The sequence below is a fragment of the Eubacterium sp. LMAG:50 genome, assembly GCF_008680265.1.
GTDB classification, from domain to species: Bacteria; Bacillota; Clostridia; order Lachnospirales; family Lachnospiraceae; genus Eubacterium_U; species Eubacterium_U album.
This window is the reverse complement of record NZ_NALP01000004.1, coordinates 115,344-173,014: the sequence shown is the minus strand read 5'-3', so window position 1 is coordinate 173,014 and position 57,671 is coordinate 115,344. Positions and strand designations below refer to the sequence as shown.

Genomic DNA, 57,671 nt, shown 5'->3' with positions numbered 1-57,671 from the left:
TCAATTAATGATCCGGAACAGTTAACAGGAAGTTCACGTATATATTCAAATGCGAAACCGGGAATTATTATGGATGCATTTTCAATGGCAGGTGAGTCAAATCTTGTATTTATTATTAATGAGTTAGATAAGGCATCATCAGGAAAAGGAAATGGAAATCCGGCAGATGTATTGCTTACGCTTCTTGACAATTTAGGCTTCACAGACAATTACATGGAATGCATGATTCCTACAGTAGGTGTTTATCCTATTGCTACAGCAAATGAAAAGGATCAGATTAGCGCACCATTAATGTCAAGATTTGCAGTTATAGATATTCCTGACTATACATCAGAAGAAAAGAAGATTATTTTTTCTAAATTTGCACTTCCAAAAGTATTGAAACGTATGAGTCTTAAGGAAAATGAATGTATTATGACAGATGAAGCATTAGATGAAGTTATTGAAATTTATAAGAATACAAGTGGTATAAGAGATTTAGAGCAGGCAGCAGAACATATAGCTGCAAACGCTTTATATCAGATAGAAGTAAATGATGTAAATTCAGTTGAATTTAATGCAAAGATGATTAGAGAATTGCTTGTATAAATTTAAGTGGGCATTCTATGAATGCCGCGAGCTTAAGGATTGCAGAGCAATCATTAAGAAATGTATGCATGAATGAATGGCATTCCCGGAGTTGTTTGGGGATGCCTTTTTTCTGACAATTAGGAAGAAGGTCTATGAAGAGGCAAGGAAAAGTCATCCGAAGCGATGGCAAAAAAAAAGACTGGAGTTTTTTAGAAGAAGAATGGTTAAATCAAAAACAAAAAAAGAAACAAAAAAAGAAACAAAAAATGAGGTAAAAGCCTCATAAATTAAAAAGAAAGGAAAACGGGGTGAGTGACAACTAGCCAAAAAATTCCGTGACGAAAAACAATAGAATTGGTAAGTAATTGCTCATAGGAAAATGAAGATAAAATAAGAAATGAAAGCAGTCAAAGGTGAAATTTTGGCTGTTTCTTTTTATGTAGTGCATTTCAGATTTCTGTATAGAAACCATCCGGAAATCCAATAGCGGAAAATCCATTGTTGTATGGTTTGACCGTATGGTTGTTAAAGTTTATTAGTAGTGGAAATTGGAAAATCATATGGAATCCGTGCGGAAAATTTATAGTGGAAAATTTATTCCTATATGGATATCACTATATTTCCGTATGGAGCAGGGGTATTATGGGCTGTTCCCCTAGCAAGAGGCACTTTTCTTTACAAAGTGCGTATCTTGCCAAGGACAGTAAGGGGAAAAATGGGTAATTTTTGAAAAATTTTATTAAAGCGAAAAACTGGGAAATGAAGATGCAAGATTGGTAAATTTAGGGTGTGAATGTATTGATGCGTATGGTAGAATTGAAGCAGTGGATATGGAATGGTTTGAATTACCTATCATTTCTTGAGAATGGAAAGAATTAGTTTGTTACATAAATATCCAAGCAAGGAGGTATTTTTGATGAATTTCAAAGTGTGCAAACTCACAAAAGATATGTCAGATGATTACATTGACTATTTTGAGCATAGAGCATTTTCTGATGGAAACATTCAAAAAGGCTGTTATTGCGTCTGGCATCATTGGACGGATAAGCATGAGCAGGAGCGGAGTCTAATGCCGGAGAATGAAAGACTGTATCGTAAAAGAGATTATGCAAAAGAATTGATAGAAAGTGGTATCTTGAATGGCTTTGTAGCCGTCTATGATAATCAAATTGTTGGATTTTGTAATGCAGACACAAAAGATAATTATTTTCGATTAAGCAGGGAAACGGCTCCATATAGTTGGAATGGTGTTGATGAAAGGGATAAAATACTTTCTATTGTATGCTTTACCGTTGAGCCGGATATGCGTAGGATAGGAATTGCAAAAGCACTGCTGGATTGTGCCTGTCAGTATGCAAAGAAAAATGGATACGATTATATTGAAGGGTATCCGTCACGGGGAGAATTTTCTATAAATGATTGTGGTGGTCCAGTATCAATGTATGTAAATAAGGGATTTGATATTATTGAAATTCCGAATGGTTTGATTGCAAGAAAGAAAATACAAAAATAAAAGATTTTATTATCGGGAGGATATTTATATGGAATGGGGTAAAAAAGTTATTGAGAAAGCATTAGAATATGCTAACTACGAATGGATTGCAACAGAAAAGAATTTAAAGCATGGGACAGATTCTAATGGTGTAGAAGTAGATACACCGGATACCACTTGGAAAGGTAAAATTTTGAACTGTGGTTGGTGGAAACCGAATCAAAAAAATATAGGTGTGGCATACGGATGGGGATTAGCTTCTACTATAGAGGAGTTTAAAAAAGGAATTTCCGAAGGAAAATATGTTGGAAATGTACCGGAAGATAAATCAAGAGACGTAAGCTACGATTGTGTAGGAGTAGATTGCTCTGGCTTGTTGACTGTGTGTTGGGAGTTGCCTAAAAAAATATCTACGAGAATTATTCCTGATTACGCAAATGTAATTGAAAGCATTGATGAAATTCAGCAGGGAGATGTATTAGCTAAAATAGGAAGTCATGTTATGTTTTTCAAAGAGTTTGTGGATGATGAGAAAAAAGAAATAATTATTATAGATGCTACAAGAAGTACAGGGAAGGTATCTGTGAGAAAAGAAAATGTAGTCGAATTATTTTGCAAGGGGTATAAGATATATCGGAAGAAATAGATTAAACAATAAATGATGTTGAAAAACAAAAAATATCACTTTGAAAAATGCAGGAGACGAATGATGGAAAATAATTTTTTGGAGCAATATTATAATTTATATGATGAAGATGGAAGATTGGCATCAAAGCATGGTAAGGTTGAATTCATTACTACGATGAAATACATACATGATTATGTAAAGCCGGGAGCAAAAGTTCTTGAGGTTGGAGCGGGAACCGGAAGATATTCTATTGCATTGTCACGTGAAGGCTATCAGGTGCAGGCAATGGAATTAATAGAACATAATATTGAAGTTTTCAAATCTAAGTTGACGGATAATGAACATATAGATATCAAACAGGGAAATGCCTTGGACTTATCAGTCTATGACAATAATTACTTTGATGCGATACTTATTTTGGACCCAATGTATCATTTATACAACGAAGAAGATAAAGTACAAGTATTGAACGAAGCAAAAAGGATTTTGAAGAAGGATGGATATATTTTCGTGGCTTACTGCATGAATGAACCAACGATAATCCAATGGGCATTTGCTGACGATGGCAATAATATGCTGGAGAGTTTGTCAAATAATATGTTGACGGACGATTTTGCTTGTATTTCCAAACCAGCTGATTTATTTGAATTAGTTAGAGTAGAAGATATTGAAAGACTAAGTGAAAAATGTGAATTAACTAGAATTAAGTTTATTGGAACAGATATGTTTTCGAACTATATCAAAGAGCGGATTGAGGAATGGTCCGATGAAGTATATGAGATCTATTTAAAATACCATTTTTCTATATGCGAAAGAAGTGATGTGATAGGGTTAAGTAATCATACGTTAGATATTTTAGTGAAGTAAATACGAAATTGAAAGGAAAATCATGAAGAAATTAATAGTGCTAAGTTCTGCATGTGGTGTTGGAAAATCCACAATAAAAGAGGAACTCAATAAGAAAAAATTATTAGAAAATTATGCCTGTATTGACACCGATGAAGTTGGCATTAATTGGTGGGATTATGCAGGAACGGAAAATGAAGCAAAGTTCAGTGATGATTGTATTGCCGAGGCAGTAAGAATGTCAGGCGAGAAAAATCTGCTGTTTGTAACTTGTATGAATCCCTATGATTTCTATGGAAAGGTTCATATTCCATCGGAAATAGCATCTACGTTCTTTATTGGGATGACCTGTTCTGATGATGAAATTAAGAGACGGTTAAAAGCCAGACCGGCAGAGAGAATGTGCGGAAGTGATGAGTTTATCACAGGGCAGATTCAGTATAATAATTGGTTTAAAGAAAATGCGGGAAAATTTCAGTTTTACATAGATAATACAGATTTGACGATTGATGAAACTGTGGAAGAGATTGCAATATTTGCCAGAAGGATTTGAATTCTTCCCGTTTACATGTGGATATTTGAAAAGGAAAATTTAACATATAATGGGAGAAATAATAAATCAATGAAATAAAGATTGAAGATTATATCTGTGAAAAATTGTCTTTAGATGAACAAAAAATCGCCCTAGACTTTGTTGATTATTTGGAAAAAGAAAAATTTATATTTGTTAAGGACAATGGCTATTGGAAAGATAAAATTTAGTATCTGATAAAATATAAGAATGAAGGTATCTGTTTTATTTTAATAAAAGATCCAGAAGAACCGGAAAATCATTGGACTGTATGGTCAGATGATATGGATTCAAAATGGTTGAAAGAAATTTCTGAGGATGAAGAAATTAAGGAACTTGCCTGGAAACATGTAGATTTATGTGAAAATTGCGGTTCGTGTAGTGGTGGTACACGGAAAGTGATTTTTGGAAAAGAGTTTGAAAAAGTTTGTGGATGTACTTTTAGAATTGACAATCCTAATTCAGAGGATTTGAAGTTTATGAAAATTATGGTACAAATAAGGAAAAAGGAAATTGCGAAATGAAATATATCATTCGGGAGGCGACGAACAAAGATACGGAATTTATTTGCAGAATCAATAAATATACAATGGGATATGACTATCCAGAAGAAAAGACACAATATTAATTGAAGAAAGTTTTGTGTGATGGTAACCCAAAAATTTTTGTGGCTGAAATAGAACATTTAGTGGTTGGTTATGTTCATGCAACAAAGTATGATTTATTGTACGCAAATTCAATGGTAAACATTATGGGATTGGCAGTGTTAGAGGAATATAGACACAATGGAATTGCAACAAAACTGATGGATTCGGTTGAAGAATGGGCGAAGAATATTGGTGCAGATGCTATCAGACTTACATCTGGAAAAGAACAAGAAGAATCACACAAGTTTTATAGTAGTATTGGCTTTGAAAAGAAGAAGGAGCAGATAAATTTTGCAAAAAAAATTGAGATAGGAGTAGGTTATTTGAAAATATTATATGTAGGATTTAAAGGTATTCATAATTCTTCTAACAAATTAGTTCAGAATCTTCAAGGAGAAAAATTTTTTCTGACAAACTCCTTTAAGGGATTAAAAAGGGATATTGAAAATCTGGTGGGAGAATATGAACAGGTTTATATGTTTGGATTGGATAAAGCATTAAAGGATTCGGTTCGTATAGAAAAATGTGCTGAGAAAGATGGAGAACGAATTTATACGCAAATGCAGTTATATGGAATAGAAGAATGTTTGAAAAATAATGCAATCCCATACAGTGTATCGCACAATTCGACGCATTATTTATGTAATGAAGCCTACTTTTATATGTTGAAAAAGATGAATGGACATGTAGTCTTTGTCCATATTCCATCAACAAAAAATCTGACAGAAGAGATGTTACAAAAGTTAGTTTTAGTTTTTGAACAAAAAGGATGATTTTACTATGAGAGATTTTATATTTATTATAGGAGCCAGTGGTATTGGAAAAACGACACTAGCAACGAAATTATATGAACATTACAAGGGTGCGTATGTTGAAATGAGTATGATTCCAGAGTTCGGAGTGCCTGAAGGTGTCGATGAGGGTTTGTTTGAAGAGCAGGTTTGCTGGGAGTCTTGTGTGACTCAAGTGAAAAAGTTCTGGGAACTTGGCATAAGAAATATTGTTGCTCTAGACTTTGACGATTTAAGAACAAGAGATATTCCAGAGGTGTTCAAAGGATTTAATTATATTACGATAAAACTTGTTTGCAGTGATTATAGACAAAATTATGAACAGATGAAAAATAGAGGAAATGGACTTATAGATTTTGAATTGTTAGAGAAAATGAGTCAAAAAATTAATGCAAGAAAATGCTTGGTGAATGAGTTTGAACTGGATATTGCAGGAAAAACAGTTGAGCAGGTTTTCATAGAAGCGTTAGAGATAATTGAACATAAGGAAATAAAAATGGAGTATGACTATTTAAAACCTAAAAAGCAATTGTTTTATTCTTGGGTTTTCAGTAATGGTTTACGGTAAAAGGATTTGAGGATGAAAATAATTTTTTATTGTAGATGGGCATAATCTACCGTTTCAGATGTTCTTGGAATGTCTACAAGAATTGTCAATAAAGATGGTATTACGATATAAGGTGTCATTGGGGTTGTAGATGCATTAAATAAAATTATTGATATAACAAAGCTAAAGCATGTTATCGTGTTGTTGGATAGCGAGCAGCACAATGAGCGATAAGAGAATGTAATTTATATTAATTGGAAAATTTGAAAGAATCAAAATAATAGTTGCTATTTATTTTTGAATTGCATACAATAAAGACAGGTAGATAAACATTTTCAGCCATACAAGAAAGGATGGTTATATGGCAGTAGCAGTAAAAAATAATTATGATATTGCATTGAAGGAACAACAGAAAGAAGTTAGAAATATGGTTCTTGCAGGTTTGGAAAATATTAAAGAAGGTAAGACAAAAGATTTTAACGAGGTATGCGACAGATTGGAGAAAAAATATAGAAATGCAGCAGTATAAAATCAGAATTAGCGAGTTAGCTGAACAAGATTTAGAAAACGCAGGTGATTATATTGCATTTAAACTGCTTAATCCTATTGCTGCTGAAAATATGGTAAAAGGTATTAGGGAACAAATAAATAAGTTGGAAGTTTTTCCAGCCAGTTATGAACTAGACGATGATTCTATATTAGCAGAATTAGGAATACATAAAACATACTATAAAGAATATAAGATATTTTACACTATTGATGATAATGTGAAGAAAATTTTTATAGTCAGAATATTGCATATCCGAATTACATAGCAGGTGCATATTATGTAAGTAAGGTAATTAAAACAAAGGATTGTAATGCTAATAATGTATCATATTTGAATAATGGTATGAGTCAGGGACAACAGAATTATATGAAAAATGATATTATGAATATGAATTGGGCAAATATTCAATCAAAGTATAATTTTACATATAAAGAGATAGATACTAATAAACGTTTCTTATTATGGGGAGCATTAATGCATATAACTTCTGATACTTATGCACATAGGTCATGGACAAAAAATAGTTCAGTAAATTGGGTACATATTGGAAGCCCAGATACATATGATACAGGAAAAATTCCATTAAGATATGATGCAGCAAAGAAAGTTATAGAAAATATAATGAAAAAATGTATTAAAAAAATGTATTAAAACATCAGCACCATATTCTTCAAATTACTTTATGAGTGAACAAATGGCACTTGATTCAAACTATTATAACGGAACATTTAAGTTGAAAAGATTGATGTTTTATGCAAGTGATAATAGTAAAAATGAACCTAACTATAATTCATATTATTTAAATTTAGGGTTAGGAACACAACCAGAAACAAGTGAAGAAATGGGAACGTTGATGGCATTAGGTGTCTATTTACATTGATGGTGGAGGAAGGACTATGAAAAGAACAATTGCAATTGCAGCACTTTGTGCAGGTATAATGTTAACTACATTTCCATGCCAGGCAAAGGAAAGCGGAAATGTAAAAATTAACGCAAAGAATTTTCCAGATACAATAGTAAGAGAATATGTGTCAGAAAAAATCGATAAAAATAATGACGGTTACCTTAGCAAAAAAGAAATATCAGCAGTGAAAACAATCACTATTGATAAGAATAATTTGTATTGGGAGAATAAAGAGAAGCCAAAAGAAGATTATGAAATAATAGACGGCAAAGGCTTAGAAATTTTTACAAATGTTGAAAAAGTAAAACTTACAACATATTGTGATACTTATGTAAGTGAGTATGGCAACATAAAAAATATCAAAGTTTTAACAAAATTGACGAAGATAAAGAACTTGGAAATTAGTGGTGTTAATAACAGTAATTATGATTTCACAAAATTAAATAATTTAGAGAGGTTATGTATAAAAAGTACAAAACTTAAAAAACTGAATTTATCTAAGAACGTCAAATTGAAAAATCTGAAGCTTGCATATAATCCTTTGTTGAAAAAAATTAATCTTACGAAAAACAAAAATTTAGAAAAGATTAATTTATACGGAAGCGGAGTTAAAAAAATTACACTGGGAAAAAATAACAAAATAAAAAATGCTAACCTAAATTGTACATTTATTAGCAATTATGAAAAATGTAATTTTAATCCAAAAACATTAAAAACTCTAAAAATATGCAATACACAGATTAAAAAAGTTAATTTGAAAAAGTACAAGAATCTAAAGAAATTGTCAGTTACAAAAGAGGTAAAAGTAATTGGCTATAAAGGTAAAAAAACAATTTACGATGAGACACTATAATTAAAAAAGGGAGCATACTACATTAGCGATTTACAAGCAGCTGTAGTATGCTCCCTTAAATTTATTTATCTTCAATGTGCATTAGCCCATGTACAATCAATCCGATTCCCACAATTAACAGTAATATAAATAAATAGTGCAATAATATGGAGTTACCGGAAGAACTAACAACACTGTCGGCTAATAAAACGGCTTCACTTAAGTTATCAAGGGCAAGTCCTATGCAACCTGAAAGTAAACAGGTGCAACCTATAATTATTATTGATAAGTATTTCATTAAAAATCTCCTTCTAAAACAATAATTAAATACTATAGTTTCTTTAGTAAAAAGTCAACGCAAATATAAAATGCAAAAACCAAAATAATTTAAAAATTATATTTAAAATATGTTATTGTAAAAGTAAGAATAAAATTGTTGCGGAGTGAATGTATATGCAAGATATAAAAATAAAAAATTACAAAAGGCTTATTTTATCTGTTTTTATTGGAGCTAGTTTAATTTCGATTATGCAAGTGACAATATTACAGGTTTTATTAACGTGCTTTATTTGCTTTGTTGTATTCGATTTTTTGAAAAAAAGAAAGCAGAATGAATTAGGAAAATGTAATCATTTTGTTATTGAATGTGTTATTGTTACTTCTTTTGCATTAAGTGAAATATTGGGAAATTTTATTGGTATATATAATGTACATACGTGTAATTTCTTTGGGTTAGGTATTGCATTATTATGTGTAATATTGGAAGGAGTTTTCTTATTTAAGGAATAAAGAGTGTAATTCGTTTAACGCCTTTGATGAAGCCAGCCTTTTTTCATATGCTTGTTGATAGTAGAGCATAGTTATATCGTACATTTGGTATCCCAAGTTGACAATTGGAAATAAGTAGTAAGAAAGTGTCGTCAAACTGTCGTCATTTTCTCACGCAAGTAGAAATAATGACAACATAAACAGCAACAATACACAATGGAAACAACGAAAATAAAACAAGATATACCAGACAATGATGAAATAATTCCGTGAAGGTGGTAGAACAGTAGGTTCAGGTAAGGTTGCTACTATTGTTATGGAATAGTTGTCTATGAAGGTTATGAGGGGGTAAATAGCTTTTTGATGCTTAACATGCAGGAGAGTCTGAATCTTTCGCCAAAATATGTTTTGATAGGTTTTATTTTTCGATTTGGAGCACCAAAAGAAATAAGGGTGTCAAATATAATTGTGGAAGCAGGAATTGAGCAGATATGCGATGTATGTGGAATTAAACTTCGCAGAATAAAAAGATTAAAAGGATTGGAAGAGTACAAAGATAGTTATACAATAGAAAAATATTATTTTGAAAACAGAGAGCAAAAATTAGGCGAAATATGGGGATATTTTCTGATTGACACATATACTAAATTATGATAAATTTTTTATAACAGAGAGGGAGTAGTTGCATGCAATGCATGTTCTGATTTTCGTCAGTACGTTCTATAAGAACCGGAGGTCAGAGAACTATTTTTGATTTATAAGATTATCATTTGATAATTAATTAAATTTAAGTAAGTTAAACGAGACTTTTTGTGCAATGTTTATGCACAAAAGGTCTCTTTTTTATTATCAGGAGGTTGCTATGAAAGAAGTGTATCAAAAAACAAAAGAAGAATTATTTAATGAGTATGGAAATTCGAAGGGACTAAATGATGAAAAAGCAAGTGAATATCTTGAAAAGTATGGTGAAAACATATTAATTTCGAAAAAGAAAAAAAGTGTTGCAAGAGTGTTTTTAGAACAATTTGCGGATTTGCTTGTAATTATTCTTATTATAGCCGCCGTAGTGTCTATGATGACAGGAAATTCAGAAAGTACAGTTGTAATAATAGTAGTTATAGTTATGAATGCAATATTAGGGACTGTTCAGTATGTAAAAGCTGAGAAATCATTAGATTCTTTGAAAGAATTATCAGCACCTAAAACAAAAGTCCTTAGAAATGGAATAAAACAGGAATTAGAATCTAAGTATGTTGTTCCCGGGGATATTTTAATTTTAGAAACTGGAGATATGATTGTAGCCGATGGAAGAATAATTGAAAATTATTCATTGCAGGTAAATGAAAGCTCGCTTACGGGAGAGTCAACGAATGTTGATAAATTTGATAAAAATATTCAAAGTGAAGTATCATTAGCTGACAGATGCAATATGGTTTATTCAGGAAGTCTTGTTACTTATGGAAGGGCAAATGTTTTAGTAACTGCTACAGGAATGAATACTGAAATGGGAAAAATTGCTGATTTAATGAATATGACTCAGGATAAAAAGACTCCTTTGCAGATAAGCCTTGATAATTTTAGTAAAAAACTTGCATTAATAATTATGGGAATAAGTGTTGTTGTGTTTGGCCTTTCATTGTGGCAGGGAAATAAAATACTCGATTCACTTATGTTTGCAGTTGCATTAGCTGTAGCAGCAATTCCTGAGGCGTTAAGTTCAATAGTAACAATTGTTCAGGCTATGGGAACGAGAAAAATGGCAAAGGATAATGCAATTATAAAGGAATTAAAGGCAGTGGAAAGTTTAGGTTGCGTTTCTGTAATATGCTCGGATAAAACAGGAACACTAACACAGAATAAAATGACTGTACAGCAGATCTATATAGATGGCCAATGCATTATTCCCGAAGAATTGGATGTTAATAATCAGTTACACAGGTATTTGCTATATGATGCAATTTTAAATAATGATTCATCAATCCAGGGCGGAAATAATATTGGAGATCCTACAGAGACTTGTTTGCTTGAAATGGTTAAGAAAACAGATTTGCATAAAATGGGAATTTCAGATGAAGATATACGAATTTTGATGCCAAGATTAGAAGAAATTCCATTTGACTCCGAAAGAAAACTTATGAGTAGCAAATATGAAATTCATAAAGTACCAACTATCCTTACAAAAGGGGCAGTAGATGTTTTAATTGATAGAATCGAAAATATTTCGACAAGCAATGGAGTCAGAAAAATAACAAAAGAAGACAAAGAAAAGATTATAAAACAAAATCGAATTTTTTCGGAGAATGGACTTAGGGTTCTTGCATTTGTATATAAGGAATGTGAAGAGTGCCATTGCTTATCAACAAAAAGCGAGCATGATTATACTTTTATAGGTTTAGTTTCAATGATAGACCCGCCGAGAGAAGAATCAATGGAGGCAGTAAAGAAAGCAAAAGAGGCAGGAATTAAGCCTATAATGATTACAGGTGACCATAAAGTAACAGCCACAGCCATAGCAAAATCTATAGGAATATATAAAGAAGGAGATGTGGCACTTACAGGTAAAGAAGTTGATGAAATGACGGATGATGAGCTTGAAAATGTATTAGATAATGTATCTGTATATGCGAGGGTATCACCTGAAAACAAAATAAGAATAGTCGATGCATGGCAACACAAAGGAAATATAGTTGCAATGACAGGAGATGGTGTAAATGATGCGCCTGCTTTAAAGAAAGCGGATATAGGAATAGCTATGGGAATAACAGGAACAGAAGTTTCAAAAAACGCTGCTGATATGATCTTAGCAGATGATAATTTCGCAACTATTATTAAAGCAGTTTTAAATGGAAGGAATGTATATAGAAATATTTTGAACGCAATATTGTTTTTATTATCCGGAAATTTGGCAGCTATTTTAGTAGTACTTTATTGTTCATTAATGGCATTAGACGTTCCATTTAAACCGGTTCATTTGCTATTTATTAATTTGCTTACTGATTCATTGCCGGCACTTGCAATTGGGATGGAGCCATCTGATAACTTATTATTAAAGAAGAAACCAAGAAATCCTAAGACAGGCATTTTTACACGAAATATATCTATAAAGTTAATTGTTTACGGTATATTAATAGGAACTGTAACATTAAGTGCTTTTTATATAGGGGATAAGATTAATCCGCTTACTGCAAGTACAATGGCATTTGCAACATTAACACTTGCCAGATTATTTCATGGATTTAATTGTAGAAGTGAAAGCTCTATTTTTAAAATTGGAATTAAAAGTAATTTATGGAGTGTAGCAGCATTTGCTATAGGAACTTTAATGCTTGGATTTGTAATTTTTGTAAAATTTATGCATTCAATGTTTATGATTGCTCCGTTAACGGGTATTCAGATTATTGAAATAATTGCATTAGCATTTGTGCCAACCGTTATAATTCAGGGAGTCAAAGTAGTAGTTGAAAAAATAAATTAAAACAGTTATTTAATTTATTTATATTTTTAATTTTGAAAGGGGATAGTTTATTTAGGAATGTGATAAGTAAATTTAGTAAAAAAAGTATGAAAAATTAGTGACAATTAAAAAATATGATGTTATAGTACCGCCTAACGAAATAAATAACAAACAAGGACGTTTGGATTTGCACATTGTGTAATGAAAAACGTCTTATTTTTTTCGTTATTAAATCATGAAAGAAACAAATATAAATGAAGTTTATTTTCAAATGTTTCCCATGATTAGCCGCTGACCAAAGTTATGCGACAATACATATTATACAAGGAGAAAAAAGCCTATGAGAAAAGAAATGTTAAAGAAAAGTATTGGAACAATTGTGATGACAATTGCTTTAGTAGGAACATCAATACCCGGCGTTACTGTTAGTCCTGTTAAAGTAAATGCAGATGTTGCAACTACAGTAAGTGCATCATCAAATGAAGTAGGAAAACTTGAAAGTATTTTCACTACAATTGATTTAATGGATGCTTCCATTAGTGAATTGGAAACGGCAATGGAAAAAGGAGAACTTACTGCAGAGCAGTTAGTACAGATGTATATAGACAGAATAAATGCATACGATAAATCGCTTAATTTAAATTCTATTATTACAATTAATTCAAAAGCTTTGGATGAGGCAAAAGAATTAGATAAGGAAAGAGCGGCAGGAAAAATAAAAGGAAAACTTCATGGTATCCCAATTATTGTAAAAGATAATTACGATGTTGAAGGTATGCCGACAAGTGCAGGATGTAAGGCATTGAAAGATTCAATTGCACCTGATGACTCTTATGCGGTTAAAAAATTAAAAGAAGAAGGCGCAATTATATTAGCAAAGGCAAATATGTCTGAGTTTGCATCAAGTGGTTCAAATTCCCGTTCAACATTAGGAGGAGCTGTTCATAATGCATACGACACAGAAAGAACAGCAGCAGGTTCTTCAGGAGGTACAGCAGTTGCCATAACATCAAATTTTGCAACAGCAGGTTTAGGAACAGATACAGGTTCATCAATTAGACGTCCGTCATCATTCTCTAATTTGTATGGCTTAAGACCTTCAAAAGGATTAACATCAATTGATGGCGTTGTTCCGCTTAATGGAGATAGAGATGTAACAGGACCTATTTGTAGGAGTGCAGAAGATTTGGCAACAATTATGACAGCAATTGCGGGAACAGATGCTAATGACAGTTATACAGTTGATGCAAATGCAGATTCATTAAAACCTGCAAACGGATATGAATCAGGACTTAAAGCAGATGGCTTAAAAGGAAAGAAAATAGGTTATTTGTCAAATTCATTTGGATATTATGTGGCAAATGATGATTATGATGCGGGTGAAAGAACTACAGAATTAGACAGTAAAATTAGTGACATGGTTGAGAAAGCAAAGGAAAATTTGGAAGCAGGAGGCGCTGAATTAGTAGATATTTCACAGTATATTCCTGAATCACTTATTACTTCTCTTAGACAGGCAGCACCTTATGCAAATGTATTTGAATGGGATTTAGATACATACTTTGCATCGCTTGGACCTGCAGCACCTATTAAAACTGCATATGAATTAATCAATAATTATAAATATGGAGAAGATTATACTAATATAAGTATTAGAAATCCAATTGAAGATTTTTCGACAATGACAAATCCAAGAACTACAGAAAACTGGCAGTCATGCTGGAATGGAATGGTTAATTTCAGAACAACAATTTCTAACATTTTGAAAGAGCAAGATATTGATGCAGTTGCATATGTATCACAGACAGATGTGGCAGATATTGAAACAACTTCTAACAACAAAAATAATGCAGCTTCATATATAAATTACTTTGGACCTGTAGCAGGATTACCTGATATGATGATTCCAATGGGATTTGCTAAAGCTGACCCGGATAATGGATATGAAACAGAAATGCCACTTGGTATGTCATTATTTACAAGTTATGGAAATGAAGAAAAGCTTATTGAAATTGCATATTCTTATGAACAGACAGCAGGAGAGAGCATAAGAAAACAGCCATCTACAGTTCCTGCATTAGAGGATAAGAACGTTGATAAATTCTTAGATGAATTAATTGATAAAACTGATAGCATTGATTTTAGCGAGTACACAGTTTATCCAAATGGTAAGGTAAATGTATTGTTAAATAAATATGCAGAGGCTACAGAAGTTGACAGAAGCGATGTATATGAAACATATGAAGCTACATATGATTTGGCAAAGGCTTACGATTCATTAATGAATAAATTACTTGCAAATAAAAAAGTAACTACACCTGTAACAGACAAAACACCTACAGCAAATACATCTACTGTAACAACACCTACAACAGAAACTGTAAGTGCACCGGCAAAAGCAAAGATTTCAAAGATTAAAAAAGCAAAGAAGTCTATGAAGATTGCCATTAGAAAACAGGCCGGTGTCAAAGGATATCAGATTAAATATTCAACATCAAAGAAATTTGTGGCTAAGAAAACAAAGACAGTAATTACATCAAAAGCTACAGTGACAGTTAAGAAAATAAATGTTAAAAAGACATACTATGTTAAAGTAAGAGCTTATAAACTTATTGATGGCAAAGTAACATACGGTGCTTATTCAAAAGTAAAGAAAGTAAGTTAATAAATGACTACAAATAAATAGTTTTGATAAAATGTAATTAGTTATTAAAAATAAAATATTATGTAAAAGATATAATTACAAATTAATAAAAATACGGATATTCAGGTTTTAACTGATATGTGTAAAAATTTAGAACACATATCACAAACTTAGAATACCCGTATTTTTTATATACGTGAATATTGAAAATACATAGGATTTACAATTATAAATTTAGAATATTTTTTGCCAACATAGAACATTGTATAAGTGCTTTGCCAAAAGAAAACTTCGATGTGTAAAAAATATTTAAATATAATGGTAAACTTTTCTTTTTCTAATTAAACATGTAACAGTTACGCATAATGTTAATAATTCTGCAATTGCTACTGAAATCCATATACCATTTATTCCCAAAATCATAGGAAGAATAAGTACTACAGATAATTGGAATACAAGCGTTCTTAAAAACGAAATTGCAGCAGATATTAAACCGTTATTTAAAGCAGTAAAGAATGATGAACCAAATATATTAAAGCCATTAATTAAAAAAGCAAAGCAAAATATTTGGAAACCATGTTTAGTCATGAGAAATAGGTCAGCGTTATAACCGACAAACAATTTGGCAAGAGGTCCTGCAATTAATTGTGCGATTACAAATAACATAATACCCCATGAGCCAATAAGACTAATGCTTTTCTTAAATAAATTCTTTAGTTCATTATCATTTTTAGCTCCATAGTGAAAACTTATTATAGGAGCACTTCCAATAGAATAGCCTAGGAATATTGCAATAAATATAAAATTAACATACATAATGGTTCCATATGCTGCAACACCGTTTTCTCCGGCAAATTTCATCAACTGATAATTGTAGATAGAATTAACGATTGAGCTTGATAAATTTGTCATTAACTCAGAAGAACCATTTGTGCAGGTCTTAATCAATATTTTTAAATTAAAATGTGTTTTTCCTAATTTTAATTTACTGCTGTTGTTTCTTGAAAAATAAAAAATAGGGATAAGTCCACCGATGCATTCACCACAAACAGTAGCAAGAGCTGCACCTGCGAGACCAAAATTAAGAACAGCAATAAATAAAAAGTCAAGAATCATATTTGTTACACCCGCAGCTATAATAACAAATAAACCTAACTTTGGTTTCTCAGCAGTAACGAAAAAACTTTGAAAAACATTTTGCAACATAAAAAACGTTAATGATGCAAAACTGATTCTTGCATATAAAACACAATTATTAAGTAATTCACCTTCGGCACCAAGGGCGGTTACAAGAGGTTTAACGAAAAAGAAACCTGAAAGTGAGAATAGTAAACCACCAATTAATGTAGCGTAAACGAGAAATGAAAAGTATTCATTTGCCTTTTCGGGTTCATTTTCACCAAGAGTTTTTGCAACAATGGCGCTACCTCCGGTACCTATCATAAAACCAATGGCACTAAGTCCCATTAAAAGAGGCATAACAAGATTAATTGCTGCAAAAGCAGTTCGCCCAACAAAATTTGAAACAAATAAACCATCTACAACACCATAAATGGATGTAAAAATCATCATTATTATTGATGGTAGAACAAATTTTAATAATTTATTTAATGTAAAATGATCTGATAATTGTATTTGCATTATAATCTCCTTATAGTTTTGACAATTCTTCTCTTAAAGCAGAATTGTATTTTCGGTATAATTTAAGCATTAATTCACATTCCTCATTTTTAAGAGAAGAAAAAGCGTTATTTTCCATTTCTATGACGGGATATATTTTTTCAGAAACAAATTGCTTCCCGCTTTCAGTTAAATAAATATACATTCCACGACCTTTTCCGGGTGTTAATGTAAGATAGCCCTGTTGTTCAAGTTTTCTGATTGATGAATTAACAGTTTGCTTAGGAAGACATGAAGAACGGCAAATATCACGCTGCATACAACCGTCGCCGGCTTCGCAAAGATAATAAAATATATCAAAAATGCTGTCTGACATATTAAGCTTAATTGCTAAATCATGATAAATATCATTAAAATCTTTATAGATATGATTAAATTCGATGAGTGCAGGACTCATATTTGGATAATTATCTGTTTTCATTATTTACCATCCTCTTCTTTAAATTTAAGTCTGATTTCGTACTCGTAGAAGTATAGTCCGATTACGGACTCGTGTCAAGAGGAAAATTTAAGAAGGAGTTTAGCAATTGAAATTAATGAAAGTGTGTTATAATGAGCATAAAAATGTATAAGTATTGGATAATTGTTAGAACTTTGTTGATTGAAGAGATGACGAATAAAAACAAGGAGTTTATTACAAATAAAAGTAATGTTTGTAATTATGAATATATGGTGGAGGATAAAATGGTAATAGAATATTTACCTATCTTAGAACAAAAAGACAATAAAATATTAACAATAGGAAAAATAGATAGAACAAAGGCACACACAAATCCGCCTGTTTTACATGCTACTTCAATTATTGTAGCTGTACTTCCTGATGGGAAAATTATTTTAACTGATAAAACAGAAAAACAAATAAAAAAAGGAAGGAATGTCAAAAAGAATAGTCATATATATGATACTTTCGGAGGACATATGACATATGAAAGTGTTCCAAAAGATGAATTTGACACGGGATTAAGTATAGATACTTATAGAAAATGTGCCTATAAAGAATTATCAGAAGAACTTTTAAGATTAGATAAAGATGGTAAAAGAAAAAAGTTTATACCTAAAATAGAGAGGTTTAAATTTGTAGGATTATATGGAATTGAAAATGACCATAACAAAGAAATTTCAGGAGTATTTGCATATTTTTTAGAGGACTATGGTCCGTATGCATCTGAAGATACATTAATAACAAATGGAGAAGAAGAAAATATCATACAACCGATATGTGTAGTTGATTGGGAGAAACTAAACGCAATGTATACCAAAGGAAAAGAAGGAAATATATTCATTTCTGATGGAATAGGAAGAGTATTAGAAAAAGATAATGGAGAGATTTTGAAAAAATGTATTTATGATAATTTGAAAATTTAATTATAAGTGAAATCGTGACATAATTAAAGAAAGAACGCTCTCGCTGCTTGCCACTCGCAACAGTCCTGAATTTTCAAAGATATTTTACTATTATAAGTTTCACTTCTAAAGTAAAATATCTTTGGAAATTTGGACCGGCGGTGACAAATGCACTTTTTTTAATTATGTCACGATTTTACAATAATAAAAATAAATATAGTTAGTAATTTTAGGAGAAAACAAAATGAACGAAGTTCATTTTATATAAATGTTTCCGACGAATAGCCGCCGACCGAAGGGCGGGGGCTATACATATTTTACAGGAGAATAAAATGATTAGAACAGTAAGATTAGATGATGTGGAAGAACTATTAAGAATATATTCATATTATGTAGAAAATACAGCAATTACATTTGAATATGATGTACCAACGGTAGATGAATTTAGAAAAAGAATAGAAACAATAACAGAAAAATACCCATATTTTGTATATGAAGAAAATGGAAAAATAATCGGATATGCATATGCAAATACATTTAAAGATAGAGCAGCTTATGACTGGGCGGTTGAGATGACAATATATATGGATAAAGATTCAAGACATAAGGGGAGTGGCAAAAAATTATATGAAACGCTTGAAAAGGCACTTAAAAAGCAAAATATTACTAATTTATATGCATGTATCGGATATCCTGAAGTTGAAGATGAATATCTTACTAAAAACAGTGTAAGCTATCATGAACATTTAGGATATAGATTTGTTGGAGAGTTTAAAAAATGTGGTTATAAGTTTAACAGATGGTATAATATGGTTTGGATGGAAAAAATAATCGGAGAGCATAAAGAAAATGCAAAGCCGGTATTAATATTTAAAGAAATTGAAAAATAAATTTAGGTTAAAAGTAATTAAGTCTTTATGTATTGATTAATGCTAATTATTTTAGAACTAAATAGTATTACACATTAAAATTTGAAGAAAACAGGAATTTTATTTTATGAAACGAATAGATTTTGAAAACGGAAAAATAACAAGTAATATTTTAAATGCTGCCATTCCAATGCTGATTGCACAAATCTTAAGTCTTTTGTATAACATTGTTGATAGAATTTATATTGCAAGAATTCCTAAAATAGGAACAACTGCTTTAGGAGCAGTTGGATTGTGTTTTCCGATAATTATAATAATAACAGCTTTCAGTAATCTGTTTGGAAGTGGTGGAGCACCAATTTTCTCAATTAAAAGAGGAATGAAAGAAAATGAAAAAGCTGCAATTATAATGAATACTTCTTTTTCAATGCTTTGTTTTGGCGGAATAATTTTAATGGCTGTTGGAATTTTATTTGCAAAGCCAATTTTATATTTATTTGGTGCATCAGACAGTGCGATTACATATGCATATCCATATATGATAATTTATCTGATAGGAACAATTCCATCTATGATTTCAACCGGGATGAATCCTTTTATTAATGCACAGGGATATGCAACTACGGGAATGATATCGGTTGCCATAGGAGCGATTGCAAATATAGTGCTTGATCCTATATTTATATTTGCTTTAAATATGGGAATTGAAGGGGCAGCAATTGCAACAGTTGTTTCACAGTTTATGTCTGCAGTTTTTGTGCTTTATATATTAAGAAAGAAAACTGAATATAAAGTCAGATTTATTCGAAAAACAGAAATTAAAAAGTGCATTTATTTTGCAAAAAATATTGTAAGCCTTGGAACGGCAGGATTTATTATGCAGTTAACAAATAGTCTTGTTTCAATTTGCTGTAATAATGTTTTATCTGTTACAGGTGGAGATGTATATGTGTCAGTAATGACAATTATATCAAGTGCAAGACAAATGATTGAAACGCCTATTTATGCAATAAATGAGGGCGCGTCGCCAATATTAAGTTTTAATTATGGTGCCGGGAAGGCAGACAATGTAAAGAAATCAATTAAAGTAATGATGTGCTTAGTACTTATCTATACAGCTGTTATGTGGGGAATTATTATAACAAAACCAGAATTTATAATAGGTATATTTAGTTCTGATAAAACATTATTTAAAGATGCAGTGCCTGCACTTAAAATATATTTTGCTGCATTCATATTTATGGATTTACAGTACATAGGACAGACAGTGTTTAAATCATTAAACAAAAAGAAACAGGCAATATTTTTCTCTTTGCTAAGAAAGGTAATTATTGTAGCTCCGCTTACATATACACTCCCTTATGTATTTAATATGGGAACAGATGGTGTGTTTATGGCAGAACCAATATCAAATGTAATAGGTGGAAGTATGTGTTTTATTACAATGCTTGCAACAGTAATGCCTGAATTGAAAAGAATGAAGAAAAATTGAAAGTAACTGGAAGTTAAAATACTTTCCAAATTAAGGAGCAAAGAAAAATGAAATCCGAAAATAAAGTTGGCATAATGAAAGATAAAAATGAAGTTGATATAAAAACAATATTGGTATTTAAGTACATAATAATGGCGATAATTGTAGGGATAATTGTAGGAATAATTGATACAATTTTCGGAAGAGGATTGATAGAAATATCTGATTTTAGAAATAAAAATTATAAGTTTTTACTTCCTTTTTTACCAATTGCCGGATTATTTATTACATGGATGTATCATAAGTTTAATGAACTTAGTTTAAAAGGAATGACCCTTGTGTTTGAAACAAGGCAGCAAAAGAGAAATTCTATTCCGTTAGCACTTGTACCACTTGTAATGGTTGGAACATGGATAACACATTTGTTTGGCGGAAGTGCCGGAAGAGAAGGTGTGGCAGTACAGATAGGAGCAACATTATCACATGCTTTTGGAAAAAAATTAAAAATGCCTGATAATAGTAAAGTAATGCTTATAACAGGTATGGCAGCAGGATTTGGTGGACTTTTTCAGACACCGCTTACAGCTGTGTTCTTTGCAATTGAAGTAATAGTTGCAGGCTATATGGATTACGAAGCTATACTTCCTGCAATGATAGGGGCATTTGTCGCTTCTTTCACATCGCATACTTTAGGACTTGAAAAGTTTGAAGTCAATTTAAATCAGACAATTAATATGACGGATGCAAAAAATGGAATTGCTATAATTGTTTTAGGAATTGCATTTGGTATTGTAGGAAGACTTTTTTCTGTATTTTTACAGAAATCAAAGAAATTTATGAGTGAAAAAATTGCAAATCCATACATGCGAATCGGTATAATTTCTATTCCACTTGCAATATGCCTTCTATTTATTTTTTCAGGAAGATATACAGGACTTGGTACAAATCTTATATCAGAGGCATTAGGTGGAAATGAAGTATATTATTATGATTGGATTTTAAAATTGCTATTTACAATTGTAACCTTAGCAATAGGATTTCAGGGTGGTGAAGTAACACCGCTGTTTTCAATAGGAGCAACATTAGGAGTGGTTTTAGGCAGCTTATTTGGAATATCTCCTATAGTGTGTGGTGCGCTTGGTTATGCAGCGGTATTTGGAAGTGCGACAAATACTTTAATTGCACCAATAATGATAGGAATAGAAGTATTTGGAGGAACAAATATGTTACCGTTTGTTATCGTGTGTGCAGTTGCGTACATAGTTAATGGAAATGCTTCGATTTATTCTGCCCAGCAGAAATCAGTAATGTAAAATGTAAATTATTATCATAAAAAGAATGTGTTAAATTTATGTAAATATTTATTTGAAAGTTGAATTTATCAGAATCCGGTGTTAGAATATCGGAGAAAAAGAAAGTAAATGGAGGTGAGTTTCATGGATAGTTGCGATAGTACAGGGCGAAGTTATATATACAGTGAAAAGCGATGGCATATAAATATGTGGCTATCTATGAGACTTATTTAGCTACATAATATAGATATACGCCTTTAATAACACTGCATCAGATTTATGCCTTTACGTCACAGCAATGTAACTAAACGGTCTACTTAAGAGAAATCTGGAGTAGTGTTTTTTGTATGCTTAAATTAAGCAGGTAAAGAGGAGGCTGACATGGAAAAGACAGTTGTAAGAAATAATTATGTAGAAGAACTTGTAAATTTAATAAGAAGTGATTTAGATAAAGAAGAATTACTTGAACAAATATCTAATTATCATGAAAATGATATTGCAGATGCGTTGGAAAAATTATCGGAAGATGAAAGAAAAAAATTATATCCGATTTTAGGTGCAAAAAGAATTTCTGAAATATTTAGCTATTTAGAAGAAAATACCAGACAATATTTTGATGAGTTATCAGTGGAGAGTGCGGCTAAGGTAATTTCCCTTATGGATTCTGATGATGCTGTAGATGTACTTGAGCATTTAGAGGATTCAAAGAGAAAAGAGATTGTAAAAAAGTTAGATGGAGATGCAGTTGCTGATGTAAGAATGATTTTATCATTTGATGATAGCGAAATCGGTAGTTGTATGACAACTAACTTTGTATGTATAAGCAATAATCTCACAATCCGTCAGGCAATGAGCGAATTGGTAAAACAGGCAGGAGAGAATGATAACATTACAACAATATATGTGATGGATGAAAATAAAAAATTTTTTGGAGCAATAGATTTAAAGGATTTAATTATTGCCAGAGAATATGATAAGTTAGATGATTTGATTAGTCATTCGTATCCGTTTGTATATGGACATGAGAAAATTGAAGATTGCATAGATAGAATAGTTGAATACGCTGAGGATTCCATTCCGGTTTTATCAGCAGACAGATTTATAATTGGTGTAATTACGTCAGAAGATATTGTAGAAATGGTAGATGATGAGATGGGAGATGATTATGCTAAGTTAGCCGGTTTAACAGAAGAGGATGACTTGCAGGAAAGTGTAATTAAAAGTACAAAAAAGAGACTTCCATGGCTTATAGCTTTGCTTTTCCTCGGAATGGCAGTATCTTCAGTTGTTGGAATGTTTGAATCTGTTGTAGCAATACTTCCAATAGTAATATGTTTTCAGTCTTTGGTATTAGATATGGCGGGAAATGTAGGAACACAGTCTCTTGCAGTTACAATTCGTGTTTTAATGGACGAAAACCTAACGGGAAAACAGAAGATAGGATTACTAAGCAAAGAAATAAAAATAGGGCTATTAAATGGAGTACTGTTGGCAATAATGGCACTTACATTTCTTGGAGTATACATACATTTATTTAAGAACTATGGATGGTTAAATTCATTTATGATTTCAGGTTGTGTAGGAGCAGCTTTAATCGTTGCAATGGTTATTTCAAGTATGGTTGGAACGGTTATACCAATGTTTTTCCACAAAATAAAAATTGACCCGGCAGTAGCTTCAGGACCTTTAATTACTACGGTAAATGATTTAGTAGCTGTAGTAACATATTATGGTCTTTCAATGATGTTTTTAATTGATATTTTCAAAATAGCATAAGCATATGGCTTGACGTATGCTTATAAGATATCTATAATCGTGTTTGGTAAAAATTTTTTATTTAAATACCATATAAGAAAATAAAATAAACAAATTAGATTTTAACGGATTTATTCAAAAAACATCAAATAAATGTGATGAAAATACAATTATAGGAGTGATTGAAATGAATAAGACTAGGCAAATGTCAGAAACAATAAGACTTGGAATGCTTCTTGCTGTGTCAGGTGGATTTATGGATGCATACTCATACATAGAAAGAGATCAGGTATTTGCTAATGCACAGACAGGAAATATGTTGTTATTTGGTGTAAATTTATCTGAGGGAAATTTTTCAGTGGCAATGAGATATTTCCTCCCGGTATTAGCTTTCGCATTAGGGATTGCGTTAGCTGAGATTGTGCATAAAAAAGATTTGAATTTACTTCATTGGAGACAGGCAGCAGTTTTGGTAGAAGCACTTATATTACTTGGAGTAGCATTCTTTCCACAAAATATGAATCTGCTTGCAAATTCATTAACATCATTTGCATGTGGAATACAGGTTGAGAGCTTTAGAAAAATAAGAGGAAACGGAATTGCCACGACAATGTGTATTGGAAATATGAGAAGTGGAACTCAGAATTTATGTAATTATTTACAGGATAGAGATATTGAGAATTTAAAGAAAGCTTTATTATATTATGGAATTATTATCTGCTTTATTTGTGGAGCTATAATAGGAAATTCCTTTATAAAAATATTTGCAGAGAAAGCAATATTATGTTGCTCAGCACTTTTATTTTTTGCATTTATACTAATGTTTATAGATTACGAAAGAGAAAAAGAACAATAAAAAATATTATAATAAATAAGCTGTCTATTTACAGGTTTGGTTGGTAAGTAGGCAGCTTTTAGTTTATAATAAAACACAAAGAATATAACAAGATTAAAATTTAAATGATAAAAATAGAATTAAAAATAAAAGGACAAGGTGGATAATTTTATGAATGAAAAGATTAGAAAACATATATTTTTTTATGGAAGAGTTCAAGGTGTAGGATTTAGATATTATTCAGTTTATAAAGCAAGGCAATTAGGACTTACAGGCTGGGTGAGAAATTTGTATGATGGCTCAGTAGAAATGGAAGTCCAGGGAGAGGAAAGAAGTATAGACGAACTGATAATGTTTTTAGAAAATCAGAGATTTATTCTAATAGAAAGAATGGATGCTAAGTCAATTAAATTAGAAGAAGATTATGATTTTTATGAGAGATAAAAAGACAGGCGTTTATGCTAATAGTAAAAAAATGATATAAAAATGAAAATTTGTAATAGAACAATACTTGCAAGGGTGTACAAAGGGAACATAATAAAAAACTTAATAATGGACTGCCAATTTTACACAAAGTACCACCCAAACGAGACTATGGGTGGTATTTTTGTATCGTGGTGGAGAAAGGAGCCGCTGTTGTAAAAATGTGGTCAAACCAAGAAAAACCTGTGCGAAAGCAAGTGAAAAATCTCTGTGAAGTAGTGGCATACGCCATGCACAGCTCGGGAAAGACTTCCCTCGCTGTATGGCTGTCGCCCTATAAAATAGCAAAAATAGACGCCCTTGCAAGTAAACTTGCAGGGCGTTATTTTCACTATTTTGCATGGCTCGTAGCGTTCACAAAATCTTCACAAATAATTAGCACTCAATGCTTGTTATTGTGACGTTGGTTTTGTCTAGTTTCATATAGTCCCGTAACGCCCTAGTTACAAGGGTTTCACGGATTTTGAAAATTTGTAGCTGTTCATCAAAAATCGTCATTTTTCAGAAATTTGGGGTCAAAATTGGCGTCAGATAGCACACCAGAGAGAAAAATTAAATATTTTATAGACTATGGAACGTACACTTTTGGCGTTCCTTTTCTATTTCCAGTCGTTCAGAAATGAGCGTCTTTTTTCATACCCAAAATCGAAAGGAGAAAGAGAAAATATGAATAAGCTAGTAAAGCGATTGCTGACAGGAACGCTTGCTTTTGCAACCATTCTCACGGCATTACCAGTGACGGCGGTTCATGCTTCCGGCAATCAATACTGGACAGAATCAGCAGAACGTGTCGGCTACATTGAACACGTTATGAATGATGGTTCTATCAAATCTACATTCAATGAGGGACACATGAAAGTTGAGGGCGAAACTGCCTACTGCGTGGACATCAACACCAATTTCAAGAATGGATATAAAACACGTTCTGACGCAAGCACCCGTATGAGTAGCGATCAGATTGCAGACGTTGCTCTTTCCTTAGAGTACGTCAAGCAATATACCGCTTCTCATACGAACTTGAATTACAAACAAGGTTATCTGTTGGAACAGTGTGTTGTCTGGCAGAGATTGAGTGAACAACTCGGCTGGCAGTGCGATAACGTCAGAGCTTCCTATAATGAAATCTCACAGGCAGTACAGAATGAAGTGTATGCTGGTGCGAAAGCATTTGTGAAAGCAAACAAAGGACGCTATGAATGTGGCGGTTACATTTATACTGGCGAAGGACAGGACATCGGACAGTTCTGGGCGAAGTTAAATGTGGGAAATGCAAAGGTTAAAAAGACTTCTTCCAATCCCACGGTCACAGATGGCAACGCCAACTATTCCTTTGAGGGTGCGACATTTGGTGTCTATTCTGATAAGAGCTGTAACAGCCAGCTTGCCACACTTACTGCCGATGGAAACGGCGATACAAAAGAAGTTGAGGTTAAAGCCGGAACAGTTTACATCAAAGAACTTTCTGCTCCAAAAGGATATAAGCTGGATTCTACTGTCCATGCTTTAAATGTGGAAGTTGGAAAAACAGCGACTTTGACTGTTGCTGACACTCCAAAGGTCACAGAAACTTTGATTGATTTATTTAAGATTGACATGGAAACAGGAAAATCTACTCCACAGGGAAATGCTTCTTTAGAGGATGCAGAGTTCACATGGAGCTATTATGACGGATACTACAATGCAGATAATCTTCCTGCAAAGGCTACCCGTACATGGACAAGCAAAACCGTTGCCGAAAAAGATAGTGACGGAACTATCCATTATGTATCCAGACTTGCTGACAGCTACAAGGTATCCGGCGACAGCTTCTATACACAAGACGGAAAAAATGTACTGCCACTTGGTACACTCACTGTCACAGAAACAAAAGCACCAAACGGTTATTTATTAGAGGGTGCATATATGCAGGCTGACGGAAGTTCTGAACAGATTAAGGGAACATACCTTACACAGATTTCCGAAGCTGGCGAACTTGCCGTACTCTCTGGAAGCAATCAGTATTCCGTATCCGATAAGGTTATCCGTGGCGGTGTGAAAATCCAGAAACGTGACCTTGAAACAAAGGATACCAAAGCACAGGGAAGTGCGACCTTACAGTACACAGAGTTCAACATCATTTCCTTAAATGATAGCCCTGTACTGGTTGAGGGAAAATTATATAACAAAAATGAAACCGTAAAGAAAATTCAGACAGGCATTGACGGAATTGCTTCTACTTCTGCTGATTTACTCCCTTACGGAAATTACAGATTAGAAGAAAGCAAAGCACCAGAGGGTTACTTAACAGACGGTGCAAAAGCAATCGACTTTTCTATCACGGAAGATGGAAAAATCGTGGACTTGACTGACAAATCCCACTCTGTCTACAACCAGATTAAGCGTGGCGATATTGAGGGTGTAAAAATCGGTGCAGGTACACACAAACGTCTTGCAGGTGTTCCATTCAGAATTACAAGCAAGACAACGGGAGAATCCCATATTGTAGTCACGGACAAAAACGGGCAGTTTTCCACTGCTTCAAGCTGGGCTTCCCATAAGGTCAATACTAATGCCGGAAAATCCAGTGAGGACGGTGTATGGTTTGGAACTTCTGAACCAGACGACAGCAAAGGTGCATTACTCTATGATACCTATGTGATTGAGGAATTAAAGTGTGATTCCAACGCCGGATTTAAGCTGATTCCAGCTTTTGAGATAGTCGTATCCAGAAATAAAGTGACCATTGATTTAGGTACGCTTACCGATGAATACGAAAAAGAAATCACAATCCATACCACAGCTACCGACAAGAAAACAGGCGAAAAGATGATTGTTGCCGGAAAAGACATCAAGATCGTGGACGAAGTCACACTTGATGGATTGGAAACAGGCAGAAAATATAAACTTTCCGGCTGGCAAATGGTAAAGGAAGAAAACGCCGAACTTCTGATTGACGGGAAACGTGTAGACAGTGATTATACCTTTACTGCTGACAACGAAAAAATGACGGTTAAGATTACTTACAACTTTGATGGCTCATCTCTTGGCGGTCAGAACCTTGTTACTTTTGAAGAATTATACGATATGAGCAACCCGAAAGAACCTGTCAAGGTTGCAGAACACAAAGACATCAACGATGAGGGGCAGACTGTTCTTATCACAGAACGTATCATCAAAATCCATACGACTGCTACGGACAAGAACGGCAAGAAAGAAATCGAAGCCGGAAAAGATGTAACGATTGTGGATAAGGTCACATTAGATGGGCTGGAAGTTGGAACAAAATACAAACTTTCCGGCTGGCAGATGTTAAAAGAGAAAAATGCAGAACTTCTGATTGATGGAAAGAAAGTATCCAATGATTATGAGTTTACAGCCGACAATGAAAAAATGACGGTTGAGATTGCCTTTACCTTTGATGGTTCTTCTCTTGGTGGCAAGAGCCTTGTCACATTTGAGGAATTATACGATATGAGCAATCCAGACGAACCAAAGAAAGTGACAGAACATAAGGACATCACAGACGATGGACAGACTGTGACAATCAAGGAAGTGCCGGAAGTCCCAGACACACCAAAGGATACCGACACGCCGGATACACCATCTACGGTTACTAAGACAAGTGACAGTCCAAAAACAGGCGACAATACCAATATCTATGCTTATCTTGCCATGCTCGGTCTTTCCTGCGTAGGGCTTGGCGGTATGCTTTATTTCAAACGCCGTAGAAAAAAATCGTAAGGCGGTAACATAGCGGTTGGTAGAGCGTTCAAGGTCGCCACCCTTTTTGCAACTTCACGCTCCCGTGAAGCTCTGATTTACGGGAGCGTGAAGTCCACTAGGGGCGTGGGGAGTGTAGCTCCCCACAAAGTACAGCAGGAAAGAAACTAAAACAGAAAGAAAAGAGGTCAATCATTTATGGAATTAAGATTTGTCGTACCAAACATGGAAAAGACATTCGGAAACTTGGAGTTTGCCGGAGAAAATACTACGGAACAGCAGAGAATCAACGGGCGTATGGCTATCATTACCAGAAGCTACAACCTGTATTCCGATGTGCAGAGAGCTGATGATGTAGTTGTGACGCTTCCTGCCAAAGCTGGCGAAAAACATTTCTCGCCGGAGCAGAAAGTCAAACTTATCAATCCACGAATCACTACCGATGGTTATAAAATCGGGGAACGTGGATTTGTCAATTACATCTTACTTGCAGACGATATGTTACCAGCAGAAAGTAAATAAGGGGGTATTCAGATTATGAGATTAGCAAATGGAATCGTCATTGATAAAGAAAAGACTTTTGGAGTGTTGAAGTTCTCCGCATTACGCCGTGAGGTTCATGTACAGAATGAAGATGGAACGGTCAGTGAAGAAATCAAGGAGCGTACTTACGATTTAAAGTGCAACACACAGGGACGCATGATACAGGTATCCGTTCCGGCGACTGTTCCGTTAAAGGACTATGACTACAACGCCGAAGTGGAACTTATCAATCCTGTTGCAGATACGGTAGCCAATGCAAATTACCGTGGTGCAGATGTGGACTGGTATGTAAAAGCAGACGATATTGTTTTGAAGAACAAAGGCACTCATGCCGGAAATCCACAGAACAATGCTCCACAGCAACCGCCGAAGAAATAAGAGGTGTTAGCGTATGACGTGGAAAAAGAAAGGTAACAGGATTCGTGCCAGTGACAAATCGCTGGTCTATCACTTCTGTATCGGTTGGCTGTTGCTCCTGTTCGTTGCGGTGTTCCTGCTACTGAATCTGCGACAGCTCCTTGTTATAGACTGGAAAGATTTTAACCTGCTCCATGCCGGAATTACTTGGACTGCCTACAATTCCATTACGGTTCTGATAGCGACTGGTGTTTGTGCATTGGTCGCTTTCCTCTACTACCGTTACGGATATGACCGTATCAAGCGGTTGCTACACAGACAAAAGCTGGCTCGCATGGTGCTGGAAAATAAATGGTATGAAGCGGAGAACACCAAAGACAGCGTTTTTTTCACTGACCTGCAAAGCAGATCAAGAGAAAAAATCGTGTGGTTTCCGAAAATTTATTACCATATGGAAAATGGATTGCTCCATATCCTGTGTGAAATCACAATGGGAAAATATCAAGAACAGCTTCTGTCCTTAGAGGAGAAATTGGAATCGGGGCTGTACTGTGAGCTGACTGATAAGACACTGCATGACGGCTATATCGAATACACCCTGCTCTATGATATGATAGCGAACCGTATTTCGATTGATGAAGTGATTGCCGAAAACGGCGGTCTGCGGTTAATGAAAAATCTGGTGTGGGAATATGATTCACTTCCCCATGCCCTTATCTGTGGTGGTACTGGCGGTGGAAAGACCTATTTTCTGTTGACCATCATTGAAGCCCTGCTTAGAACCAATGCGGATTTATACATTCTTGACCCGAAGAACGCTGACCTTGCAGATTTGGGAACAGTCATGGGAAATGTCTACCACACGAAAGACGATATGATTGACTGCGTCAATGCCTTTTATGAGGGCATGGTCACACGCTCAGAAGAAATGAAACTGCACCCGAACTACCGCACAGGAGAAAACTATGCTTATCTGGGGCTTGCTCCACAATTCCTTATCTTTGATGAATATGTGGCGTTTTTGGAAATGCTGACGACAAAGGAAAGCACTGCCCTGTTAAGCCAGCTAAAGAAAATCGTTATGCTCGGCAGACAGGCTGGATACTTTCTGATTGTGGCTTGCCAGCGTCCAGACGCAAAATATTTCGGAGATGGTATCAGAGATAATTTCAATTTCCGTGTGGGACTTGGTCGGCTGAGTGAACTTGGCTATGGTATGCTCTTTGGAAGTGATGTGAAAAAGCAGTTTTTCCAGAAGCAAATCAAAGGGCGTGGATACTGTGATGTAGGAACAAGTGTCATCTCGGAATTTTATACTCCCCTTGTACCCAAAAGCTATGATTTCTTGGGTACGATTGGGAAACTTGCACACATAAGGCAGGACGGACAGGTGGCGTGCGGAGCGAAAGCCACAGGTACGGACTAGCCTTGCTGGTGTGGCGGTAGCCACGCCAGCATATATTAAGCCCCTCGGTATCTAACAGAGGGGCACAAATCACAAGGAAACATACACAAAAGTTACCGATTCTTGGCTGAAATCAAGCGTTTGGTAGCTTTTTTTACTGCTGTGACATCGGATATAAAATGTCACAGTTTTTTCGTAAAGGGGGTATCGCACTGAATGATACAGAGTGGATACAGGATTTTGCAGACAGACGTTTGCAGTACGGTGTATCCCAGACGAAACTTGCGGTCATGGCTGGAATCAGCCGTGAACATTTAAGCCGTATCGAATCCGGAAAGGTGGCGGTCACAGAAGAAATGAAAGTAAAACTTTTGGAAGCTCTGGAAAAATTCAATCCAGAAGCACCGCTTACCATGCTGTTTGATTATGTGAGGATACGGTTTCCGACACTGGATATTGGACACATCATTAAGGACATCTTACAGCTCAATATCCAGTACATGATACATGAGGACTTCGGGCATTACAGCTACACGGAACACTACTACATCGGAGATATTTTCGTATATACTTCTCCCGATGAAGAAAAAGGTGTCCTGCTGGAACTGAAAGGAAAAGGCTGTCGCCAGTTTGAAAGTTATCTGCTGGCACAGGAACGGAGCTGGTATGATTTCCTTATGGACGCTCTGGTGGACGGTGGTGTGATGAAACGCCTTGACCTTGCCATCAATGACCATACAGGAATGTTGGATATTCCAGAACTGACCGAAAAATGCCGGAATGAGGAATGTGTATCGGTGTTCCGTTCCTTTAAGTCCTATGCTTCCGGCGAACTGGTCAAGCATGAGGAACAGGACAAGGCTGGTATGGGCTATACACTTTACATCGGCTCATTGAAAAGTGAGGTGTACTTCTGTGTCTATGAAAAAAGCTATGAGCAGTACATCAAACTTGGGATTCCCATTGAGGAAGCACCGATAAAAAACAGATTTGAAATACGGTTAAAAAATGAACGTGCTTATTATGCTGTCCGTGACCTGCTGACTTACTATGACGCTGAACGGACGGCATTTTCTATTATCAACCGTTATGTACGCTTTGTGGATAAGGAAGCAGACAAGAAACGGAACGACTGGAAATTATCTGTCCGCTGGGCGTGGTTCATCGGGGAAAACAGAGAGCCGTTAAAGCTCACGACCAAACCCGAACCCTACACACTGGACAGAACCCTACGCTGGATTCAACGGCAGGTTGACCCGACACTCAAAATGCTGGAAACAATCACAGCGAAAACAGGGATTGATTATCTGAAAGAAATCCGTAAATCCACGAAACTGACGGAAAAGCACTACAAGATAATCGAACAACAGACCACATCAACCGAAGATGTAATTTTAGAAAAGGAGAATTGAAAAATGCAACGATTATTATTTGACTTCCTGTTCTTCTCTTTAGGTGGAACAGTTGGCGTGATTGCCATGTGTATTTTACAGGCTGGCAGACAGTCTGACCGAAAAATGATGGAACTGAAAGGAGAAAAGAAAGCATGAATTTTGGACAGAACCTTTATAACTGGTTTTTAAGCAACGCACAGAGCCTTGTGCTGATGGCGATTGTTGTTATCGGAATCTACTTGGGATTCAAGCGTGAGTTTTCCAAACTTATCGGATTCTTGGTAGTTGCCTTAGTCGCCGTTGGTCTTGTATTCAATGCGTCCGGCGTAAAAGACGTATTGTTACAGTTATTTAATAAGATTATTGGAGCGTAAAATTAAGAATCCCACATTTTGAACACAAACTTGTGGTAATATACTAATTTGTGGTAATATACTAATATCATTAAAATGTTTAAAGGAGATTCTTATTATGGTTAGATACAGTATTGAAATCGGACAGCAAGAACAAGATATTTTAAAAGAAATCGTTTTAGCCAGTGATAAAAATGTAAAGAAACGTAAATTTGCAACAGGGTTATCGTCTGTGATGGCTGTCATAATGTTAATATATACGATTCTTTGTTTTATGAATAGTCGTATTGGATATGGTATTATTGGATTATTATTTTCGGTTTTCTTTATCTGGATTATCATAAACGGAGCTAACACATTTCAGAAAAAAGTAATAAATATTGTTCATTCAAAGATGGATAATAAATTGACTTCGGGAAAACGTGAATATTGTTTTGATACCGATGGTATTACAGTTAGTTCTGATATCGGTAACGGGACTAATCATTGGAACGCCTTTAAATGTTGGGGGATTTTCAGAAATTACATATATATCAGAACAATAAAAAATGAAATGGTTCTTGTTAATCAAAATGATTTGTCTGAAAATGATGTAAAAGAGTTAAAATCCCTTTTGAGTCAGAATTTAAAAGAAGAAACGCTTTAATATTGTTTTAGAGTTAAGCAGTCTTTCAGTTATGATCGACTGCTTTTTTCATACTCAAAATTAGAAGAAAGGACTGAATTACGATGGAAGAATGTAGCGTATTGATTGAAACGACCAAATCAGCAGAGGATAAAACCTCTCGCTGGTTTGATTTACCCATTGATTATGAGCTGTTCCGTGACCTGCTCGGTGTGGAAGCTGACAGCAAAGATTATCAAATCACAGATATGAAACTTCCTTTTGCTGGCGACATTGTAAGGACAACTTCTGTCAGACGCTTAAATAAGCTGTACTTTGCTTACACGGATTTATCGCCAGAGGTTCAGCAGGCTTATAAAGAGTTGATTCCGTATTGTGGCGGTGTTGAGGATTTATTGCAGAAGTCGGAAGAATTTCTGTTTTATCCAGAATGCCACAACATCATGGACGTTGCCCGTTACCGCTTGGAGCATAACATTGAATTTTCTGCACTATCCGAAAAGGGAAAGAAATATTTTAATCTGGAAGCCTACGCCCATGAGTTGGAAGAAAAAGGACGTTATGCTCTCTGCAACAATGGTATGTTCAAACTTTGACAGGTGGTATTGCTTATGGCAGAAATGAAAGTATTTGTTATCAATCTTGATGAACAGGAAAAAGATACAGGCTGTGCATGGTTTACACTTCCCTGCAACATAGAAGCATTAAAACAATCCATTGGCTTACCGCCGGACAGTGACCGTTATCTTATCAGTGATTATGATTTCCCTTTTGAAATCCTGCAAGATACAGACCTTGACCTGTTAAACAATATCTGCCTTGCGATTTCGGAGAGTGAAATTCCACCCGAAGATATACCTGCAATTCAAAGAGAATGGTTTCCAAACCTGCAAGAGCTGGAAGCCGGACTTTGCAATGTTACATACCATCGGAACTGTTCGGATATGGAAGAACCATCAGAACGGTTCTTGTGTGTGCATGGCAGATTTTATGAATACAAAGAGTGAAAGGAAGTGACCGCTTATGATTGATGATATGCAAGTCTATATAGCCAATCTTGGCAAGTACAATGAGGAAGAACTGGTCGGGGACTGGTTCTCTTTTCCGTTGGACGAAGAAGTGATTGCAGAACGTATCGGCTTAAATGCAGAGTACGAAGAATACGCAATCCATGATACGGACAACTTCCCGATGGAGATTAGCGAATACATTTCCATCGAAGAACTGAACCGTATCTATGAGCAGTTGGAAGAATTACCGGATTACCTGCTGGACGACTTGGACAGTTTCGTATCCTATTATGGAAGTCTGGAAGAACTGGTGGAGCATAAAGATGACATCATTCTGTATTCCGGCTGTGAAACGATGACCGATTTAGCCTACTATCTGATTGATGAAGAACAGGTACTCGGAGAAATCCCGTCCTCTTTACAGAACTATATCGACTATGAAGCCTACGGGCGTGACCTCGATATAGAGGGGACATTTATTGCGACAAACGCTGGTATCTGTGAAGTACTGCGTTAAGGGCTGGCAGATCAGCACCAACTACTGGTGCTACTGTCAGCTTTTCTCTTGGGGACAGTCTGTTAAATCCGGCTGTCCCTGTTGTTATGAAAATGAAGAAAGGAGTTACTACAAGTGAAGAAAATCCGAAGTTATACAAGTATCTGGAACGTGGAAAAGGTACTGTATGCCATCAATGATGTAAACTTGCCATTCCCCGTGACCTTTACTCAGATTACATGGTTCGTGCTGACGGAATTTATCATCATTTTGTTTGCAGACCTACCGCCACTTTCTATGATTGAGGGTGCATTTTTAAAATATTTCGGGATTCCCGTTGCTCTTACATGGTTTATGTCACAGAAAACCTTTGACGGGAAAAAGCCATACAGTTACATCAAGACGATGGTGCTGTATGCCCTGCGTCCCAAAGTGACTTATGCCGGAAAAGCCGTGAACCTGCATAAGCAGAAATTTGAGGAAATTATCACGGCAGTAAGGAGTGTGACCTATGTTCCCGATTAAATATATCGACAATAACCTTGTCTGGAATAAGGATAATGAGGTGTTCGCCTACTATGAGCTGATACCGTACAATTATTCATTCTTATCCCCAGAACAGAAATACCTTGTGCATGACAGCTTCCGTCAGCTTATCGCACAGTCCCGTGAGGGAAAGATTCATGCGTTGCAGATTGCAACTGAAAGTTCAATCCGAAGCATACAGGAACAGTCAAAGAAGCTGGTAACTGGAAAGCTCCGTGAGGTAGCAATCCAAAAGATAGACGACCAGACCGAAGCCCTTGTATCCATGATAGGCGACAATCAAGTTGATTACCGTTTCTTTCTGGGATTCAAGCTCATGGTCACAGAGGACGAAGTCAATCTGAAGAACATCAAAAAATCGGTATTTCTGACATTCCGTGAGTTTTTGAATGAGGTAAGGCATACGCTGATGAACGACTTTGTTTCTATGAGCAATGATGAAATCAACCGTTATGCGAAGATGGAAAAACTGCTGGAAAACAAAATCTCCCGTAGATTCAAAATCCGCCGACTGGAAGCCAAAGACTTTGCGTATCTGATGGAACACCTCTACGGCAGGGACGGGATAGCCTATGAAGATTATGTGTATCCTCTTCCAAAAAGAAAATTAAAAAGAGAAACACTGATTAAGTATTATGACCTTATCCGTCCTACCCGTTGCGTGGTGGAAGAAAGCCAGCGATATTTGCGTCTGGAACATGAGGACAGTGAAAGTTATGTGTCCTACTTTACGGTCAATGCCATTGTCGGGGAGCTGGACTTCCCATCATCGGAAATCTTTTATTTCCAGCAACAGCAGTTCACATTCCCTGTGGACACTTCCATGAATGTTGAGATTGTCGGGAATAAGAAAGCCTTAACCACTGTCCGTAACAAGAAAAAGGAATTAAAGGACTTGGATAATCACGCCTATCAAGCCGGAAACGAAACAAGTTCCAATGTGGTGGAAGCCTTAGACAGTGTCGATGAACTAGAAACAGATTTAGACCAGAGCAAGGAAAGTATGTATAAGTTAAGTTACGTCATACGGGTGTCTGCACCCAATCTTGACGAATTGAAACGCCGTTGTGATGAAGTCAAGGACTTTTACGATGATTTGAACGTGAAGTTGGTACGTCCTGCCGGAGATATGATGGGACTGCATGGAGAGTTTCTTCCAGCCAGCAAGCGTTATATCAATGATTATATCCAGTATGTGAAATCCGATTTTTTAGCCGGACTTGGCTTCGGTGCTACCCAGATGTTGGGCGAAAATAAAGGAATCTATATCGGATATTCCGTGGATACGGGAAGAAATGTCTACCTGCAACCATCCCTTGCCAGTCAAGGGGTAAAAGGTACGGTCACAAATGCGTTGGCTTCTGCTTTTGTGGGTTCGCTTGGCGGTGGAAAATCATTCTGTAATAACCTGCTGGTGTATTATTCCGTTCTGTTCGGTGGACAGGCAGTTATCCTAGACCCGAAAAGTGAGCGTGGAAACTGGAAAGAAACACTGCCGGAGATTGCAGAGGAAATCAACATTGTAAATCTTACCAGCGACAAGGAAAATGCAGGGCTTCTTGACCCGTTTGTAATTATGAAAGATAAAGAGGACGGAGCTACACTGGCAAAAGAAATTTTAACATTTTTAACAGGTATCTCAACCCGTGATGGAGACAAGTTCCCTGTGCTTATCAGTGCAATCAGCAAAGTATCAGAAAGTGAACAAAGAGGATTGCTAAATGTTATCACAGAATTACGGAAAGAAAATACGCCTATTTCAAACCATATCGCAAATCATATTGACAGTTTTACAAATTATGATTTTGCACACCTGCTCTTTTCAGACGGAACAGCGAAAAATACTATCAGTCTGGATAACCAGCTCAATATCATACAGGTTGCGGATTTGGTTCTGCCGGATAAAGATACTACTTTTGACGAATACACGACCATTGAATTATTGTCGGTGGCAATGTTGATTGTAATATCTACCTTTGCCTTAGACTTTATCCATTCAGACCGAAGCATTTTTAAGATTGTAGACCTTGATGAAGCATGGGCGTTCTTAAATGTGGCACAGGGTGAAACACTCTCAAATAAGCTGGTGCGTGCTGGTAGAGCCATGAACGCCGGAGTTTATTTCGTGACACAATCCTCTGGGGACGTATCGAAAGAAAGCCTAAAAAATAACATCGGTTTAAAGTTTGCGTTCCGCTCCACAGATACCAATGAAATCAAACAGACCTTAGAGTTTTTCGGACTGGACAGTGAGGACGAAAATAACCAGAAACGGTTGAGGGATTTGGAGAACGGACAATGCTTAATGCAGGATTTATACGGGCGTGTCGGCGTGGTACAGATACACCCTGTCTTTGTAGAACTGCTCCATGCCTTTGATACCAGACCGCCGATAAAAAGTGAGGTGGATTTGGAATGATGAAATCTGTCACAAAAGAAAAGGTATTCCATGTACTGAAACTGGTTCTGCTTGCCGTGACCGTCACGCTGGTACTGCTGTCCCTGCTTGGGACGGTAGCTCATGCGTCTGGACTGGTCGATGATACGGTCAATGCAGACAACCTGTATTCAAAGTATCCGCTTTCCAATTATCAGCTTGATTTCTATGTGGACAATAGCTGGTCTTGGCTTCCGTGGAACTGGCTGGACGGCATTGGAAAATCGGTGCAGTACGGGCTTTACTGTATCACAAATTTTGTCTGGACAATCAGCCTGTATCTTAGCAATGCCACAGGATATGTGGTGCAACAGGCGTATAAGCTGGACTTCATCAATGACATGGCTGACAGTATCGGGAAAAGTATCCAGACACTTGCCGGAGTGACCGAAAACGGATTTTCCAGCAGTGGATTCTATGTGGGATTCCTGCTCATTATCATTCTGATTGTAGGTGTTTATATCGCCTATACAGGGCTTCTCAAACGGGAAACAAGCAAGGCACTTCACGCTGTTATCAACTTTGTGGTGGTGTTCATTGTGTCTGCGTCCTTTATCGCTTATGCTCCTAACTATATCCAGAAAATCAATGATTTCAGTTCGGACATCAGCACCGCTTCTCTGGACTTGGGGACAAAAATCATGCTCCCCGATTCACAAAGCAAAGGGAAAGACAGCGTAGACCTTATCCGTGACAGCCTGTTTTCGATACAGGTAGAAAAACCGTGGCTGTTATTGCAGTTCGGGAACAGTGATACCGAAGAAATCGGGGCTGACCGTGTGGAAGCTCTGGTATCTGCCAGTCCGTCAGACGAAGATGGAGAAACAAGGGAAAATGTCGTCAAAACAGAGATTGAGGATAACGACAATGACAACCTTACCATTCCACAGGTCGTCAACCGTCTTGGCATGGTGTTCTTCCTGCTCATTTTCAATCTCGGTATCACAATCTTTATCTTCCTGCTTACCGGCATGATGTTATTTTCCCAGATACTATTTATCATATATGCCATGTTTTTACCTATCAGTTTTTTACTGTCCATGATACCGACCTATGAGAACATGGCGAAACAGGCAGTTGTCCGTGTTTTCAATGCCATTATGACAAGAGCCGGAATCACGCTGATTGTAACCGTAGCATTTTCGATTTCCAGTATGTTCTACAACATTTCCACGGACTATCCGTTCTTCATGGTGGCGTTTTTGCAGATAATCTGCTTTGCCGGAATCTATATGAAGCTCGGAGAACTAATGAGTATGTTCAGCCTTAATGCCAATGACAGCCAGCAGATAGGTCGCCGGATATTTCGTAGACCGATGGTATTCATGCGACATCGGGCAAGACGTATGGAACGCCGACTTGCAAGGGCTGTGGGTACAGGAAGTATGGTCGGAGCTGGAGCTGGTGCAGTCGCTGGTTCTGCTTATAATCACTCTCGTTCTACACATAAAAATACGCCAGCCAGACCACAAAGGAATAATGATATTTCCGTGGGAAGCCGTGTCGGTTCTGCGGTAGGTGCTGTAATGGATACAAAAAATAAAGTCCGTGACGGTGCTTCCTCTCTGAAAGAAAATGTGAAAGACTTGCCGACACAGGCTGGTTATGCTGTCCACTCTGCCAAACAGAAAGCAAAGGATAACGTATCTGACTTTAAGCGTGGCGTTGTGGAAGAACGGGAAAACCGACAGGAACAGCGTACACAGAAACGCAATCTGCACAGGGAAAATATCTCACAGAAAAAGCAGGAATTACAGAAAGCACAGGGAGCAAGGCAGACAGTTCATGCGAATGGATCAGCGACAGCCGGAGCTACCAGAAGCCATGAACGCCCTGTTGCCACACCTGTTCCAAAACCAGCACAGAACGATACGGTCAAAACGCTGGATATGAAACGTCCTGTTACTTCTCCTGTGATAAAAAATGCAGAAGTCAAGGCTGGAAAAGAAACTGTCCGAACCAATATCAGACAGGAACAACAGGTCAAATCGGTTGCCAGAAAGAACCAGACAAACGTAGCGGAATCCATCAGCAATCATAAGAAATCTATGGTACAGAAAACACAGGTCAATGGGAAATCTGCCCGTAAGACTGTTACGAAACAATCAGAGAAAGGACGGAAGAAATGAGATTAAAACGTATCCTTATCATAGGTACGATATTTCCTGTCCTTTTCTCTATTGTCCTCTTTTTCGGGATATTGATTTCCGGCGAAGATGACGACAGTTCCAACAGCTATTCGCCTGTCTACTCTGGCATGAATCTGTCAGCCGATGTCCTCAAACATCAGCCGATGGTAGAAAAATATGCCAGAGAAAACGGTATCTCGGAGTATGTGAACGTCCTGCTTGCCATCATACAGGTAGAAAGTGGCGGTACGGCTACCGATGTTATGCAGTCCAGTGAAAGTCTGGGACTACCGCCAAACTCATTAAGTACAGAAAAATCCATTAAGCAGGGGTGTAAATATTTTGCGTCCCTGCTTTCTTCCTGTAAAGCCAAAGGTATGAATGACATTAACGTGGTCATTCAATCTTATAACTATGGTGGTGGCTATGCAGACTATGTGGCGAAGAACGGGAAAAAGCACAGCTTTAACCTTGCAGAGAATTTCGCAAAGAATAAATCCGGCGGTACAAAAGTGACCTATACGAACCCGATATCAGTCAGTAAAAATGGTGGCTGGCGTTATAACTACGGGAATATGTTTTATGTGGAGCTGGTCAACCAATATCTGACCGTGAAGCAGTTCAGCAACGAAACGGTACAGGCGGTTATGAATGAAGCATTGAAATATCAAGGTTGGAAATATGTCTATGGTGGCAGTAATCCGAACACCTCTTTTGACTGTTCTGGTCTTACCCAGTGGTGCTACGGAAAAGCCGGAATCAGCCTGCCACGAACCGCACAGGCACAGTATGACGCAACCCAGCATATCCCATTGTCACAGGCACAGGCTGGCGATTTGGTCTTTTTCCATTCTACTTACAATACCAGTGACTATGTTACACATGTAGGAATCTATGTAGGAAACAATCAGATGTATCATGCCGGAAATCCAATTGGCTATACTGATTTGACCTCTGCCTACTGGCAACAGCACATCATTTGTGCTGGAAGAATCAAACAATAGAAAGGACTTGAAATATGTTTAAGAAGAAAGAAAAAACAGAGAAAGCACCTAAGAATAAGAAAGTGCGTACCATGAAAGTCGGGACACATAAGAAATCTGTCCTGCTGTTGTGGGCGGTGCTTCTGGCAAGCACCAGTTTTGGTGTGTATAAGAACTTTACTGCCATTGACACCCACACGGTACATGAAAAAGAAATCATTCAGCTAAGATTGAACGATACCAACGCTATTGAGAATTTCGTCAAGAACTTTGCGAAAGCCTACTACTCATGGGATACCAGCAAGGAAGCCATTGAAGCAAGGACAACAGAAATCAGTAAATACCTTACCAAAGAATTGCAGGACTTGAACGCCGATACCATCAGAACGGACATACCAACCAGTGCTACTGTTACAAATGTGCTGGTCTGGAATGTAGAACAGTCTGGAACGGACGATTTTACCGTTGCCTACGAAGTAGATCAGCAGGTAAAAGAGGGAGAACAGACACAGGCAGTCACAGAAAATTACACTGTAACCGTTCATGTGGATAAGGACGGTGCAATGGTCATTACCCAGAATCCTACCCTTGCTCCGGCAATGCAGAAATCAAAGTATGAACCGAAAGCACAGGAAGCCGATGTCAGTGTCAGCTCCGATTCAGTCAAAGACGCTACCGCTTTCTTGGAAACATTCTTTAAGCTGTACCCGACAGCTACGGAAAAGGAACTTGCCTACTATGTCAAAGACGGTGTGCTTGCTCCTGTATCCGGCGACTATGTATTTTCAGAACTGGTAAACCCTGTCTTTACCAAAGACGGCGATAATCTTAATGTCAGTGTGTCTGTGAAATATCTGGATAACAAGTCGAAAATGACACAAATTTCGCAGTATGAGCTTGTGCTTCATAAGGACGATAACTGGAAGATTGTAGAATAAATATTACAGCAGAATAGTATGGTAATTGTTTATCCAATCTATACTATTCTGCTTACAATTAGATTGACAAAATAAGAATCCCTCTCATATAATTGGTTGCAATGGTATTGAGGAAATACAACCTTAAATGTATAATGGGAAAGTAGCATTGCAGGAATGAGGTAGGCTAATGAATAAAATATTGATTATTGAAGATGATTTAGAAATAAATGCGTTATTGGCTGATTTTCTAAAAGAAAAAGGATATGCTGTGCATTGCCAATATGATGGACTTCATGTTCTGGATTTTTTGAATAAAGAAAAAATTGATTTGATTATACTTGATATTATGCTTCCTTATCGGAGTGGTGATATTATTTTATCTGATGTACGCAAGAAATTTACGATACCTGTTATTATTATTTCAGCGAAAGAAACTACACAAAATAAAATCGACTTGCTTCGTCTGGGAGCAGACGATTATATCACAAAACCTTTTGATATGGAAGAAGTGCTTGCCAGAATTGAAAGTAATCTGCGAAGAGTACAATTTCAAAATAGCCAGACAGAATGTTTGCAATATAACAATCTGACTTTAGACCTAGAGAAAAATACAGCATTTTTGAATGGAATAGAATTATCCTTAACCGCTAAAGAATTTGGCATTTTAGAATTGTTGATGAAATATCCAGATAAAGTATTTTCAAAATCGAATCTTTTTCAAAGTGTTTGGGATACAGAATATATTGCTGAAGATAATACACTTAATGTTCATATCAGTAATTTACGCAATAAATTAAAAGCGATATGCTCTGATACAGAATTTATTGATACTGTTTGGGGCATTGGCTACCGCCTACATAAAGCTAAGGATTAAACGTTCCTTAGCTTTATTATTTTTTTAACTTTTCTCATTACGATTTAAGAAATTCTTTAAAATTGCCCGTTATACTGGTTTAAGTAAAGGAGGTTTGGGATATGAGTTCAATTATTTTAGAAGCAAAGTCTTTAACCAAAGAATATAAACAAACATTAGCATTAGACCACATAAATTTACAAATAAAAAAAGGAAAAATTTATGGATTTATTGGTCAAAACGGAGCAGGTAAGACTACTTTTTTAAGATTAGTCACAGGGCTTGCGTTTCCAACAAGTGGTACACTTTCTTTATGGGGAAATTCTGGAACAGAAGAATTGCAGAAACAGCGTAAACGAATTGGAAGTATGATTGAAACGCCTGCCCTATTCCCGTCAATGACTGCCTATCAAAATATGGAAGTACAGCGTATTCAACGCGGCATACCAGATAAATCAGTTATTAAAAGGACATTAGATATGGTTGGATTGCAAGATACAGGTAAAAAGAGTGTCCGCAATTTTTCATTAGGTATGCGTCAACGATTGGGGATAGCGATTGCACTTTTAAATACACCAGAACTATTGATTTTAGACGAACCTATCAATGGTCTTGACCCTGCTGGAATTGTAGAAATTAGAAATTTATTAAAAATTTTGAATAAAGAATATGGTATGACCATTTTGGTTTCAAGCCATATCTTAGAAGAATTGTATCAAACAGCATCAGAATTTATTCTGATTGACCATGGAAAAATTATAGAAGAGATTTCTGATTATGAATTAAATGAACGGTGTAAACGACATATAGCAATTAAAACAACAGATGTTCAGAAAACGGTTCTGGTTTTGGAAGAGAATCTTCATACAGATAACTTTAAACTAATGCCAGATGGCATAATTCGTTTGTATGATTATTTGAATGATTTAGAGACAGTTGCGTCTGCTTTGGCAGAATCGCACATTCTTGTAACAGGACTTTCTGTATCTGGCGATACTTTGGAGGACTATTTTTTGAGCAAAATAGGAGGAACAAAAGATGTCAAATCTCCTAAAAACTGAGTTATATAAGTTGTTTCACAGTTGGTATTTTTGGGAAATTGGAATATTCAATCTCCTTTTAAGTAGCATATTGCTGTTAGATAGTAAAGAACGCTCTTCAAACTTAATTATGGCATCATTATACAATATTCCGTTACTCTATTTTTTGAGTATAGTGTTTATAGCATTGTTCATTGGAAGTGATTTTAGTGGAAGAACTTTAAATACTTATATTACTGCCGGACATAAAAGAAGTTCTATATTTAGAGTAAAGTTAATTGTATCTCAAATAGGTTGTATTATCATTCTGGTATTTCCATTATTTGTACATGGAATTATTAGTCAATTTTATATTGGAGAAAAACTTTTTTGGAATGATAGCACATATACTATGGTTTTACTAACTCTGTTTGCCATGATAACACTGTGTGCATTACCGATATTTTTTGCTTTTATTTTTCGTGATATGGGGAAAACACTGACAGTTTCAATGGTTTTATTTTTTGTTATGATTTTTTTGCTGAACGGTGAATCTGCACAAATAATCAGCAGAATAATACCAATGGGACAACTTAGGTTAATTTCATTGCAAAAGGTCTATTCGACAAACTTTTGCTTGCTTGTAGATTTTTTATGGAATTTTATTTTATATTTCATTGCAGGTAGTGTTTTTTTACATACAGACTTGAAATAACCGGAGGTGTTTTTTATGGATAAATTATTAAAACTGGAAAAATATCAGTTGTTACATAATTCTATTTACTGGTGTGGTATGATTGGAATATTTATTTTAGGATTTTTTACAGCAGATACTTATGTTACAGAGGTCATGGGATCGACAGAAGAAATTGCTTCTTCTCTTGCTGATATTTTTAATGGAATGGTGTATGATTCTACGTTTCTTCTTATCATCATGTCGGCTATACTTGCATTGATTTTAGGACAGGAATTTTCTAAGAGAACAATAAACTTAGAGGTCAGTGCTGGACATTCCAGAAAACAAATTTTTACAAGTAAAATAATATCGTATTTAATTGCTTTTAATCTTATGGCTCTTGTCTATCCAGTTTCAGGGTGCATAAGGGAATTTGGACGCTTTGGTGTTGCAGACGTGGGAATGTTTTTTTACAATATTATAAAAGCAATCATTTATTCTTGTCTGCTTAATAGTGCGATATTTCTAATTGCAATACTTATTTGTTGCTATTTACAGGATGCTGTAAAAGCAACTTCGGTTACAGTAATTATTATTTTTGGTCTTAGCTTATATCTTGGCTATGGAATGATGTTGAGATTACCAGTCGGTTTTTTACCTACTTATCAAATCAGAATCGTTGTCAGCATGAAAACCTTTTTTCAACCGATAGCTATTTTAGTAGGATGTATATGGTCTGGTATATTGGTATTGCTTTCGTGGATAAAATTTTGTAAATGTGATTTTAAATAGGTGGAGAAAATGTCTAACATAGAATGGATTTTAATTATCATAACAATATTTTTAGTAATACTGCTATTTCGATATATTCAATTAAAAAAACAAATCCGTAATCTTGCGGATCAAGTTAATGAATTGAATTCTGGAAATTCACAGCAGATGTTAGACATTTCGTTGATTGATAAAGATTTAGAAAGACTGGCTGGTATATTGAATCAATATAATATCAGACAACGACAGGCTGTTGCAGGCGTATTACGCAATGAAGAGTATTTAAAAGAATCTGTTGCTAATATATCACATGATTTGCGTACACCTCTTACAGTCATTCTTGGTCATTTACAATTATTGCAAAAAGAAAATTTGGAATCCAGTCAAGCACAGCGTGTAAAAGTGATTTTTAGCAAAGCCGAAAAAATGAAAGAATTGGTAGAAACATTCTATGACCTTTCTATTTTGGAGGAACATCAGACAGTTCCAGAAAAAGAAAAGTTTAATATATCTAATATGTTAATAAATTTAATTACGGAAAATGCCGTTGCATTAGAAAAGGAGAATATTTTACCCGAAATAAATCTCCCAGATTATTCAATATACGTATATTCTGATAAAAATATGGTAGAACGAATTTTACAAAATCTGTTGACAAATGCAATTAAGTATTCTGTTGGAACGATAAAAATAACACTTATGGAGAAAGAAAATAATAATATTATATTTACCATTGAAAATCCAATGAGTGACAGTTCAGAAATTGATTGCAATCGACTTTTTGACCGTTTTTATACAGGCGATAAATCAAGACATAATGGAAGTACAGGATTGGGACTTGCGGTAGTAAAAACACTTGTTGCCATTCTTGGCGGAAATATTGTTGCAAAAGTACATGCCAATAGCCTTATTATTACTCTTGAATTATAAAGTATTGAAGATATATTCGTATGATAATTCATTGAAGAGTGGACATCAAAATGTAAAGTCAATAGTTTGTAAAGTCCAGTTACAAACTATTGGCTTTTTTCATTACTGTGTAACAAGTAAATTTACGATAAAGAAATAAGGATAGTCGGCTCTTATTTGTTGCCTGCGGAGCAGATCAACAAATAAATGTTGAAGAATCTGTATAGGAAAACAGAGAAAACAAGAAGCAAATCACTTCTTATTCTCTCTGCTGTTCAAGATACCGTCAATCGTACCTTGAATGATTTTTAATTCATTATCACTCAATAAATCAAGTGACGAATCTATCTGACGGCGGGCTGTGTTTTTCTCAACATTCTTCGCTGGATAGAAATACTCGTCAACAGATATATTGAACATTGTAACTAAATCATGGAATAACTGAAAGCTAGGGTGTTTTCCGATATTTTCAATATCTGCGATATGACGTTCTCCGTAAAAGACTTTATCGCCTAAATCATTTCTGGAAAGCCCTGCTTTCTCTCTGGCTTCTCTGATTGCCAGTCCTAAAGGACGAAAATCAAAGCTGTGTGTATCTTTCTTTTTTCTCATTTTTAATCACCTAGCATGAGTTTATACTTCATGTTGTGCGATTAGAATGTATTAAAAACTCATATTATATGCACTATAAATTCAAATAAAGTATTACCTAGTTCGGTAAATAAAAAAAACCGTTCTGTGGGTAATCTCTTTTATAATGTCCAAAAATATAGGGACGGTTTTGGTATAACCAGAGCTGTCCTGTTTCTATTTTCACAGGATTGCTCTGGTCAAGGAGCAATTTGTGATTCTAAGTAAAACAGGCAGTCTATACCAACAACCGAATTTATTCCGTTTTTTTCTCAGTACATCATCAGTCCTTGAACATGAATTAAAAACTCATATATCAGATGTTTTAAAAACAGTCTATTTGTTATTGATGCAAATAGGCTGTTTTCATATTTACAAAAAATTTTTTCAATCCTGCAACAAATCACACCCTGCCGTACAGATATGGTGCGGAAAGAGGGATACATACTTTTCACTTTATAGAGAAAGGGGGTGTGATTTTGAAACCATCAGACTTCCAAAAGACAATACAGTGTCAGTTTGATTGTAAGCTCAAAAAGGTTGTGAAAGGCATTGTCCGTAACTACCGCAAGGAATTAGCCAGACGACAGGCAAAGGAAGTATCCTTTTGTGAGCTTCCAGAGATTGTTGTTGAGAAATTGATTGTATGGGACGATTACGAAAGTGAATATACAACATTCGATGTGTGCGGTACAGAAATCCGTGTACTTGACGAAGAACTTGCAGAAGCACTGAAACAGTTGCCGGAGCAGAGCCGGAACATTGTATTGATGTTTTTTTTCTTGGATATGAGCGATTCGGAAATAGGCGAAAAGCTGAACATCAACCGAAGCACATCATACAGGCACAGAAGAAATTCACTTGAAGAAATAAAAAAGCAGTTAAAGGAGAAGAAAACAAATGAAAAATAAGCAACACACACTTCCATCATTTTTTCTCATATCATCAGCCGTGGACGGTAACGAAACTGCCATAGAAAAGCTGTTGCTGTTCTATGAAGCCTACATATCAAAATGCTGTTTACGCCCATTTTACGATGAATATGGCAACGTATACATTGTGGTTGATATGGAATTAAAGGGACGTATCAGAGAAGCCCTTTTGAAAATGATATGTGAATTTGAAATAGACGAACATTAAGTAATAATTGAGCGGAGCATGATTTAACAAACTCCCCTCTTTCCTGTTCCGCTTTTTCTTATCATTCTGTATCAGTCCATTTGTAAAAATGAATTGATACAGGCTGACAAGAGCCTAACAGTTCTTTGACAAGTGAATAAAGCAGTCAGATACGTTTGTGCTTGCAGTGAGCCATCAGAGGTTGTACGCCGTGACTTTTCCAATCGGGAGATAGCGATTCATGCAATGATCTGGGAGCGACCGTTGGAAAAGTCGTTCTGCCATGACCTGCAACACAGAATAATGATACACCCGTATGACACGGTTCAGCCCACAGGAATGGGAATGGTTGAGATACTAGCGGAGCTTGCCGAAGCCGTCTGATTGCTTGTAAAAAGCACATGGTAAAGGAGAGTGATACTTTTACGGGTGTGCAGAAAATGACGATAATACAGGTCGGTAAAAGGAGGGCTGACAGATGAACAAAACAAAAGAAAGACCAACCTCACAGCCGATAACGGTAAATATAGATAAATTGTCTGCAATGTTATCTTGTGGTCATGCTACTGCAAGAAAGATTGGAGAACAGGCAGGAGCAAAAATTGTGATTGGACGTAGGGTTCTTTATTCGGTAGAAAAAGTCAAAAATTACCTCTCATATCTGGAAGAATAACACCCTTTTTCATTTATGTTTCTTGTGATATATGGTACAATATTTATGGACATAACCACGTCATGAGAACAAAAGGGGGCTATTACAGAAAGGAATGTTTCTCATGGCAAATAGCAGAAAAGACCATAAAGGAAGAAAATTAAGAGAGGGCGAAAGCTGGCGTAAAGATGGTAGATATAGTTACCGTTATACAGATATAAGAAGTGGAAAACGTCTGACAGTATATGCAAAGGATTTACCGGAATTAAGGGAAAAGGAAAAGCAGATTGCAAAAGACTTGGAAGATAACATTTTAACTGATGGAGCAATCAAAAAACTTACTCTTAATAAATTGTTTGAAAGGTATATGTCCACTAGGGAGCTGAAAGAATCTACTAGAGCAAATTATCTGAAAACATGGGAGAATCGTGTCAAAGACGAAATTGGAAACATCAAGGTTGTTCAGATTTTACCATCACACATCAAATCGTTTTACTCAAAACTTTCTAAAGCAGGATACGCATATTCTACAATAAAATTTATTAACAATATGATTTATCCGGCACTGGAAATGGCTGTTGATGATGATATTATCCGCAAGAATCCGGCAAAGTTTTCTATCAGTGATTATGGTAGACAGGCAGAAGAACGTATTGCCTTAACAGTTTTACAACAGGAAAAAATGCTGGAATTTGTGAAAAATAATCAAGTATACAACACCTACTATCCAATGCTCAGAATCATGTTAGGAACTGGTGTAAGGTGCGGAGAACTGATTGGATTGACTTGGGAAGATGTAGATGTCAGAACAAAAGCGGTAAGTATTGACCATCAGTTGATTTATAAAGATTTAGGAGATGGCTATAAATTCCATATTTCCACGCCAAAGACGGATTCTGGAATCCGAACTATCCCTATGACATCAGATGTACAAAGAGCATTTGAAGAACAAAAGAAATTAAACTTTATGCTTCAAAAAGGAAAAGATGTTGAGATAGACGGTTATAAAGGATTCATTTTCATGGCAAAGTCCGGCAGACCGCTCATGCCTAGTGCAATAAACAATATCTTATATAATATTGTAGACGCATATAACAAAAAAGAAGTTCAAATTGCAAAGACTGAACATAGAAATGCTGAATTGTTACCAACGGTATCCGCTCACATTATGCGACATACGGCTTGTACCAGAATGGCAGAAAAGAGGATAGACGTAAAAGTTCTTCAATATATTATGGGACACGCCCACATAGATGTAACAATGGACGTATATAACCATGTAAGTGAGATGTCCAGAATTGAGAGTGAAATCACAAGGCTGGAAAGCGTAGCAATTAGTTGACACCAAAAATAAAAAAATTGGTGTCAAAATGGTGTCAAATCAAGAAAAAGTGATGATTATAAGGAAAAAAAGTGTTGCAAACCCCGTAAAATCAAGGTTTGCAAAAAAAATCTCAAAAAATTAGCACTCACCTCTTGACAGTGCTAATAAAACGAGTTATAACGTAATCAGAACAAAGGAAGAGAGTTAAAAGATAAGGATTTAAAGATTGATGAATGATAATTCAAGTAATTTTTTTTAGTGAATGATGATTCAGCAATCAGTAAAAATCCAAGTGTTTAACGAAAACCTTAGTTTACAATATAAAAACTACACCTCGGATTTCTCCGATAGTGCAAATATAATTTTTATATCTGATTTGAAAGGAGATATGACTTATGATGATGCCTAGTATTTTTGGAGAAAACTTATTTGATGATTTTATGAATGATTTTACAGATGATTTTGCATTCCCGGCATTTGCTGATGCAGGAAAAGAGTTGTATGGTAAACATGCAAAGAATTTGATGAAAACAGATGTAAAAGATACTGAAAACGGATATGAGGTAGATATAGACCTTCCGGGATTTAAGAAGGATGAAATCCAGATGAAACTGGAAGATGGTATGTTAACAATCAGCGCCGCTAAAGGTCTTGATAAGGATGAGAAAGATAAGAAGGGTAAATATGTAAGACGTGAACGTTATGCAGGAAGCTTGAGCAGAAGCTTTTATGTAGGTGATAACGTAACAGTCGAAGATATTCATCCTAAATATGAAAATGGTATTTTATCATTTAATGTTCCAAAAGAACAGGAGAAGATAGAACCAAAAAGTAAATACATTGCTATCGAAGGATAAAATAGCATAAGATGAATCATCAGATGATGATTTGAATAAAACTCCCTTTGCCGATGCGTGAAGGGAGTTTTTATATGCCATAAATTAGTTATACGTAGAGTGAAAATATTAAACTTTCAAATAGTAGCTTTCAATGGAAATATCCATTATGGTATAGCAAAAATATTAATGCAAAAGGCGATTATTTTGCAATGAACAGTAAAAATATGAAAATAAATGATTTCAATTTAATAGAAGAGTATGTAAGATAATATAGTTTATATCGAATAATATGGAAGAAATTAGGATAAACATTTAGAAGCGTAATTATTTAAATACGCATAGTATATATGCTGTCTTTTATGTATAATAGATATATTGACGAAGATGTAAAACTTAAGGAATACAAAAATTGTTCCGTTTTGATAACTGTTTTTAATAATAGTCATGAATAAAAATAAATATATTATAAAAAGAGGAAAAAAGAATGAATCACTATGTGTTAGAAGTATGCGTGGATTCTGTAGAATCAGCTATTGCGGCAACTAATGGAGGGGCAACCAGAATTGAATTATGTTCAAATATTATTATAGGAGGAACAACGCCTGATTTAGAGTTATTTAAAATAATAAGAAATAAAATTCAAATTCCAATAAATGTTATGATAAGACCAAGATTTGGAGATTTTTGCTATACAGAATCGGAATTTGAGATAATGTGCAGACAAAGTGAAAAATTTGCAAGAGAAGGAGCAAATGCCATTGTTATAGGTTGTCTTAATCCTGATGGAAGTTTGAATGAGGCATATATGAAGGAAATTATGAATATGGCAACAGGATGCAGAGTTACTCTTCATAGAGCATATGATATGTGCAAAAATCCATTTGAAGCATTTGAGACCGCTAGAAAATTAGGTGTAGATACAATATTGACTTCAGGACAAAAAAATAGTTGTATTGAAGGTGTAAAGTTAATTAAAAAACTAGTTGAAAGATCAAGTGGTATAGAGATTTTAGTTGGTGCAGGTGTAAATTCAGATAATATTAAGGAAATAGCTAAAATAACCGGGGCAAAAAGCTTTCATATGACAGGTAAGGTTGTAGAAAACAGCAAAATGGAATATCGAAATGATGATGTTAATATGGGAATTCCCGGGTTAAGTGAATATGAAATTTATAGAACAGACGAAAAAAATATAAGAAAAACAGCTGAAATGTTAAAATTATTAAAATAATGCTTAATATAATTATACAAATAATTTGGACATAGTTTAAATAATTAAATTGTAGAAAAATAATAAATTTATTGTTGCATGATTTAATAATAAGTGATAAAACAGAACTTGTAAAAAGTAATAGTTAGTTGCGTAGAAAGGGATACATTACAATAAAGTGTCTTGATTACAGAGAACCGAGGTAGCTGAGAATCGGAAGAAAAGAATTGTTGTAACATCACCCTGGAGCATCTCTCCCAAAACTTAACATAGTGAGTAGGCAGAGACGTAGTCTTCACGTTACAGAAGAAGCTGTTGGATGTGACAGTGATAAGTGGTTTTAATTAGTGATAATTATTTCAAACAAAGTGGTACCACGAAATTGATATTTTCGCCTTTGTTGTCGTAAGACAATGAAGGCTTTTTCTTTTGTAATAAAAGAATAAACTAGCTAAATAATAACAAAAGAGAGGTAATACAAATGAATGGAATCTTAATGATGGTAATTGCGATTGTAGTACTTGGAGGAGCGTATCTTCTTTATGGTCGTTACCTTCAAAACAAATGGGGCATTGACCCTAATGCAAAAACTCCGGCATATGAACTTGAAGATGGAGTTGATTATGTACCGGCTGATACGAATGTAGTATTCGGACATCAGTTTGCGTCAATAGCAGGTGCCGGTCCTATTAATGGACCTATTCAGGCAGCAGTTTTTGGCTGGCTTCCTGTTTTATTATGGTTGCTTGTAGGTGGTGTGTTCTTCGGAGCTGTTCAGGATTTTGCATCAATGTATGCATCAGTTAAAAACAAAGGTCGTACAATTGGTTACATAATTGAAGAATATATTGGAAAATTAGGAAAGAAATTATTTTTACTTTTCTGTTGGTTATTCTGTATTTTAGTAGTTGCAGCATTTGCAGATGTTGTAGCCGGAACATTTAACGGATTTACAGTACCTGAAGTTGCAGGACAGGCAGTAGAAAAAATCTCAGCAAACGGTGCAGTAGCAATGACTTCAATTTTATTTATTTTTGAAGCAGTAGCACTTGGAATGATTTTAAAATATGCAAAATTAAATAAATGGGTAAATACAGTAATAGCAATTGCAATGTTAGTAGTAGCAGTAGTAATTGGTTTAAACTTCCCTGTTTATTTAACAAGAGAAACATGGCATCTTTTTATATTCGCTTATATATTTATTGCCAGTGTAGTTCCTGTATGGGCATTATTGCAGCCTAGAGATTATTTAAACAGTTATTTATTAATTTTTATGATTGTAGGTGCAGTTGTAGGTATATTTGTTTCAAATCCTTCATGTAACTTACAGGCATTTACAAGTTTCAACGTAGATGGACAGTATATGTTCCCAATTTTATTTGTAACAATAGCATGTGGAGCCGTATCAGGTTTCCATTCACTTGTTTCATCAGGAACAGCTTCAAAGCAAATTAAAAATGAAAAGAATATGTTACCTGTATCATTTGGTGCAATGCTTATGGAAAGTATGCTTGGTGTAATCGCATTAATCGCAGTTGCTTCATTTGCAAAAGGAGAAGCAGCAGCACAGGGCTTAACAACACAGCCACAGATTTTTGCAGGTGCAATTGCAAACTTCTTATCAGCAGTTGGTTTACCACATAATTTAGTATTTACATTAATTAACCTTGCTGTTTCAGCTTTTGCTTTAACATCACTTGACTCAGTTGCAAGAATTGGTCGTCTTTCATTCCAGGAATTCTTCTTAGATGAAGGAGTAACTGATGATAATATGACACCATTCCAGAAGGTAGTAACAAATAAGTATTTTGCTACAGTTATTACATTAGTTCTTGCATTCTTACTTGCAAAAGTTGGTTATGCAGAGATTTGGCCATTATTTGGTTCAGCAAACCAGTTGTTATCAGTACTTGCTTTAGTAGCTTGTGCAGTATTCTTAAAGAAAACAAAACGTCAGGGTTGGATGTTATGGGTACCAATGTTCTTTATGATGGCAGTTACATTTACAGCCCTTGGAATGACAATTTACAAATTAAGTGGAGCATTTGCTACAACAGGATTATCACTTGGAAATACATTACAGTTAATCTTTGCAGTATTACTTTTAATCCTTGGTGTAATTGTTGCCGTACAGGGTGTAAAGAAGTTATTTGAAAAAAATGAAGAAAAAGAAGTTGCATAAAATCAGACGGAAGTAATTTATAAAGACTGTCGTATTAAAATGATAGAATGATATGCTACCCTCATATAGGACAATAAAATATAAAAGTCCTATATGGGGGTATTTTTATGTCCAGAAAAAGCAAAATAGATCCAATAGTAAAAGTAAAAATAGTTGAGCAATATCTTGATGGAGAGATTGGACTGAGTCAGGCAAGTAAAAAACTTGGAGTTGCCTTCCAAAGTATTAGAAAATGGATTTCTATATACCAATGCAATGGACCAGCAGGTTTACTTAATCAGCCCAAAAACAAGAGTTACTCAAAAACACTAAAAATATCTGCGGTAAATGATTATCTTAATGGAGCAGGTTCTCTTGATGATATTTGCTCAAAATATGGAATCCGTTCACATACACAACTTTTAAAGTGGATTAAGGTGTATAATTCTGGTGGAATATTAAAAACATCCACTGGAGGTGCTTGCATGAAAAAAGCAAAATCAACGACTCTTGATGAGCGATTAAAAATAGTTATGGAATGCCTGCAAATGATAAGAATTATGGAGCAATGGCTTTAAAATATCAATGTTCTTATCAACAAGTTCGTAACTGGGTAAAACGGTACGAAAAAATGGGAAGTAAAGGTCTGGAAGACCGCCGTGGTAGACGAGTCGGATCATTACCAAGTCGTACACCTGAGGAAGAATTACGTGATAGAATCGCTGAACTCGAAAGAAAAAATCTTGATTTACAAATGGAAAATAATCTGTTAAAAAAAGTCAGAGAACTGGAAAGGAGGGACCGTTATCTTTAGTTCACCGTTTAGCTGCATATAAGGCAATCAAAGAATTATCCTCTGACAAGAGATATCCTATAGATAAACTTTGTAAGTATCTTAATATTACACGCTCTGCATACTATAACTGGCTAAAGCATCCGAAAAGCAATAATGAATTGCAGAATGAAACGTTATCTGTTGAAATTCAAAAGATACATAAAGAACATCCGGATATGGGATATCGTAGAATCCGAGATGAATTAGATGGACACAAAGGAATTCATGTGAATGATAAACGAGTTCTCCGCATCTGTAGAAAATATGATATAAAGTCAAATATTAAATGGAAACCCAAAAGCTGTACCAGAGGAGACCGGAATCCCAATCACATTGCAAAAAACTATTTGCATCGAGATTTTCATGCGGATAAGCCGAACGAGAAATGGCTCACTGATGTGTCCGAGTTTAAATATTACATTGGAAATGAAGTTCACAAGATATATTTGAGTGCCATTTTAGATTTATACGATCGAAGAATTGTAACTTTTAAAATAAGTGACCATAATGATAATCCATTAGTTATGGATACTTTTGATGAAGCAGTTCGCTTGGAACCTGATGCACATCCACTCTTCCACTCTGATCGTGGATTTCAATATACAAGTGCGCAGTTCCGTACCAGATTAAAGAAACATCATATGAAACAAAGCATGTCAAGAGTCGCCCATTGTATTGATAATGGACCGATGGAAGGATTTTGGGGGATTCTAAAGCGAGAGATGTATTACTGCCAACATTTCAATGATAGAACTGCCTTAATTGCAGCTATAACCGATTACATTAATTACTACAATAACCAACGATTACAAAGAAAGTTAAATGTGATGACACCAATGGAATATCATAATCAATATATAAAAGTAGCTTAAAAATATCGCCAGCCGTAAATCGGCTGACGATACAAAAATTTATTATTTTTTATTGTCCTATTGACAGGTAGCACACCATTTCTTTTAATTTCTTGCCAATAGAATCGAAATCAATATCCTTCATGAAATCACCTCATATTATATGATATATAATTGTAATATTTTTATAGCTGTAGTATAATAATCCAAAACTATAAAAAAGTTTAGCCACAGAGTAAAAACAAGCAGAAAGGAGAGAAGATAGGGGTTATAGAAGCAATTATTTTGATAAAAATGATGCATATGATAACAACAATGGTTGGTATAAATGTATTAAGTGTGGACGTAGTTTCAGAAAAGGTGATATGGATATTGACCACATTATTCCACAGAAATATGGTGGAAGAGATTCCGTATTAAATTTACAATGTATTTGTAAGCATTGTAATCGTTCTAAGCAAGCTAGTTTAAGAGATACCCCAAAAGATTTGTTTGGAGCAACTAAAAGGAAAGTAAAAAGTTATTATAATAATTAAAACGTTTTTATAAAATTTGAATATCATATAAAAATACAGACCATTTAAAGAAAAAATGAATATTCATATAATTAAAAGGCAGTATAGCGAGATTATTTCCGTAAGGGAAAAGAAAGGAAGTATTATGAAAGAATTTTTTAGTATGGGAAAAACTATGAAAAAATTAATTTCTGTTGTAATGTCTCTGGCATTGTTGCTTACTTCAGCAGGAGTAATTTTTTCAGGTAGTGATGTAAAGGGAGCAGCGGCAGAAGTTGTTTCATCAATGGATTATTATTCAACAAATGATGGACCAACAATTACACATTCAGGAGTTGGTACAGTCAGCTATGGATTTGTAATGCCAAAGTTTAACGGAAAAGCCAGTAGTGAACTTTCCATTGCAGATGTGGAAAAAGACATTCAGGTTTATGTTAAACAGGAAAACGGAACAAATGGTGAATGGAAGAAAATTGAAGATGTAAGTTACTTCAAGTGGAATGACACTTGGGCATGGGAATATCAGTCATGGGGTGGCTGGATTTGCTGGATGAAACTTACAGAAACAACATATTTCCGTTTCCATGGAAAAACAAATAACATAAATCTTGATTACAAATTGGAACTTAACAAACTTTCAAAGTATAAGCTTACAAGTATTTCTACAACAGAAACAAATATTCAGGCAGATACAACAGGTGGTTCAGCTACACATTGGGGAGCATGGACATTTAATGGAGACAAGAGTATCAAGTATGAACAGATTCAGGATGATGTTAACATTACAGTAGACAACAATGACGGAAAAGGATTTGTTCAGTTTTTAGGCAATGCAGCATCAGGATTTCTGTGGGATCAGAACTTTGGATATTACTCAGATGGTGATGGTGGATATTGGTTTACAAATATCAGTTGGTCATTTACATTAAGATTTGCATCAAAGTCAAATCCAAATGTACATCAGGATGTAAAAGTTACATATACAAAGCCAACCAGATCAAATTACAAAATCACAGCATATAATGGCACATCATACGATGCAAGCACAAGTGGTACAGCATCAGTTGGTATTCCACTTCCAAAAATTGGTGGAACAGAAGCTATAAAAGATGATTTGGATTTATTTAAATACGAAGTTAAGGTAGATGGAAAGTGGATTCCACTTACAGATGTTGCAGCCTGTGGATGGGTATATGAAGGAAGTGGTTACAACAAATATTCACTAAGCAGTCAGTGGGGTTATTTTGTTGATCATGTTTATGGACTTTGGTTCCAGCCTGTAAGACAGGATACAGAAATAAAAGTCACATATCCTATTGATGGTAAAAAAGGTGGAGATGCAAGCAATAACTATGTATTGTATACAATTAAAGGAAATACATCTTATAAGCCAACACTTCCATCAGATATGTCAGATATTAAAGTAAATGACAATTC

General features: G+C 35.3%; 64 protein-coding genes and 1 other annotated feature (2 of these 65 cut by a window edge). Of the genes, 60 read left to right on the top strand and 4 right to left on the bottom strand.

The window, feature by feature from the left end; genetic code table 11:
* The 14 genes from CCC31_RS01005 to CCC31_RS00940 form a co-directional block, all read left to right on the top strand.
* Positions 1 to 588 carry the final stretch of an AAA family ATPase gene (locus tag CCC31_RS01005; protein WP_290848942.1) on the top strand. Its footprint begins 897 nt before the window's first position, so only the last 588 of its 1,485 coding nucleotides appear in the window; its start codon lies beyond the left edge, outside the window; its stop codon occupies positions 586 to 588.
* Positions 589 to 664: 76 nt separating this feature from the next.
* Entirely contained in the window at positions 665 to 856 is a 192-nt protein-coding gene (locus CCC31_RS01000; RefSeq protein ID WP_290848941.1) for a hypothetical protein, read from the top strand.
* Between the two features lie 630 nt (positions 857 to 1,486).
* A complete protein-coding gene (locus tag CCC31_RS00995) occupies positions 1,487 to 2,083 on the top strand; it encodes a GNAT family N-acetyltransferase (protein ID WP_022089308.1) in 597 nt (198 codons plus the stop codon).
* Between the two features lie 28 nt (positions 2,084 to 2,111).
* On the top strand, positions 2,112 to 2,708 hold the full coding sequence (locus CCC31_RS00990) for a hypothetical protein (protein WP_022089309.1): 597 nt from the start codon (positions 2,112 to 2,114) through the stop codon (positions 2,706 to 2,708).
* A gap of 63 nt (positions 2,709 to 2,771) precedes the next feature.
* A complete protein-coding gene (locus CCC31_RS00985; protein WP_290849072.1) occupies positions 2,772 to 3,557 on the top strand; it encodes a class I SAM-dependent methyltransferase in 786 nt (261 codons plus the stop codon).
* A 22-nt stretch (positions 3,558 to 3,579) separates the two neighbouring features.
* Entirely contained in the window at positions 3,580 to 4,089 is a 510-nt protein-coding gene (locus CCC31_RS00980; protein WP_022089311.1) for an AAA family ATPase, read from the top strand.
* A 302-nt stretch (positions 4,090 to 4,391) separates the two neighbouring features.
* Positions 4,392 to 4,631, top strand: a complete 240-nt coding sequence (locus CCC31_RS00975; protein ID WP_290848940.1) for a hypothetical protein — start codon at positions 4,392 to 4,394, stop codon at positions 4,629 to 4,631.
* A gap of 104 nt (positions 4,632 to 4,735) precedes the next feature.
* Complete coding sequence (locus CCC31_RS00970; RefSeq protein WP_022089314.1) at positions 4,736 to 5,527, top strand: GNAT family N-acetyltransferase; 792 nt, start codon at positions 4,736 to 4,738, stop codon at positions 5,525 to 5,527.
* A 7-nt stretch (positions 5,528 to 5,534) separates the two neighbouring features.
* On the top strand, positions 5,535 to 6,113 hold the full coding sequence (locus CCC31_RS00965) for a hypothetical protein (RefSeq protein ID WP_022089315.1): 579 nt from the start codon (positions 5,535 to 5,537) through the stop codon (positions 6,111 to 6,113).
* A gap of 340 nt (positions 6,114 to 6,453) precedes the next feature.
* Positions 6,454 to 6,621 carry a hypothetical protein gene (locus CCC31_RS00960; RefSeq protein WP_022089316.1) on the top strand — a complete coding sequence of 56 codons (168 nt, stop codon included), beginning with the start codon at positions 6,454 to 6,456 and terminating at the stop codon, positions 6,619 to 6,621.
* Entirely contained in the window at positions 6,608 to 6,907 is a 300-nt protein-coding gene (locus tag CCC31_RS00955) for a type II toxin-antitoxin system RelE/ParE family toxin (RefSeq protein ID WP_022089317.1), read from the top strand. The genes CCC31_RS00960 and CCC31_RS00955 overlap by 14 nt, the downstream gene beginning before the upstream one ends.
* Positions 6,908 to 7,008: 101 nt before the next feature.
* Positions 7,009 to 7,293 carry a hypothetical protein gene (locus CCC31_RS00950; RefSeq protein WP_022089318.1) on the top strand — a complete coding sequence of 95 codons (285 nt, stop codon included), beginning with the start codon at positions 7,009 to 7,011 and terminating at the stop codon, positions 7,291 to 7,293.
* 43 nt (positions 7,294 to 7,336) lie between these two features.
* Positions 7,337 to 7,522: a hypothetical protein gene (locus CCC31_RS00945; protein WP_022089319.1), complete on the top strand. Its 186-nt coding sequence runs from the start codon at positions 7,337 to 7,339 to the stop codon at positions 7,520 to 7,522.
* Positions 7,523 to 7,538: 16 nt separating this feature from the next.
* Complete coding sequence (locus CCC31_RS00940) at positions 7,539 to 8,399, top strand: hypothetical protein (RefSeq protein ID WP_118565809.1); 861 nt, start codon at positions 7,539 to 7,541, stop codon at positions 8,397 to 8,399.
* A gap of 61 nt (positions 8,400 to 8,460) precedes the next feature.
* On the opposite strand, the gene CCC31_RS00935 is transcribed toward CCC31_RS00940, so the two are convergent.
* Positions 8,461 to 8,676 carry a hypothetical protein gene (locus CCC31_RS00935; protein WP_147585766.1) on the bottom strand — a complete coding sequence of 72 codons (216 nt, stop codon included), beginning with the start codon at positions 8,674 to 8,676 and terminating at the stop codon, positions 8,461 to 8,463.
* 155 nt (positions 8,677 to 8,831) lie between these two features.
* Here CCC31_RS00935 and CCC31_RS00930 point away from each other — a divergent pair, with 155 nt between their 5' ends.
* From CCC31_RS00930 to CCC31_RS00915, 4 genes are all read left to right on the top strand, one after another.
* Entirely contained in the window at positions 8,832 to 9,167 is a 336-nt protein-coding gene (locus CCC31_RS00930) for a hypothetical protein (protein WP_147585767.1), read from the top strand.
* Between the two features lie 342 nt (positions 9,168 to 9,509).
* The gene (locus CCC31_RS00925; protein ID WP_290848939.1) at positions 9,510 to 9,800 is read left to right on the top strand and encodes a hypothetical protein; all 291 of its coding nucleotides are present in this window, start codon (positions 9,510 to 9,512) and stop codon (positions 9,798 to 9,800) included.
* A 208-nt stretch (positions 9,801 to 10,008) separates the two neighbouring features.
* Positions 10,009 to 12,621: a cation-translocating P-type ATPase gene (locus CCC31_RS00920; protein ID WP_290848938.1), complete on the top strand. Its 2,613-nt coding sequence runs from the start codon at positions 10,009 to 10,011 to the stop codon at positions 12,619 to 12,621.
* A gap of 319 nt (positions 12,622 to 12,940) precedes the next feature.
* The gene (locus tag CCC31_RS00915) at positions 12,941 to 15,265 is read left to right on the top strand and encodes an amidase (RefSeq protein WP_290848937.1); all 2,325 of its coding nucleotides are present in this window, start codon (positions 12,941 to 12,943) and stop codon (positions 15,263 to 15,265) included.
* Positions 15,266 to 15,553: 288 nt separating this feature from the next.
* Here the strand turns inward: CCC31_RS00915 and CCC31_RS00910 are convergent, their stop codons facing one another.
* Together CCC31_RS00910 and CCC31_RS00905 are read right to left on the bottom strand one after the other, a co-directional pair.
* Positions 15,554 to 16,885: an MATE family efflux transporter gene (locus tag CCC31_RS00910; RefSeq protein WP_118565814.1), complete on the bottom strand. Its 1,332-nt coding sequence runs from the start codon at positions 16,883 to 16,885 to the stop codon at positions 15,554 to 15,556.
* Between the two features lie 10 nt (positions 16,886 to 16,895).
* A complete protein-coding gene (locus tag CCC31_RS00905) occupies positions 16,896 to 17,345 on the bottom strand; it encodes a MarR family transcriptional regulator (protein WP_290848936.1) in 450 nt (149 codons plus the stop codon).
* Between the two features lie 143 nt (positions 17,346 to 17,488).
* On the opposite strand from CCC31_RS00905, the gene CCC31_RS00900 reads away from it, so the two are divergent.
* The 28 genes from CCC31_RS00900 to CCC31_RS00765 all read left to right on the top strand — a co-directional run bounded on the left by CCC31_RS00900 (position 17,489) and on the right by CCC31_RS00765 (position 46,119).
* Positions 17,489 to 18,289: a hypothetical protein gene (locus tag CCC31_RS00900; RefSeq protein ID WP_290848935.1), complete on the top strand. Its 801-nt coding sequence runs from the start codon at positions 17,489 to 17,491 to the stop codon at positions 18,287 to 18,289.
* 311 nt (positions 18,290 to 18,600) lie between these two features.
* Positions 18,601 to 19,158: a GNAT family N-acetyltransferase gene (locus CCC31_RS00895; protein WP_290848934.1), complete on the top strand. Its 558-nt coding sequence runs from the start codon at positions 18,601 to 18,603 to the stop codon at positions 19,156 to 19,158.
* Positions 19,159 to 19,264: 106 nt separating this feature from the next.
* Entirely contained in the window at positions 19,265 to 20,629 is a 1,365-nt protein-coding gene (locus CCC31_RS00890; protein ID WP_290848933.1) for an MATE family efflux transporter, read from the top strand.
* A gap of 47 nt (positions 20,630 to 20,676) precedes the next feature.
* Positions 20,677 to 21,921 (top strand): chloride channel protein, encoded by a 1,245-nt coding sequence (locus CCC31_RS00885; protein WP_363347128.1) that lies wholly within the window; start codon positions 20,677 to 20,679, stop codon positions 21,919 to 21,921.
* Positions 21,922 to 22,281: 360 nt separating this feature from the next.
* Complete coding sequence (gene mgtE / locus CCC31_RS00880) at positions 22,282 to 23,676, top strand: magnesium transporter (protein WP_260978063.1); 1,395 nt, start codon at positions 22,282 to 22,284, stop codon at positions 23,674 to 23,676.
* Positions 23,677 to 23,842: 166 nt separating this feature from the next.
* A complete protein-coding gene (locus CCC31_RS00875) occupies positions 23,843 to 24,511 on the top strand; it encodes a YoaK family protein (protein WP_147585775.1) in 669 nt (222 codons plus the stop codon).
* A 150-nt stretch (positions 24,512 to 24,661) separates the two neighbouring features.
* The gene (locus CCC31_RS00870; protein ID WP_117909175.1) at positions 24,662 to 24,934 is read left to right on the top strand and encodes an acylphosphatase; all 273 of its coding nucleotides are present in this window, start codon (positions 24,662 to 24,664) and stop codon (positions 24,932 to 24,934) included.
* 705 nt (positions 24,935 to 25,639) lie between these two features.
* The gene (locus CCC31_RS00865; RefSeq protein ID WP_290848932.1) at positions 25,640 to 28,693 is read left to right on the top strand and encodes a VaFE repeat-containing surface-anchored protein; all 3,054 of its coding nucleotides are present in this window, start codon (positions 25,640 to 25,642) and stop codon (positions 28,691 to 28,693) included.
* Between the two features lie 177 nt (positions 28,694 to 28,870).
* A complete protein-coding gene (locus tag CCC31_RS00860) occupies positions 28,871 to 29,194 on the top strand; it encodes a YdcP family protein (protein WP_227408743.1) in 324 nt (107 codons plus the stop codon).
* A 15-nt stretch (positions 29,195 to 29,209) separates the two neighbouring features.
* Positions 29,210 to 29,593: a YdcP family protein gene (locus tag CCC31_RS00855; RefSeq protein WP_005423181.1), complete on the top strand. Its 384-nt coding sequence runs from the start codon at positions 29,210 to 29,212 to the stop codon at positions 29,591 to 29,593.
* A 13-nt stretch (positions 29,594 to 29,606) separates the two neighbouring features.
* Positions 29,607 to 30,998 carry an FtsK/SpoIIIE domain-containing protein gene (locus tag CCC31_RS00850; RefSeq protein WP_290848931.1) on the top strand — a complete coding sequence of 464 codons (1,392 nt, stop codon included), beginning with the start codon at positions 29,607 to 29,609 and terminating at the stop codon, positions 30,996 to 30,998.
* A 185-nt stretch (positions 30,999 to 31,183) separates the two neighbouring features.
* A complete protein-coding gene (gene mobT, locus CCC31_RS00845; protein WP_207662748.1) occupies positions 31,184 to 32,389 on the top strand; it encodes a MobT family relaxase in 1,206 nt (401 codons plus the stop codon).
* Between the two features lie 3 nt (positions 32,390 to 32,392).
* A complete protein-coding gene (locus CCC31_RS00840) occupies positions 32,393 to 32,527 on the top strand; it encodes a DUF3789 domain-containing protein (RefSeq protein WP_005611092.1) in 135 nt (44 codons plus the stop codon).
* The gene (locus CCC31_RS00835) at positions 32,524 to 32,745 is read left to right on the top strand and encodes a hypothetical protein (RefSeq protein WP_004844214.1); all 222 of its coding nucleotides are present in this window, start codon (positions 32,524 to 32,526) and stop codon (positions 32,743 to 32,745) included. The genes CCC31_RS00840 and CCC31_RS00835 overlap by 4 nt, the downstream gene beginning before the upstream one ends.
* A gap of 97 nt (positions 32,746 to 32,842) precedes the next feature.
* Positions 32,843 to 33,370, top strand: coding sequence for a YcxB family protein (locus CCC31_RS00830; protein ID WP_005334889.1), 528 nt, complete (start codon positions 32,843 to 32,845; stop codon positions 33,368 to 33,370).
* 83 nt (positions 33,371 to 33,453) lie between these two features.
* Positions 33,454 to 33,945, top strand: coding sequence for an antirestriction protein ArdA (locus CCC31_RS00825; protein ID WP_055200583.1), 492 nt, complete (start codon positions 33,454 to 33,456; stop codon positions 33,943 to 33,945).
* 15 nt (positions 33,946 to 33,960) lie between these two features.
* Positions 33,961 to 34,356 (top strand): hypothetical protein, encoded by a 396-nt coding sequence (locus tag CCC31_RS00820; RefSeq protein ID WP_118365087.1) that lies wholly within the window; start codon positions 33,961 to 33,963, stop codon positions 34,354 to 34,356.
* A 19-nt stretch (positions 34,357 to 34,375) separates the two neighbouring features.
* Complete coding sequence (locus tag CCC31_RS00815) at positions 34,376 to 34,876, top strand: antirestriction protein ArdA (protein ID WP_227408709.1); 501 nt, start codon at positions 34,376 to 34,378, stop codon at positions 34,874 to 34,876.
* A 114-nt stretch (positions 34,877 to 34,990) separates the two neighbouring features.
* Complete coding sequence (locus CCC31_RS00810) at positions 34,991 to 35,380, top strand: conjugal transfer protein (protein WP_118365088.1); 390 nt, start codon at positions 34,991 to 34,993, stop codon at positions 35,378 to 35,380.
* Positions 35,367 to 37,820, top strand: coding sequence for an ATP-binding protein (locus CCC31_RS00805; RefSeq protein ID WP_118632253.1), 2,454 nt, complete (start codon positions 35,367 to 35,369; stop codon positions 37,818 to 37,820). The genes CCC31_RS00810 and CCC31_RS00805 overlap by 14 nt, the downstream gene beginning before the upstream one ends.
* Complete coding sequence (locus tag CCC31_RS00800) at positions 37,817 to 39,967, top strand: CD3337/EF1877 family mobilome membrane protein (RefSeq protein ID WP_290848930.1); 2,151 nt, start codon at positions 37,817 to 37,819, stop codon at positions 39,965 to 39,967. The genes CCC31_RS00805 and CCC31_RS00800 overlap by 4 nt, the downstream gene beginning before the upstream one ends.
* Positions 39,964 to 40,971, top strand: coding sequence for a bifunctional lysozyme/C40 family peptidase (locus tag CCC31_RS00795; protein WP_290848929.1), 1,008 nt, complete (start codon positions 39,964 to 39,966; stop codon positions 40,969 to 40,971). The genes CCC31_RS00800 and CCC31_RS00795 overlap by 4 nt, the downstream gene beginning before the upstream one ends.
* Positions 40,972 to 40,985: 14 nt before the next feature.
* Positions 40,986 to 41,888, top strand: a complete 903-nt coding sequence (locus CCC31_RS00790; protein ID WP_290848928.1) for a conjugal transfer protein — start codon at positions 40,986 to 40,988, stop codon at positions 41,886 to 41,888.
* A 169-nt stretch (positions 41,889 to 42,057) separates the two neighbouring features.
* Positions 42,058 to 42,744, top strand: a complete 687-nt coding sequence (locus CCC31_RS00785; protein ID WP_005342931.1) for a response regulator transcription factor — start codon at positions 42,058 to 42,060, stop codon at positions 42,742 to 42,744.
* Positions 42,745 to 42,845: 101 nt separating this feature from the next.
* Entirely contained in the window at positions 42,846 to 43,784 is a 939-nt protein-coding gene (locus tag CCC31_RS00780) for an ATP-binding cassette domain-containing protein (protein ID WP_035403278.1), read from the top strand.
* Positions 43,762 to 44,457 (top strand): ABC transporter permease, encoded by a 696-nt coding sequence (locus tag CCC31_RS00775; RefSeq protein ID WP_290848927.1) that lies wholly within the window; start codon positions 43,762 to 43,764, stop codon positions 44,455 to 44,457. Before CCC31_RS00780 ends, CCC31_RS00775 begins: the two co-directional genes overlap by 23 nt.
* A gap of 15 nt (positions 44,458 to 44,472) precedes the next feature.
* Entirely contained in the window at positions 44,473 to 45,210 is a 738-nt protein-coding gene (locus tag CCC31_RS00770; protein WP_005611112.1) for an ABC transporter permease, read from the top strand.
* A 9-nt stretch (positions 45,211 to 45,219) separates the two neighbouring features.
* Positions 45,220 to 46,119 (top strand): HAMP domain-containing sensor histidine kinase, encoded by a 900-nt coding sequence (locus tag CCC31_RS00765; RefSeq protein ID WP_290848926.1) that lies wholly within the window; start codon positions 45,220 to 45,222, stop codon positions 46,117 to 46,119.
* A gap of 231 nt (positions 46,120 to 46,350) precedes the next feature.
* Here CCC31_RS00765 and CCC31_RS00760 read toward each other — a convergent pair whose 3' ends face one another.
* Positions 46,351 to 46,710, bottom strand: coding sequence for a helix-turn-helix transcriptional regulator (locus CCC31_RS00760; protein ID WP_005342894.1), 360 nt, complete (start codon positions 46,708 to 46,710; stop codon positions 46,351 to 46,353).
* Positions 46,711 to 47,207: 497 nt separating this feature from the next.
* Here CCC31_RS00760 and CCC31_RS00755 point away from each other — a divergent pair, with 497 nt between their 5' ends.
* The 14 genes from CCC31_RS00755 to CCC31_RS00695 form a co-directional block, all read left to right on the top strand.
* Entirely contained in the window at positions 47,208 to 47,639 is a 432-nt protein-coding gene (locus CCC31_RS00755) for a sigma-70 family RNA polymerase sigma factor (protein WP_117961090.1), read from the top strand.
* Positions 47,629 to 47,868, top strand: coding sequence for a helix-turn-helix domain-containing protein (locus tag CCC31_RS00750; RefSeq protein WP_117961092.1), 240 nt, complete (start codon positions 47,629 to 47,631; stop codon positions 47,866 to 47,868). Before CCC31_RS00755 ends, CCC31_RS00750 begins: the two co-directional genes overlap by 11 nt.
* A 457-nt stretch (positions 47,869 to 48,325) precedes the next feature.
* Complete coding sequence (locus CCC31_RS00745; protein ID WP_005423220.1) at positions 48,326 to 48,520, top strand: hypothetical protein; 195 nt, start codon at positions 48,326 to 48,328, stop codon at positions 48,518 to 48,520.
* 103 nt (positions 48,521 to 48,623) lie between these two features.
* A complete protein-coding gene (locus CCC31_RS00740) occupies positions 48,624 to 49,841 on the top strand; it encodes a tyrosine-type recombinase/integrase (RefSeq protein ID WP_117456825.1) in 1,218 nt (405 codons plus the stop codon).
* Positions 49,842 to 50,218: 377 nt separating this feature from the next.
* Positions 50,219 to 50,680, top strand: coding sequence for an Hsp20/alpha crystallin family protein (locus CCC31_RS00735; protein ID WP_117909188.1), 462 nt, complete (start codon positions 50,219 to 50,221; stop codon positions 50,678 to 50,680).
* Between the two features lie 107 nt (positions 50,681 to 50,787).
* Positions 50,788 to 50,931: a DUF3737 family protein gene (locus CCC31_RS12650; protein ID WP_260978325.1), complete on the top strand. Its 144-nt coding sequence runs from the start codon at positions 50,788 to 50,790 to the stop codon at positions 50,929 to 50,931.
* A 215-nt stretch (positions 50,932 to 51,146) separates the two neighbouring features.
* Positions 51,147 to 51,893 carry a copper homeostasis protein CutC gene (locus tag CCC31_RS00730; protein WP_290848925.1) on the top strand — a complete coding sequence of 249 codons (747 nt, stop codon included), beginning with the start codon at positions 51,147 to 51,149 and terminating at the stop codon, positions 51,891 to 51,893.
* 124 nt (positions 51,894 to 52,017) lie between these two features.
* Positions 52,018 to 52,274 (top strand) — a binding site (T-box leader).
* Positions 52,275 to 52,353: 79 nt separating this feature from the next.
* Positions 52,354 to 54,054: a carbon starvation CstA family protein gene (locus CCC31_RS00725; RefSeq protein WP_290848924.1), complete on the top strand. Its 1,701-nt coding sequence runs from the start codon at positions 52,354 to 52,356 to the stop codon at positions 54,052 to 54,054.
* Positions 54,055 to 54,161: 107 nt separating this feature from the next.
* Positions 54,162 to 54,611, top strand: coding sequence for a helix-turn-helix domain-containing protein (locus tag CCC31_RS00720; RefSeq protein WP_290848923.1), 450 nt, complete (start codon positions 54,162 to 54,164; stop codon positions 54,609 to 54,611).
* Positions 54,602 to 54,847, top strand: coding sequence for a helix-turn-helix domain-containing protein (locus CCC31_RS00715; protein ID WP_290848922.1), 246 nt, complete (start codon positions 54,602 to 54,604; stop codon positions 54,845 to 54,847). Before CCC31_RS00720 ends, CCC31_RS00715 begins: the two co-directional genes overlap by 10 nt.
* A 26-nt stretch (positions 54,848 to 54,873) precedes the next feature.
* Complete coding sequence (locus CCC31_RS00710; protein WP_290849065.1) at positions 54,874 to 55,740, top strand: IS3 family transposase; 867 nt, start codon at positions 54,874 to 54,876, stop codon at positions 55,738 to 55,740.
* Between the two features lie 264 nt (positions 55,741 to 56,004).
* Entirely contained in the window at positions 56,005 to 56,139 is a 135-nt protein-coding gene (locus tag CCC31_RS00705; protein ID WP_260978328.1) for a hypothetical protein, read from the top strand.
* Positions 56,085 to 56,255: an HNH endonuclease signature motif containing protein gene (locus CCC31_RS00700; protein WP_243003013.1), complete on the top strand. Its 171-nt coding sequence runs from the start codon at positions 56,085 to 56,087 to the stop codon at positions 56,253 to 56,255. The genes CCC31_RS00705 and CCC31_RS00700 overlap by 55 nt, the downstream gene beginning before the upstream one ends.
* 124 nt (positions 56,256 to 56,379) lie before the next feature.
* Positions 56,380 to 57,671 carry the beginning of a glycoside hydrolase family 16 protein gene (locus CCC31_RS00695; RefSeq protein ID WP_290848921.1) on the top strand. Its footprint extends 1,372 nt past the window's final position, so the window shows 1,292 of its 2,664 coding nt (coding positions 1-1,292); the start codon lies at positions 56,380 to 56,382; its stop codon lies off the right edge, out of view.

What these genes read in the sequence shown, in the direction of transcription:
- CCC31_RS01000 (WP_290848941.1), top strand. Translation starts at nt 665, where the DNA reads ATGGCATTCCCGGAGTTGTTTGGGGATGCCTTTTTTCTGACAATTAGG.
- CCC31_RS00995 (WP_022089308.1), top strand. Translation starts at nt 1,487, where the DNA reads ATGAATTTCAAAGTGTGCAAACTCACAAAAGATATGTCAGATGATTAC.
- CCC31_RS00990 (WP_022089309.1), top strand. Translation starts at nt 2,112, where the DNA reads ATGGAATGGGGTAAAAAAGTTATTGAGAAAGCATTAGAATATGCTAAC.
- CCC31_RS00985 (WP_290849072.1), top strand. Translation starts at nt 2,772, where the DNA reads ATGGAAAATAATTTTTTGGAGCAATATTATAATTTATATGATGAAGAT.
- CCC31_RS00980 (WP_022089311.1), top strand. Translation starts at nt 3,580, where the DNA reads ATGAAGAAATTAATAGTGCTAAGTTCTGCATGTGGTGTTGGAAAATCC.
- CCC31_RS00975 (WP_290848940.1), top strand. Translation starts at nt 4,392, where the DNA reads ATGGATTCAAAATGGTTGAAAGAAATTTCTGAGGATGAAGAAATTAAG.
- CCC31_RS00965 (WP_022089315.1), top strand. Translation starts at nt 5,535, where the DNA reads ATGAGAGATTTTATATTTATTATAGGAGCCAGTGGTATTGGAAAAACG.
- CCC31_RS00960 (WP_022089316.1), top strand. Translation starts at nt 6,454, where the DNA reads ATGGCAGTAGCAGTAAAAAATAATTATGATATTGCATTGAAGGAACAA.
- CCC31_RS00955 (WP_022089317.1), top strand. Translation starts at nt 6,608, where the DNA reads ATGCAGCAGTATAAAATCAGAATTAGCGAGTTAGCTGAACAAGATTTA.
- CCC31_RS00950 (WP_022089318.1), top strand. Translation starts at nt 7,009, where the DNA reads ATGAAAAATGATATTATGAATATGAATTGGGCAAATATTCAATCAAAG.
- CCC31_RS00945 (WP_022089319.1), top strand. Translation starts at nt 7,337, where the DNA reads ATGGCACTTGATTCAAACTATTATAACGGAACATTTAAGTTGAAAAGA.
- CCC31_RS00940 (WP_118565809.1), top strand. Translation starts at nt 7,539, where the DNA reads ATGAAAAGAACAATTGCAATTGCAGCACTTTGTGCAGGTATAATGTTA.
- CCC31_RS00935 (WP_147585766.1), bottom strand. Translation starts at nt 8,676, where the DNA reads ATGAAATACTTATCAATAATAATTATAGGTTGCACCTGTTTACTTTCA.
- CCC31_RS00930 (WP_147585767.1), top strand. Translation starts at nt 8,832, where the DNA reads ATGCAAGATATAAAAATAAAAAATTACAAAAGGCTTATTTTATCTGTT.
- CCC31_RS00925 (WP_290848939.1), top strand. Translation starts at nt 9,510, where the DNA reads ATGCTTAACATGCAGGAGAGTCTGAATCTTTCGCCAAAATATGTTTTG.
- CCC31_RS00920 (WP_290848938.1), top strand. Translation starts at nt 10,009, where the DNA reads ATGAAAGAAGTGTATCAAAAAACAAAAGAAGAATTATTTAATGAGTAT.
- CCC31_RS00915 (WP_290848937.1), top strand. Translation starts at nt 12,941, where the DNA reads ATGAGAAAAGAAATGTTAAAGAAAAGTATTGGAACAATTGTGATGACA.
- CCC31_RS00910 (WP_118565814.1), bottom strand. Translation starts at nt 16,885, where the DNA reads ATGCAAATACAATTATCAGATCATTTTACATTAAATAAATTATTAAAA.
- CCC31_RS00905 (WP_290848936.1), bottom strand. Translation starts at nt 17,345, where the DNA reads ATGAAAACAGATAATTATCCAAATATGAGTCCTGCACTCATCGAATTT.
- CCC31_RS00900 (WP_290848935.1), top strand. Translation starts at nt 17,489, where the DNA reads ATGTATAAGTATTGGATAATTGTTAGAACTTTGTTGATTGAAGAGATG.
- CCC31_RS00895 (WP_290848934.1), top strand. Translation starts at nt 18,601, where the DNA reads ATGATTAGAACAGTAAGATTAGATGATGTGGAAGAACTATTAAGAATA.
- CCC31_RS00890 (WP_290848933.1), top strand. Translation starts at nt 19,265, where the DNA reads ATGAAACGAATAGATTTTGAAAACGGAAAAATAACAAGTAATATTTTA.
- CCC31_RS00885 (WP_363347128.1), top strand. Translation starts at nt 20,677, where the DNA reads ATGAAATCCGAAAATAAAGTTGGCATAATGAAAGATAAAAATGAAGTT.
- mgtE (WP_260978063.1), top strand. Translation starts at nt 22,282, where the DNA reads ATGGAAAAGACAGTTGTAAGAAATAATTATGTAGAAGAACTTGTAAAT.
- CCC31_RS00875 (WP_147585775.1), top strand. Translation starts at nt 23,843, where the DNA reads ATGAATAAGACTAGGCAAATGTCAGAAACAATAAGACTTGGAATGCTT.
- CCC31_RS00870 (WP_117909175.1), top strand. Translation starts at nt 24,662, where the DNA reads ATGAATGAAAAGATTAGAAAACATATATTTTTTTATGGAAGAGTTCAA.
- CCC31_RS00865 (WP_290848932.1), top strand. Translation starts at nt 25,640, where the DNA reads ATGAATAAGCTAGTAAAGCGATTGCTGACAGGAACGCTTGCTTTTGCA.
- CCC31_RS00860 (WP_227408743.1), top strand. Translation starts at nt 28,871, where the DNA reads ATGGAATTAAGATTTGTCGTACCAAACATGGAAAAGACATTCGGAAAC.
- CCC31_RS00855 (WP_005423181.1), top strand. Translation starts at nt 29,210, where the DNA reads ATGAGATTAGCAAATGGAATCGTCATTGATAAAGAAAAGACTTTTGGA.
- CCC31_RS00850 (WP_290848931.1), top strand. Translation starts at nt 29,607, where the DNA reads ATGACGTGGAAAAAGAAAGGTAACAGGATTCGTGCCAGTGACAAATCG.
- CCC31_RS00840 (WP_005611092.1), top strand. Translation starts at nt 32,393, where the DNA reads ATGCAACGATTATTATTTGACTTCCTGTTCTTCTCTTTAGGTGGAACA.
- CCC31_RS00835 (WP_004844214.1), top strand. Translation starts at nt 32,524, where the DNA reads ATGAATTTTGGACAGAACCTTTATAACTGGTTTTTAAGCAACGCACAG.
- CCC31_RS00830 (WP_005334889.1), top strand. Translation starts at nt 32,843, where the DNA reads ATGGTTAGATACAGTATTGAAATCGGACAGCAAGAACAAGATATTTTA.
- CCC31_RS00825 (WP_055200583.1), top strand. Translation starts at nt 33,454, where the DNA reads ATGGAAGAATGTAGCGTATTGATTGAAACGACCAAATCAGCAGAGGAT.
- CCC31_RS00820 (WP_118365087.1), top strand. Translation starts at nt 33,961, where the DNA reads ATGGCAGAAATGAAAGTATTTGTTATCAATCTTGATGAACAGGAAAAA.
- CCC31_RS00805 (WP_118632253.1), top strand. Translation starts at nt 35,367, where the DNA reads ATGTTCCCGATTAAATATATCGACAATAACCTTGTCTGGAATAAGGAT.
- CCC31_RS00800 (WP_290848930.1), top strand. Translation starts at nt 37,817, where the DNA reads ATGATGAAATCTGTCACAAAAGAAAAGGTATTCCATGTACTGAAACTG.
- CCC31_RS00795 (WP_290848929.1), top strand. Translation starts at nt 39,964, where the DNA reads ATGAGATTAAAACGTATCCTTATCATAGGTACGATATTTCCTGTCCTT.
- CCC31_RS00790 (WP_290848928.1), top strand. Translation starts at nt 40,986, where the DNA reads ATGTTTAAGAAGAAAGAAAAAACAGAGAAAGCACCTAAGAATAAGAAA.
- CCC31_RS00785 (WP_005342931.1), top strand. Translation starts at nt 42,058, where the DNA reads ATGAATAAAATATTGATTATTGAAGATGATTTAGAAATAAATGCGTTA.
- CCC31_RS00780 (WP_035403278.1), top strand. Translation starts at nt 42,846, where the DNA reads ATGAGTTCAATTATTTTAGAAGCAAAGTCTTTAACCAAAGAATATAAA.
- CCC31_RS00775 (WP_290848927.1), top strand. Translation starts at nt 43,762, where the DNA reads ATGTCAAATCTCCTAAAAACTGAGTTATATAAGTTGTTTCACAGTTGG.
- CCC31_RS00770 (WP_005611112.1), top strand. Translation starts at nt 44,473, where the DNA reads ATGGATAAATTATTAAAACTGGAAAAATATCAGTTGTTACATAATTCT.
- CCC31_RS00765 (WP_290848926.1), top strand. Translation starts at nt 45,220, where the DNA reads ATGTCTAACATAGAATGGATTTTAATTATCATAACAATATTTTTAGTA.
- CCC31_RS00760 (WP_005342894.1), bottom strand. Translation starts at nt 46,710, where the DNA reads ATGAGAAAAAAGAAAGATACACACAGCTTTGATTTTCGTCCTTTAGGA.
- CCC31_RS00750 (WP_117961092.1), top strand. Translation starts at nt 47,629, where the DNA reads ATGAAAAATAAGCAACACACACTTCCATCATTTTTTCTCATATCATCA.
- CCC31_RS00745 (WP_005423220.1), top strand. Translation starts at nt 48,326, where the DNA reads ATGAACAAAACAAAAGAAAGACCAACCTCACAGCCGATAACGGTAAAT.
- CCC31_RS00740 (WP_117456825.1), top strand. Translation starts at nt 48,624, where the DNA reads ATGGCAAATAGCAGAAAAGACCATAAAGGAAGAAAATTAAGAGAGGGC.
- CCC31_RS00735 (WP_117909188.1), top strand. Translation starts at nt 50,219, where the DNA reads ATGATGATGCCTAGTATTTTTGGAGAAAACTTATTTGATGATTTTATG.
- CCC31_RS00730 (WP_290848925.1), top strand. Translation starts at nt 51,147, where the DNA reads ATGAATCACTATGTGTTAGAAGTATGCGTGGATTCTGTAGAATCAGCT.
- CCC31_RS00725 (WP_290848924.1), top strand. Translation starts at nt 52,354, where the DNA reads ATGAATGGAATCTTAATGATGGTAATTGCGATTGTAGTACTTGGAGGA.
- CCC31_RS00720 (WP_290848923.1), top strand. Translation starts at nt 54,162, where the DNA reads ATGTCCAGAAAAAGCAAAATAGATCCAATAGTAAAAGTAAAAATAGTT.
- CCC31_RS00715 (WP_290848922.1), top strand. Translation starts at nt 54,602, where the DNA reads ATGGCTTTAAAATATCAATGTTCTTATCAACAAGTTCGTAACTGGGTA.
- CCC31_RS00700 (WP_243003013.1), top strand. Translation starts at nt 56,085, where the DNA reads ATGGATATTGACCACATTATTCCACAGAAATATGGTGGAAGAGATTCC.